Here is a 56088-nt window from a genome sequence, read left to right as displayed (position 1 = left end):
CCACCCATACGCTGCAGATATTGGCCGCTGGCAACATAGGGTTTGGAGGCGAGCAAGCCACCGTCGGCGTACTGCGACATCCCCAAAACATTGGGCATTTCCACCCAGTCGATGGCATCCACATAGATCGCCAAAAACCATTCGTGCACGGCCTGCGGACGCACACCCAGGAGCAAGGCAAAAAGACCGGTAACCATGAGGCGCTCGATGTGATGGGCGTAGCCGGTAGCAAGGGTGCGCTGCAACACGTCGCGCAGACAGGCCATTTCGATCTCTCCCGTCCAATACCAAGCAGGCAGGGGCTGCTCTGCGGCTAGGGCATTGCTTTCTCGGTAGCCCGGCATTTCGCGCCAGTAGATGCCGCGCACATATTCCCGCCAGCCGAGAATCTGGCGTACGAAGCCTTCGACGGCGGCCAAGGGCGCCCGCCCAGCCTCCAGTTCGGCAATGGCACCGTCGATGACCCGCTGCGGGTTGAGAAGACCGAGATTCATTGCCGCCGAAAGACGCGAGTGATAGAGCCAAACCTCCCCCGGCCAAGTGGCATCCTGAAAGGCACCGAAGCTCGGTAGTCGATGCCGTAGAAAATCCTCCAGGGCCTGTTCTGCCTGCTCTGCCGTTACTGGCCAAGCAAATTGCGCGAGCTGACCGGGATGCTCTGGAAATTCTTTTTCTACCAAGGCAATCACTTCTTGGGTGATGGCGTCCGGCGCAAAGGCCACGGGCTCGGGTATCCAGCCCGGCCCCTCGCGGCCAAAACTGCGACGATTGTCGCTGTCGTAATTCCAACGGCCGCCCTGGGGCTTGCCATCCTGCATCAAAATACCGCTGCGCTGGCGTACAAAACGGTACCATTGTTCCATGCGGTATTGCTTTCTCCCCTTGGCCCAGGTGTTGAAGACATCGAGGGGAAAGAGAAAGCGGTGATCGTCATATTCCTGGTAAATCACATCGAGACGCGCGCAGAGGGAGCGAATCGCTTCGCGCAGCTCCCAGTTACCGGGCTGGGCGCAAAGAAGTTCGCTAGGCCGATATCGCTGCAAGGTCTCCTGCAGTTGCTCGATGAGGCTCTTGCCAGCACTATCGCCAAGGGAATGATAGAGGACGGGCAGGCCGCGCTCTTGTAACTGCGCCGCAAAATGTCGCATGGCCGAGAGGAAGAGGACGATGCGCGCTTTGTGCGACCAGACCTGCTCGGCCTCGCTGCGCGCCTCGATGAAGACGCAGAGGTCCGACGCCGGATCGAGCCCGGCGAGGGCGGCGGAGTGCAGGTCGAGGTGATCGCCAAGGATCAATAGCAGCCGAGAAACGTTCATGATTTGTGGAGTTTTTTGGCGCGGCAGGCGGCGGAGCAGTACTTCACCTCCGCCCAGTCTTTGCGCCAACGTTTGCGCCAGGAGAAGGGGCGCTGGCAAACTGGGCAAATCTTTTGTGGCAACTGCGCTTTCTTCATCCGCCACCCTTGATCTAAATTTGTACTATACATACTATGTACGAAAATAGTGGCGCGCAAGAAGGGATGCATCCAAACCTCCTTTCCTTGCGTAAAACAGAGAGAACTTGCCCCCGGAGGCGCCGATGCGCGTTGCAGTTATTGGAAGTGGAATTGCCGGCCTGGCCTCGGCTTGGCTACTGCGTAAGCACCATGAGGTCAGTCTATTTGAGGCTGATACGCGTTTTGGCGGCCACACCCACACCGTTGATATTGAACATGAAGGCCGCAGCTTCCCGGTCGACACAGGTTTTTTGGTTTGCAACGACTGGACCTACCCGCACCTACGCAGTCTCTTTACCGAACTGCATGTAGAACTGGTGCCGAGCCAGATGACCTTTAGCGTACGCTTAACGAACCCCGACTTGGAGTGGAGCGGCACCGACCTGAACGGCCTTTTTGCTCAGCGTCGCAACCTGCTGCGACCCGCTTTTTACGGTATGCTGCGCGACATTGTGCGCTTCAACCGCGATGCCAAGGCGTGGTTGCGGAGCACCGATGCCGATCTCTCCCTGGGCGATTTTCTTGGCCGTGGTGGTTACGGCCAGTGGCTACAGGAGGCCTACCTACTACCCATGGCGGCGGCCATCTGGTCTTGCCCAGTGGCGCAAATGCGCGCCTATCCGGCACGATCTTTTTTGCGCTTTTATGAAAACCATGGGCTCTTGAACATCTTCCACCGCCCCCAGTGGCTTACCGTCAAAGGCGGAGGCCGGGAGTATGTGCATCGCATCCTAGCGCAGTTGGAGGACGTTCGCGCCGGGCAGCGGGTTTTGCGCCTTGAGCCGCGGGGCACGGGTGTTCGCGTACATAGTGCGGTGGGAACGGAAGATTTCGACGCCGTCGTCAGCGCCGTGCACAGCGATCAGCTCCTGCCCTTGCTTGGGGAGCATTGGCCCAGCCATCATGCGGCCCTGGCGGCTATCCGCTACCAACCCAACCGCGCCGTCTTGCATCGCGATGCGAGCTTTTTGCCGCAACGCCGCGCCGCTTGGTCGGCGTGGAATTTTCATCGCGAAGGCGGCATCGGTGCCGGCCAGCCGGTAGCGGTCAGCTATTTGATAAATAAGCTGCAGCCGCTGCCCTTTCGCGATCCCGTCATCGTTACCCTCAACCCGGAGCGCGAGCCGGATCCCGCCCTCGTCTGGCGAGAAATCGCCTACGCCCATCCGGTTTTTGATGGGCCTGCCGTGGCTGCCCAGGCGACGCTGCGATCGCTGCAGGGAGCGCAGGGGCTGTACTTGGCCGGAGCCTGGCTGGGATACGGCTTCCACGAAGATGGCATGCGCAGTGCGGTAGAAGTCGCGCGCGCCTTTGGTGTGCGCATCCCCTGGGCGCACAAGGTGCCCGACTCTTTCCAGGAACCGGTGCTATGGCCGAGCCAAGCTACGTGAAATCTGCCTTACTACCCGTGCGGGTGATGCACCGACGCCTGCAGCCGCGGCGCCGCGCCTTTCAGTATCGCGGCTTCCAGCTTTGCTTTGCCCTCGATCAATTGCCGGATTTGCAGGCCATCTTGCGCCGCACGCCCCTCGGCTTTCGCGTCGCCGACCATGGACAACGGGATGGATCGGCCCTCGAGCCCTGGATTCGCGGTGTTTTCGCCCGAGTGGGAATCGTTCCGGAAAAAATCTATCTGGTCACCTATCCCCGCCTCTGGGGCTACGCCTTCAAGCCCGTGAGCTTTTGGCTCGCCCTCGATGCCGAGGGAGATCTGCGCGGGGTACTTGCGGAGGTGAACAACACCTTTGGCGAACACCACAGCTACCTGCTGCGGCACAGTGACGGGCGCAAAATCCTCCCCACAGAGTGGCTGCAGAGCGAAAAGGCCTTTTATGTCTCGCCTTTCTTTAGCGTCGATGGAAGCTATCGTTTTCGCTTCCGCTTTGACCGCGAGCGGGTGCAGATCGATATCCACCACTTCGATGCTGCCGGCAAAGCACGCCTGATCACCCAGCTCGCTGGTCGTCGTCAGGACCTGAACTGGGCGAGCGCCTGGCGCGAGGTGCTCGGCAACCCCCTGATGAGCCTGATGGTAACCGTCGGCATCCACTGGGAAGCCCTGAAAATCTGGCGCGCCGGCATCGGCTTACAACGTAAACCCTCCCCCCCTTCCGAGGAGATCAGTCTATGAGTACCTCTCGCAGCGCTTCCTTGCCTCTGAGTAGCCATCGCTTGCCGCGAACGGCATCCATGCTCCACCGCCTGCTCAGCCAGCATCTGCGGGTGGGCAGCCTGGAATTACGCACCCCTGGTGGGGAGCTCTGGCATTTTGATGGCGTTGAGGATGGACCCCGAGCCCATTGGCAAATTCACGACTGGCGCGTCATGCGACACATTTTGCAAGACGGCGACATTGGCTTGGGGCGCGCCTATTTCGAGGGACTTTGGGATAGTCCCGACCCGGCGCAGCTGATTGCCTTGGCCTTACACAATCGTCATGCCGTCGAGGCCTGGATTCAGGGGAGTTGGTGGCGGCGACGCCTCTTCTGGCTCCTCGACCAGTTCCGCCCTAACACCCGTCGCGGCAGCCGTCGCAATATTGCCGAGCACTACGACCTTGGCAATGATTTCTATCGCCTCTGGCTCGATCCAAGCATGAGTTACTCGAGCGCATACTTTGACGATGCCCACAACGACTTACCCCAGGCCCAGGAGCGCAAATACGCCCTCGCCCTGGAGAGCCTCGCCCTCCCCGCGGGGGGGCAGATTCTGGAAATTGGCTGCGGCTGGGGTGGTTTTGCCGAGTATGCAGCGCGCCAAGGCTATCGCGTACACGGCATTACCCTTTCCCAAGAGCAGTTGCGCTATGCCCAAGAGCGTATTCGCAATGCCGGCCTCAGCGATCGCGTCGAGCTGGAATACTGCGACTATCGCGACGTCAAGGGCCTCTATGACGGTATCGTCTCCATCGAGATGTTTGAGGCGGTGGGACGGGAATGGTGGTCTACCTACTTCCGGCGCCTCAATAGTCTGCTGCGTGCCGGTGGCCGGGTGCTGCTGCAGACCATCCACATTGCGGATGCGCAATATGCGCAGTACTGCAGCGGCTCCGACTTCATTCGCCGCTATGTCTTCCCCGGCGGCTTTCTGCCCTCACCCACGGCATTGGAGGCGGAATGCAGAGCCGCACGGCTGCAGATTTTGGATCAACGGCAATTTGGCCAAGACTACGCTCGTACCCTACGCGCCTGGCGGGTAAAATTTGATGCCGAGGCCGAGGCCCTGACCCGCTTGGGCTATGATCAGACCTTTCAACGCCTGTGGCGTTTCTACCTAGCCTATTGCGAGGGCGGATTCCAGGTGGGGAGCATCGGTGTTGGCCAGTGGACTTTGGCCCATGGCTAAGCGTTTTCTGCTCTCTCTTGCCCTCCTGACCTTTGCACTAGCCCCGAAGGCCTGGGCAGCAACCGTAGACGTCCCGCTGCCCAGCAGCGTCTATGCAGTCGTGCCAGGCCTGCACCTGCTGGGAGCGGGAAAGCTCTACTGGTTCTTGTTTCATGTCTATAACGCGGCCTTGTACGTAGACGGCGACGGCTATGTGCCGCAGTCACAGCCCTTTGCCCTAGCGATTGAGTACAAGCGGGACTTTTCGAGCAAGGAACTGGCCAAGACCTCTTTGCAAGAGATGGATCGTCTGAGCCATCCCGACCCGGCCTTGCGCCAGCGCTTTGCCGCAGAGCTCGCGCGCGCCTTCCCTAATGTACGGCCCGGCGACGAGATTGTGGGTCTTTGCGTGCCGCAGCACTACACCGCCTTTTACTTTAACGGCAAGCTCTACAGTAAGATCGACAATCCGCAGTTTTGTCCGGCATTCTTCGGTATTTGGCTCGATCCGCAGACCAGGGTACCGGAACTGCGCCGGAAATTGCTGCACCTTGCCCATGGTGACTGAGGCGCGACCTGCAGCAAGCATCCTGCTGCGCTACGCGCCCTTGGGCCTACCCCTCGCCTTTGCTGCTCTGCCCGTCTACCTGCTCTTGCCTCATCTGTACGCCACCCGCTATGGGCTCTCTTTGGCAAGCATTGGCATCCTATTGCTATTGGCCCGGCTCGGCGATGCGATCATCGATCCACTCATTGGACGCGCCAGCGACTTCTGGGCGGCCCAACAAGGCAGTCGGCTGCGGTTGATCTGGGGTGGGCTCCCCCTGCTCCTTCTGAGTTTTTATTTTCTTTTCAATCCGCTGCCCAAAATCAGCGTGTGGTGGAGCCTGATCCCCGCCCTCTTTGCCTTCTACCTCGCCTACAGCCTGAGCAGTCTCAACTACCAAGCCCTAGGGGCGGAACTATCTACGGATTATCAGGGCCGCACTTGGCTGACGACGGCGCGCGAGGTCGGCGCCCTGCTTGGCGTGCTTCTCGCCGCCGCTCTCCCCGAGCTTTTGCAGCAGCGCTTGGGCAGTGCTGCCTGGCCGGTGTTTGCAGGAATTTTTGCGCTGCTGCTTTTGCTCGCCGCCCTGCCTCTGCGCGGGCAGCGGCTGCGCCGCCCGGTGGCGACCGTGGCACAAGGGCCTTGGTGGCGCTTTTACGAGCCGCTGCAGCGCCCGCACACAGCACGCCTGCTTGGGGTTTATACCTTGTCCCAGAGCGCCAATACCGTCGCGGCCACCCTTTTTTTCTTTTTTGTCGACCAGATTCTGCGCGCGCCAAGCTGGGCGCCCGCGTTTTTGCTTCTGTACTTTCTTGCCGGGGCCGCTGGCATGCCCCTTTGGCTCTGGCTTTCCCATCGGCGCGGCAAGGCCCAGGCTTGGCGCTGGGCAATGCTCCTCGCCACTGCCGCTTTTCTGGGGGCGGGTTTTCTCGGTCCCGGCGCCCTCTGGGGCTATGGCCTCGTTTGCCTGGTGAGCGGCCTCGCCCTCGGCGCTGATCAAGCCCTACCGCCCAGCATTTTGGCCGACCACACCGATACCGATGCCAACGCCCGCGCCGGCTCCTACTTTGGTCTCTACAACTGGGTAGGAAAGGCAGCAACCGCTCTCGGCGCTGGTCTCATTCTGCCCCTGCTGCAACTGCTCGGCTACAGCGCCAGCGGCAAAAATCTCTGGGCCCTGCTCCTCGGCTACGCCCTGGTGCCGGCCCTGCTCAAAGTCTGGTCCATCTACCTTCTGCAACCCCAGCGGGTTGAATTTGTTCCCACCACCGTTTCCCTAGGAGCCTCACGATGAAACGCCTTTTTTTGCTTGCTCCCCTGACTGCAGTCCTGGCCCTGGCTGGCTGCGCTACCGTACCGCAAGACTACGCCCACACCACACCACATTTTTCCTTACGCGAGTTCTTCAATGGCCCGCTGCTGGCAACGGGTATGTTCCAGAATCGCTCGGGTAAAGTCGTGAACCGCTTTACCGTGCGGATGCTGGGGCATTGGCAGGGCAACCAGGGTACCCTGGAGGAGTACTTCACCTATATTGCCAATGACGGCAAGGTTACCCATGCCGAGCGGGTTTGGCACTTGGTGGACGATGGCAATCATCACTTTTCTGGTTATGCCGAAGGCTCTGCCGGCGATGTGAAAAAGGCTGCCGGCGATGCTTATGGCTTTGCCCTGCATTGGAGCTACGACGTCAAGCAGCCGGTAGGCAAGAGTTTTTACAATCTGCATGCCGACGATTGGATGTACATGATTGAACCCAATGTCGTCATCGACCACACCGACGTTACCTGGTACGGACTGCATGCCGGTGATATTACTCTGGAAATGCACAAACTGCCGGACACCGCCGCCAACCGCGCGGCCATGGCCATGCCCAAGTAGAAAGGGACGGGATGCGACGCTAAAGAGCGCCGCACCCCATCCTGACTCAGGTCAGCAAGGGCCGTACCGCGCCAAAACCGCCGTCGACGGCGAGGATCTGTCCGGTAATCTGCTCGGCGGTTAGCAGGAACAAGAGCGCTTCCGCCACCGCAGCCGGATCGATGAGCTGACCCAAGGGATACTGCTTGCGTGCCAAGGTGCGGGCATTGTCGTTGCGCAGAATATGGCTCGCGGCAGGGCTATCCATGAGGCCGGAGCGCACCGCATTGACACGAATCGCGTCGCGGGCGTGGGTTGCCGCCGCCGCCAAGACGAGGGATTCGAGGCCCCCTTTGGCGGCCGCCACCGCCTCGTGAAAAGACACGCCGATGTCGGCGACGACCGACGAAACAAAAACCGCAGCGCCTCCCTCTCCCGCGCGCTTGCGCGCGGCTACGAAGGCGCGCAAAGAGAAAAAAGCCGAATCGAGATTGGCCGCCAGAACTTGGCGGTACGTCTCTTCGGAAGTTTGCGCGAGACCGGCGAGCAAGAAGGAGCCGGCCAGATGGGCCAAATAGTCTGGGACCAGTTCGCGCTGGCGCAACGCCGCAAATACCGCATCGGCTCCGGCCTGATGCGAGACATCTTCTTGCAGCCATATATCGGTTTCGGGCCAGTTTTCGGGCGGTGCCTGACGCGAAACCGCCACCACTCGCCATCCGCGCTCCCGCACTTGGCGCAGAAGCGCCTGGGCGAGGGCACCCGAGGCCCCGGTCATCACGATCAGCTTCGACATTTTTTCCTCCTTTCAGGCGCGCCGGGCTTGCGCCAAGGCGTGTTGCCAGTCAGCGTATAAGTCTCCCCGCCGCAATTTACCGGTGGGACCTTGCCAGGGGCGCCACTCTTCGGGCGCCAGACCATAGAGGGGATAGCGCTCGCGCCATTGGCGGTGCAGTGCGGCCCAATCTTCGGGTTGGACCGCCGCAAAGGCGGCCAGCCGCCGTTGTCCAGGGGCGCCAATGATCACCTGCTGCAAGCCTGGGTACTGCGCCTGCAGGCGCAATTCTTCTTCTTCCGGTTGCACGCCGCGGCCATCCGCCAACTTAAAGCGGGCATCGCGGCGCCCACACCAGCGCCAGTTGCCATCGGGTAAGGGGCTCAGGCGATCGCCACTGTCGATCCACCCCTCGGCGTCGCCAACCGGAAGCCAGTTTTTGCCATCCCAACGCCCAAGGGCTTGGCCCGGAGAACGATAGTGCAAGGTCTCGGCAACGTTGATTTCCACCTCGGGGAGTGCCTTGCCCACCAGCGCCGCGGAAAAACTACCCACTGGCCCCAGCATTACCCCGGGTCCCGCTTCGGTCTGCCCATAGCCCACCCGCAGGCGACTACCTTGCAAGCGCTCAGCCAGGCTCGCGTCTACGGCGGCGCCGCCAACATTACCGCCGGCAAGATCGGCAATCTGCGTATCGCTCAAGAGCGACAACACCCGCGGTACCGCACAAAGGTGGGTAAAGTGTTCGTGCCGCAGCCCTTGCAGGGGGGCAACCCGCAGCTCGGCACCGGCCGTCAGGGCCGGAAGCAACTCCAGCACCCCGGCAAAAACATGGGACCACGGCAGGACATTACGCAGCAGGCTGTCGCGCCCGAGTGCAAGAGCGGGGGCATGCTGCCGCAGCTGCCAGAGCAAAGCGGCATGGGACAGCCCAAAGGCCGATCCCGGCCCCATACTTGCCGAGGTCCAGAGGATCAGCGCCAGATCCTCGGGGTCATCGATACCGATGGCGTTCTCGGGCCAGTACTCTCGCACTTGCCCGCCCTCGGCGCTGACGATGAGTTGCGGTCGGAGCATCTGCAGGCGTCGCTGCGCCTCCGCGGCATCGAGCTCCGGCAGAGGACAAAAGATCCAGTCGCCCTGCAGGGCAGCAAGCCAGTGGGCAACAAAGGCGGGGCTGTTGGGTAAGCGCACGGCGATGCGCGCGCGGGGCGGCAATTGCCGACGCCAGCGTTGCCGCAACCGCAGCGCCCAGCTGAGCAGCGCCGGGCCCGGCCAAGCGCGACTCACCCCGGCGGGGCGCCAGTCCAGGCAAAAGCCGCTCTCGAGCCCATCGCGCAAAGCCTGCAGCAACGCAGCGCGTGGCGTCATGGCGCCATCTCGTCCATCTGCATCAACAGATTGCGCAGACATTGTTGTGCCTGCTGCCGCAGTGCCAACGGGAGTGTATTCTCGAGCCGCGCAATGCGGCTATCGATCTCCTGCAACTGCCGCGTCTGCTGCACGCTCAGGAATTGCTCGCCGTCGCCCTGGTGGGCATTGTTGAGCAACTGCCACAGACTCTGCAAACAGAGATAGAGCAGCAAATCTTGCTCTTCGCGCAGATGCGGGGTCTGGAAGCGCTGCTGCGCAAGGGCATCGAAGGTTTCCAGCAACCAGTCGTTGCTGAGCCAGTCCGGCGCGCTACTCATCCCAAGTCCTCGAAAAGCGGCACCACGCGGTCCAGAAAAAAGAAGACCAAGGGCGACTGGGCAGCGTCGTGCAGCATGTGGATATGGGCTGATACCGGGCGAATTCGGTAAGTGAAGGTGTAGAAGAAGTGCTCATCGAGAAAACCCTCGGCACGGGCGCGTAAATAGCGGCCCCGAAAAAGACGACTGGCGGTGCAAGGTGCTACTTCGGTAAAAAAATCGTGTCCCAGCACTTCTTCGCGAGGCAGCCCGCTCAGCCGCTCCTCGGCACTATTGAAGAGGACGACTTTGGCCTCGTTGTTGAGGGCGATGACCCCAAAATTCCAGAGCTCTATCTGCTGGCGGTCGATTCGTGCCAATTGGTCTCGCCATTGGACTGGGAAAAACTCCTTCACCGCCCCTCCCCTTGCTTCGCCGTCCGGACTTTGTACTATACGCGCCAATCATGGCAAGATGATCCTAGTATATGCCGATCCCAGTTTCAATACCGTCCTATACAAAACGAGAACAGCAAGCGCCCATGCAAGCGGAAGAGCATCAGTACCCCATCAGCGTCGTTGAGCAGGAGACCGGAATCTCCAAGGAACTCCTACGCATGTGGGAGCGCCGCTACGAATTCCCTGTCCCAGCGCGCGATGCCAGCGGCAACCGCTTGTATAGTCGCGAGCAAATCGAGCGACTACAAAACATCAACAAGCTGCTGGCTGCCGGCTACCGCCCCGGCTTTGTGGTGGGCGCCAGTGAGGATAAGCTGCAGCGTTTACTGCAGGAGATCCCAAGTAGCAACGAGGGCCCTGCCAGTAACGTCGCTAGCGACGAGGTAGACAGCCTGTGGCAATGCCTGCAGGATCTAGACTTTCACCGCAGCAGCCAGTTGCTGCGCCAGTATCTCGCCAATCTCGGGGTGCAAGCCTTTATTCTGCGCATTGCTGCCCCGCTGCAGCAGCAGCTTGCGCAAGCCGAACTCAGCGAATCCCTGGCGGATTTCGTGCAGGCCGTTGCCCACGAGCAACTTCTCGAGTCTCTGGCCTGGGCGCGGGCAATGCTCCCGCCCGCGGCCGCTGGTAGCCTGCAGATCTTGCTCGCCAACCTGCCCGGCGAAGGCCGCGAACTCGAGCTGCAAATGACCCGCACCCTTCTACTTGGCAGCGGGGCCGAGGTTCTCTACTTGGGGAGCGAGCCAGCTCCCGCCGCGGTCTTGGCCTGCCTGCAGCAGTGTACGGTGCCCGTGCTGCAGCTGGCGGTTTCTGCTGCCTCCATCAATGCCAAAAATCAGCAAGTTCTGCAAAAACTACGCGCCGGCATGCCAGCCACCACCAGCCTGTGGCTGAGTGGTAGCGGCGCCGAAGAACTCGATCCCGACGCCGAGGGTATGCCGCGTTTTCGCCGCCTGCGCGACCTGTTGGAAGCGGTGCAAAGCTGGCAAAAACCCTTACGAGATTCCTGACCGATATTTGTCTAGTACAGATGCTTGACAACCTCCTCCGCGGCGACTATCTTCACCATACGGAGACAGCAGAGGAGCAGTGTCATGGCAGCGCAAGATACAGTTCTCGTAGTAGGTGCAGGCCCGGCCGGACTTTCGGCCGCCGCAACCATCGCTGGAATGGGCAAGAAGGCGGTAATCGTCGAGAAGGAAGATGTTCTCGGTGGTGCGCCGATCATTTCCGGGTACTCTAAACTCGTTCCTTCGGGTGAGTGGGCCAAGGATGCCATTGGCCGCATGGTCAGCCGCGTGGAGGGTAACGGTAACGTCAGCATCCACAAGTCCACCAAGGTTACCCAACTCGAGGGTGAAGCCGGCAACTTCACTGCGCATCTCAGCAACGGTAACAAGGTAGAAGCCGGCAGCATCGTGCTCGCGACGGGTTTCACCCACTTTGATTCCATCAACAAGCCGGAGTGGGGCTTTGGCACCTACGAAGACGTGTTGACCACTACCCAGATGGAGCAGATGGTCGGTACCGGGCAAATTCGCTGCCCTTCCGATGGTCGGGTGCCGGAGCGCGTTGCCATTTTGCTTTGCGTGGGCTCACGTGATCGGCAGATCGGGCGCGAGTGGTGTTCCAAGATTTGTTGCACGGTGTCGGCAAACCTTGCCATGGAGATCAAGGAAATCTCGCCCAGCACCGACGTGTTCATCTATTACATGGACATCCGTACCTTCGGCCTCTACGAAGACAAGTTCTATTGGAAGAGCCAAGAAGAGTACAAGACCAAGTTCGTAAAGGCGCGTATTGCCGAGGTGACCAAGTCGCCGGATGGGCGTCTGCTGGTAAAGGGTGAAGACACCTTGGTCAAGCGCCCGATCGTGATCCCCATGGATATGGTGGTACACGCCATTGGCATGGACCCGAATGCTCTCAACCCCGAAATCGCCAAGACCTTTGGTATCGGTCTCGAGAAGCATGGCTTTATCGATCGCGCCGAGCAGTACACCAACAGCCAAGGCACGACGCGCAAGGGTATTTATGTATGCGGTGCGGCAACGGGACCGGAAACCATCGATGATTCCATTGCCCAAGGCCAATCGGCTGGATCGCGGGCGGTTGCGGATCTGTACCAACTGATGCGCCAGAGCGCATAAGGAGGGGGTCATGCGAGGTGTACTCACGGAACGAACAATCCAAGGTGGCGTATTTTTGGTCTTGGCCGGCTTGTTTGCCAGCGCTGGATCGCAAAGTGCTCCCTTCTGGGATCTTAGTGCAGGAATTTTTGCCACGCTCGGTGTCGGCTATGGCCTTGCCGGCGTCCTCGAGGCGACAACGCAGCAGGGGGAACTCATCCCCATACGCATAAAATCGCGTAGAGATTGATTTCTGGTGGCCTATTGGGGAGCGTTCGCGCTCCCTTTTTTGTGCGCTGTCGCCCATCTTACGCTACTCTCAGACTAGGCCATAAGGACATTGCCATCATGCCAATACAAACTACCGCCGCTTATCGCGGCAGCCAACCGAGCTTTTTGCTCGATGCCTTCTTTCGCGGACCGCTTGTCGCCAGTGGTATTTTCTGCGATCGCAAGCGCCGGGTGCGTAATCGCTTTTTCATGCACATGCGCGGCGACTGGGAGGGCAAACGCGGCACCCTCGAAGAGCGCTTTACCTTTGTGGATGACCAAGGGCAAAGCAGCCATGCGGAGCGCATCTGGAAACTCGAGCAAATCGACGCGACGAATTTTCGCGGTACCGCCCAGGGTTCCGCGGGCGACATTGTGGGCATTGCCGAGGGTGCCGCCGAGGGTTATGCCATGCATTGGCGGTACACCGTACGCCAGCCGGTGGGCGACAAGGCCTATAACCTGCGCACCGATGATCGCATGTATCTGCTCGGGCCCAATCATGTGATCAACCATAGCCGTATGCACTTTTTGGGCTTTTTCGTGGGCGAGGCAATCATCGAGATCCATCGCCTGCCCGCAGATGAGATCGAGGCAGTTGCCGGCTACCCAAACCCGGAGACCTACCGATGACTGACAGCTATTGGCAGAACCGCCGCTGCTGGCTGATTGGCGCCAGTACCGGCATTGGCGCCGCTACCGCCCAGGCGCTGCACGCAGCTGGCGCCAAGGTCGCTCTCACGGCGCGCAAGCGAGAACAGCTCGAGCAAGTTCTCCCGGCCGGCGCCGGGCAATTGATTCTCCCGGCCGACGTGCAGGATGCGTCGACCTTACAGGCGGCACACGCAGAAATCCTGCGCCAGTGGCAGGGCATCGATGTACTGTTGTACTTGGCCGGCGCCTACACCCCAGCCCGGGCCTGGGAATTGGATCTACAGCGCGCCGAGGAGATCCTCGACGTCAACTACCGTGGCGCCCTGCGCAGCTTGGCGGTGGCGCTCCCGGGCTGGCAGGAGCGGGGCGGCGGGCAGATCGTCCTCGTCTCCAGCATCGCCGCCTTACGCGGCTTGCCGCAGTCCCTCTACTACGGTCCGAGCAAGGCCGCCCTCACCCATCTGGCCGAAGTGCTACGTCTGGATCTGGAGCCCCGCGGCTTTCGGGTGCAGGTGGTGCATCCCGGCTTTGTCGCCACCCCCCTCACCGCGCAGAATAGCTTTGCCATGCCGCATCTCATGACTCCCGAGGCCGCCGCCCAAGCCCTGTTGCAAGGCATGCGCAGCAAACGCTTCGCGATCCAATTCCCGCGTGCCTTTACTTGGCGTTTTTCCATCCTGCGCTGTTTACCCTACAACTGGTACTTCCCCCTTTTGCGCCGCGCTACGGGGTTGTGACAGATATGGTCATGCCCGTTCCTGAAAACAGTTGCTACGCAGCTTCTCTATGGCACGTGAGTAGCGCATCTTCGTCGCCGATAGTCCACTGTCCAAAATGGCAGCGATTTCACGAAACTCCAAATCCATCAGAAGTCGAAGCAATACTATACTGCGGTCCTCAGGGTCGAGCGTTTTGAGCAGGCGCTCGGCATCGAGTCTGGACTCGATGGCGGCAATCCTGTCGATGGGGTGCATGGTGTTCTCAACGAGGGACTCTGCATTTTCGGTCTTTGGGCGCGCCGCAGTGCGCCGCTGATGATCGATGCAGAGGTGCGTGGCGAGTCGCCAGAGCCAGGTGGAAAAGCTCGACTCCCCGCGAAACCTTGGCAGCTCTACATAGACGCGAAGCAAGATTTCCTGCGTCAAATCCTCGGCTTCTGCCGAGTCGGCGGTGAAGCGCTGAGCGAGGGATCGAATTTTTCTGCCGTGGCGGCGCACGAGATTCGTATAGGCCTCGGTGCGGTATGGCAGCTCGCTTTGGGCCTGCGCAACGAGCATTGCGTCGTCGAGCAATGTCACGGTCCCTCGCCCGAAAATTAGCGGGAAATGATCAATTCTTCCTGCACCAGACGGGAGTTTGCCACGCTCAGTTGGCGTCCATCCTCCAAAACCAAGAGGGTCTTCACGCTACCCACCTCTTGCACCGTAGCTTTCTTGCCGTTCCACTCGATGCGGTCACCGGTCTTGAGTAGGTCGCGTAAATACACGCCGCCAACGATCTCTCCAGAAAGTGTGCGTGTACCCAAACCAAGAGAAAGGGCAAGGGCGATGCCAATGGCGGCCAGCGCCACACTGACCACTTCCTGCATGAGCACGATGTGGATCTCCAACTGCTCCACCGCGAGCAAGACGACCAGTGCGGCCAAGACCCCAAAACTCAAACGCGAGAGGGTGGATGCATACTCCAATCCGGAGTTTTCCGCCATGCGCCCCACCAGCGTCGAAATCCATTTGGCTGCCATCAGCCCGAGAACTAATACCAACATCGCGGCGATAAAGCGCGGCAGGAAGAGCATGACCGCCGATACGGTTTGTCCAGCTCCGGTCAGGCCCAAGCTGTCGAGTGCAGAAATGATGAATGCGAGAAAAATGAAGACAAATACGAAAATGCCCAGCACCCGAGACAAGGACAATTTCATTCCCCAGTCACGACTGAGGGCGGAGATACCAGACCGTTCCATGAGACCATCGACGCCAAATCTGACAAGGACCCTACGCGTGATTGCTCCGGCAATTCGGGCGAAGGCGTACCCAAAGAGAAGTAAAACCAGCGCCCCGAAGAGGTTTGGCAGGAGTACTGCGAGGCGTTGGTAGAGGGCGACCAGAGGATTCGTCATCCAAGTAAGGGTGTTGTGCAAGGTTTCCATTTTGCCTCCCATGGAGTAATCAGTTTGATGAATGTGAAAGACGGTGTATGCGCACTGCGATCGGCGCCAACAAACGCGCAAGTGCCAGCCAAATGCGGGCGAGCACGAAAGAAGCCATATCGCGTAACGCCAAACGACGACGGGCAGCGCGCAACACTACTGGCAGATTGGGTTCTGGACTGGCTGTCTTTTGCAAAGCCAGAGCCAGGGCAGATTCAAAGGAATCACGATCCATGATGTTTTCCTCCCATTCACGCAGAATGTAGTGACATAGACGGATGCCCCACTGAAAAAGTCACAAGGCAAAACCAATGAGCGCCATCGATTACGACGGTCCGGTGCGGACAGCGGACGAAACGCCGAAATCCCTTCAGTTTTGCCCCTCGGCGTTGGCGGGGTATCCTTGCCCCTTCTTGCGGCGCGGAGGTGATGATGAGCGTACTACTGATTCTAGCGGCTCTGGTCATCCTGGCGGCCGCCAGCCAGTGGCTGGCCTGGCGGCTCAAGTTACCGGCAATTCTCTTACTGCTCTTGATCGGCATTCTCATTGGCCCGGTATTTGGGCTCTTGCAGCCCGACCGGCTCTTCGGCCCTCTGCTCTTTCCTGGGATCTCTCTGGCGGTGGCGGTGATCCTCTTCGAGGGTTCCTTGAGCTTAAAATTCAGCGAACTCGGGAAACTCGGGCACGTGGTGCGGCGCATGGTGAGCATTGGCACCTTGAGCAGCTGGCTCATTTTTGCGGTGGCTACCCACTGGATTACCGGCTTTATCTGGCCGGTGGCGATTCTCTTTGGTGCGGTAATCGTGGTCTCTGGCCCTACGGTCATCGCGCCTATCCTCCGCGCCGCGCGCCCCAACGCCCGCGTGCGCAATGTGCTGCTTTGGGAGAGCATCCTCATCGACCCCATCGGCGCCTTGCTCGCGGTACTCGTCTTCTCCGGCGTCATTGCCAACCATGGCAACGACGGTCTGTGGACTGCCGTGGAGCTCTTCTTTAGCACCGTGGCAATCGGCCTGGGCCTCGGCTGCGGCGCTGGTTTTGGGCTGGGCTGGCTACTCCGCAAGCGTGCCATTCCCGATTATCTGCATGGTATCGTCGCCTTGGGCACGGTGTTCATGGTCTTTGCCGCAGCAAATTCGCTGGTAGCGGAGTCGGGATTGCTGGCGGTGACCATTATGGGTATTTGGCTTGCCAATATGCGCGAGGTGCCCACGGAGCACATCCTCAATTTCAAGGAAAGTCTTTCCATCCTTCTGATTTCCCTATTATTCCTCTTGCTGGCGGCACGCTTGCAGCTGAGCGCCCTGGTCGACGTGTTACCCTGGGGGCTGGCCCTCTATCTGGTGATCCAGTTGCTGGCCCAGCCGCTCAAGCTACTCCTTGCCTACGATCGGCACGAGGCCCTGAATTGGCGCGAACGAGCGCTGAGTGCGTGGATCGCCCCGCGTGGTATCGTTGCCGCCGCCGGCGCTCCGGTATATGCCGATAAACTGGCATCGCTGGGCTATCCAGACGTCCAGTTCTTTGTACCGCTGACCTTTGCCGTCATCATCATTACCGTGCTTAGCGCGAGCTTTACCACCCGCCCGCTGGCGCGGCTGCTGCGGGTGGCGGAGACCGCACCACGGGGAATCTTGGTCATCGGCGCCAACCCTTTTGCCATTGGCGTTGCCGAGCAACTGCAACAGTGGGATTTTCAGCCCCTTTTGGTAGACGACGATTTTCAGCAGATTCGCGCGGCGCGCATGCGAGGTTTGGCAACCTTCTTTGGCTCGCCGGTGTCGGAAGCGGCAGATCGGGAGATCGATCTGGTCGGGTTTGGCTATCTACTGGCCTTATCCACCGATGATGGCCGCAACCTGATTACCAGCCTGCGCTATGACCCGGAATTTGGCCACAACGCCGTTTTTAGCCTGGCCGACGGCAGCCACCACGAAAAAAGCGCACGCCGACGTATGGCGCGGCGCCACCGAAGGCGCCTGCTCTTTGCCCCGCAGGCAACCGCAGAGCACCTTTTGGAACGCCTAGAGGCGGGCTGGTCGCTAAAAATTACCAAGCTCAGCGAGCAATTTGGCTGGGAGCAGTATCGCCAACAATTTGCCGAGCTTGGCTTTTTGCCCCTCTTTTTGCTGCGCGGGGAGCGACTGTTGCCCTTTGTTGCCAGCCTACCCGAGGACGGCATTGTACCCACTGCGGGCGATCAGATCATGGCTCTGATCGGACCGGGCAAGGCAGCGCTGCCCTGAGCCGCGACTTAGCCGCCAATCGTCTGCCCGAGGCCTCGCTCAGCTCACATACTGCTTCTGCAGCCAGGCGGCATATTGCTCCCCAAGCAGGGGCTGCCACCAATCGCTGCGTTGCAGGTACCAGTCGATGGTCTTACGGATGCCTTCTTCAAAACGATGCTGCGGCTGATAGCCCAATTCGGTGCCAATTTTGTGGGCGTCGATGGCATAGCGGCGGTCGTGGCCCGGTCGGTCCTTGACGTAGCTGATCAGGCTCTCGGCTGGCTGGCCGTGGCAGGCGGGCATTTGCGGATAGCGCTGGCGCAGTTCCGCATCCTCGGCAAAGGCCTGGTCGAGCAGGCGGCAGATCAGGCGGACGATATCCAGGTTGGCCCACTCGTTGTGGCCGCCAATGTTGTAGCTCTCTCCTTCCCGCCCCTTTTCGAGGATGAGGGCGATGCCCTGACAGTGGTCTTCCACAAACAACCAATCGCGGATCTGTTGCCCGTCGCCGTAGATAGGCAAGGGCCGCCCGTGCAGGATGTTGAGGATGACCAAGGGGATGAGCTTTTCCGGGAAATGATAGGGGCCGTAGTTGTTGGAGCAGTTGCTGGTGCTGGTACACAAGCCGTAAGTGTGCTGATAGGCCCGCACCAAGTGGTCGGAGGCCGCCTTGCTCGCCGCATAGGGGGAGTTGGGGGCGTAGGGGGTATCTTCGCGAAAGGCGGGATCCGTGGGCCCGAGGGTGCCGTAGACCTCATCGGTGGAAATGTGATGAAAGCGGTGGGGAATCCGGCCCCCTGGTCCGTCGAGCCACTGCTTGCGCGCGGCCTGCAAGAGGGTGTGGGTGCCGAGGATGTTGGTGCGCAAGAAGGCATCGGGATCGTGAATGGAGCGATCGACATGGCTCTCGGCGGCAAAGTGGACGATGGTATTGAGCCGATGCTCGGCAAGCAGCCTCTCGACCAGGGCGTAATCGTTGATGTCGCCGGCAACGAAGAGAAAACCTGCCTGCCCCTCGAGAGGCGCAAGGCTTGCACGATTGCCAGCATAGGTGAGGGCATCGAGAACGACGAGGGTGCTCTGCGGATAGCGCTGCTTCCAGTAATGACAGAAATTGGCACCAATGAAACCTGCTCCTCCGGTTACCAGCAGGCGCATATCGGCAATGGACAAGGGCTCAGTCATGATTTTTTCCTTTTGCATATTCGCGCAACATTTGCCGCAGCGGCACCCGCCAATGCGGGGCGCTGCCGAGGGCTGCGTAGCTGCCGCTCTTGTCGAGGACAGCGCAGGCGGGGCGGCGCGCCGGGGTCGGATAGGCGCTGGCCGGGATCATCTGGATGGGGATTGCCCGCTGCAGTAGACCGAGTTGCAGGGCCTCCTCCTGAATGGCAACGGCAAAATCGTACCAGGAAGCCACCCCGGCATCGGTCCAGTGCCGGGTACCGACAAAATCCGGCGCTTGCACTGCTTTCCACAGGGCTGCGGCGAGCCCCCCGGCCCAGGTGGGGGTACCGATCTGATCACCAACTACCGATAAGCTCTCGCGCTCTGCCATCAGGCGCAGCATGGTTTTGACGAAGTTGTTGCCAAACTGGCTGTAGACCCAGGCGGTGCGCAGGATGAGCGCCTGCTCGCCAAGTTGGGCACGAATTTTCGCTTCTCCCGCCGCCTTGCTCGCCCCGTAGACGCCCAGGGGTGCGATGGGATCTTCGGGACGATAGGGTCGCCCCTGCTCGCCATCGAAGACAAAATCCGTCGACACATGCAGCAATCGCGCGCCCTTGGCTGCTGCCCATTCGGCAAGGATGCCCGGTGCCTCGGCATTGACGGCGTAGGCCAGCTCTGGTTCCGCTTCGGCACGATCGACAGCGGTGTAAGCGGCGGCATTGAGCAGGATCTGCGGTTGCAGACGGTCGAGTAGGGCGCGAATCTGCTCTGGCTGGGAGAGATCCACCTGCCGCCGGTCGATGGCCTGCAGCTCGATACCAGCGGGAACCCGACGCTGCAGCTCTTGCCCAAGCTGGCCGCCAGCGCCAAAAAGACAAACGGTACTGGTCATCGGCATCCTCAAGGAAACAGGTCGCAAGCCGAAAGGGGCAAACCAGCGGCATCTTTGCTGGCCAGCAAGGGCGAGGCGCCGGCGGGAATCGGCCAATCGATGCCCAGTGCAGGATCATTCCAGAGCAGGCAACGCTCCGCCGAGGGCAGGTAATAATCGGTAGTCTTGTAGAGGAATTGGGCGTTGGTGCTCAGCACATAAAACCCGTGGGCAAAGCCCGGTGGCACCCAGAGCATCTGGTGGTTACTGGCGGAGAGCGTAGCCCCCACCCAGCGCCCAAAGGTTGGCGAACTGCGGCGCAAATCTACCGCTACATCAAAGACCTCGCCCTCCACCACCCGCACCAGCTTGCCCTGGGGCTGCTGCAGCTGGTAGTGCAAACCGCGCAGCACCCCCTGCTGCGAACGGCTGTGGTTGTCTTGCACAAAATCGAGGTCCAAGCCCAGGTCTGCAAAAGTCCGGCGATTCCAGCTTTCCAGAAAAAAGCCGCGCTCATCGCCAAACACTCGCGGGCGCAGCAGGCAAACCTCGGGAATCGCTAGGCGTTCCAGTTCCATCACATCCCCTCCTGTTCTAGACAGCGCAGCAGGTATTCCCCATAGCCGCTCTTGCGCAACGGCTCGGCTAGGCGCGCCAGCTGCGCTGCATCGATGTAGCCCATGCGCCAGGCGATTTCCTCCGGACAGGAAACCTTGAGCCCCTGGCGCTGCTCGAGGGTACGAATGAATTCCCCGGCATTGAGCAGATCGTTGTGGGTACCAGTATCGAGCCAGGCCGTACCACGGTTGAGGATTTCTACCCGCAACTGCCCAGCTGCCAAATAACGTGCATTGAGATCGGTGATCTCCAGCTCGCCCCGCGCCGAGGGCCGAATCTCGCGCGCCAGCCGACTGGCCTGGGCGTCGTAAAAGTAGAGACCAGTGACGGCATACTGCGAGCGCGGATGGGCCGGTTTCTCCTCGATGGAAATCGCCTTCCCCGCGGCGTCGAACTCCACCACTCCATAGGCGCGGGGGTTTGCCACATGATAAGCGAAGATGGTAGCCCCAGCCTCTTGCTGGTTGACCCGCTGCAGGCCTTTACTGAGGTCGTGGCCGTAAAAGAGATTGTCGCCCAGAATCAACGCAGAGGGCGCCCCCGCCAAAAAATCTTCGGCAATGATCAGGGCCTGGGCCAGGCCGTCGGGCCGCGGCTGCTCGGCGTACTGCAGCTGCAATCCCCAGTCCGAGCCATCCCCCAAAAGGCGCTGAAAATGGGGGAGGTCGTTGGGCGTGGAGATGAGCAGAAATTCCCGAATCCCTGCCAGCATCAGGGTGCTGAGGGGATAGTAGACCAGGGGTTTGTCGTAGATGGGCATGAGTTGTTTGCTCAGCACCTTGGTCAGCGGGTAGAGGCGCGTGCCCGAACCGCCCGCCAGAATGATCCCTTTGCGCATTGAACGATTCCTTACATTGAACGAGATAATCTAGTTACATTCATCGAATTCGAAGAATCTAGAGTCCAGGGATCTTACAAGTCTCGAGCAATTGTAGATACTTACTCGTACCGAATGGAACTCTCACGACCAGCGCCGCCTCTCACACGAGGCAGTCGTGCGTGGGCGTGTTCTTTGCAACCAATCGTCGTTCACATATCCTCCAGTAGCCTCTTTCATTTCCACCACAGCATGAAGAACGATCAACTTTCCATTCTACCAATACTCCTCAGCGCCGAGACTTCCAGCGCTCTGCGCCAGAGTGCGGCCGATCTTGCTGCCGCCTTGGAAGGTGCGGACGACGTCGATTACGTCCGCATTTACCAAGCCAACTTCCGCCGTCCACAGCTACGCGAGGGCGTGCTCCTGCGTGCCAGCAACAGTGCAGAATTACGCGCGGCCCTACAGGAGTTTATCGCGGCGCCAGAAGCATCCCCCTTCCCCCGCGCCAGCCGCCTTGCCATTGCCCGCGGACCAGTCTTCGTCTATTCAGGCAATGGCTGCCAATGGCCAGGCATGGGAAAGGCGCTGCTCAATGAGCCGCTCTTTACCACTAGCATCAAGCGCATCGACGAACACTTTATGCCCTTGGCGGGCTACCGCCTGGCTGATGACCTGGCAGGCGTGCTCGACGATGAGCAACGCTATGCCGCTACGGAATACGCCCAGCCCGCTCTCTTCGCCCTGCAGGTGGGGATGACGGAGTACCTGCGTGGACAGGGCATCGAGCCAGCGGCGGTACTCGCGCACAGTGTCGGCGAAGTGGCAGCCGCCTGGGCCTGCGGCAGCTTGAGCCTCGCAGAGGCGGTGCGGGTGATCTTCCATCGCAGCGAACTGCAAGCCCAGACCCGCGGGCAGGGGCAAATGACCGCAGTTGTCGGCAGCGGTGATGAGACCCAAGTCTGGATTCGGGAATGCGGTGTTGCAGACGTCCTCGAGATTGCTGCCTGGAATAGTCCCAAGGGCTGTACCGTCGTTGGCCCGACCGAAGCCCTGAGCGTCCTCGAAACATGGCTGCGCAAACGGGGCACCGCCTATAAGCGGCTGCCCATCGACTACCCCTTTCATAGCGCCGGTGTGGATCCCATTCGGCCGCAGCTTCTGAAGGCTCTCGCCGATCTCCAGCCACAACCGGCGCAAGTACCCTTCCTCTCGGTGGTGCGCGGCACCGTCATCGACGGCACCGAGTTGGACGCCGAGTACTGGTGGCAAAACATCCGCTCGCCCGTGCGCTTCGCGCAAGCGGCACAGGCGAGTCTAGCCTATGGCAATGTCTTCGTAGAGCTCGGCGGTCACCCGGTCCTGCGCGGCTACTTGCAGGATACCCTCGATGCCGCGGGAGAGACCGGGCGAATCATCGAAACCCAGCGCCGCAACAACAACGACCCCGACCCGCTCTGGCGCAGCGCCGCCGGTATCTGGCTCGCCGGAATTCCCCGCCGCTGGGCAAAAGCATCTCAAGATAGACAAGCGAGATAACGCCTCGTCGGGCAATCTCCCGTCATTACTTCAAGATTGATTGACTTCGAGATTGGTCGGGGCGAGAGGATTTGAACCTCCGACCACCTGAACCCCATTCAGGTGCGCTACCAGGCTGCGCTACGCCCCGCAAGAGCCGCCATACTACGCAGATCTATCTCTTCGGTCAATCGCGCTGCCCCGCGCAAAGGCGCCGCAGCGCTTCCACTTCTTGGCGCAGAAAGAGCAAACGTTGCGCCCAGGTTTGTTGGCGGGAATCGACGGACGCTCCATTATCGATATCGAGGAGCAGTTGGCTGCTGATTTCCAGCTCGCTCGGCCCAGGCCGTTGACCGATCCGCTCCCGGGCACCATGAATGGTAAAACCTTCGCCGTACAACAGGCTGCGAATCTGCCGCACCAGCAGAAGATCGTGTTTTTGATAGTAGCGACGATTACCGCGCCGCTTGACTGGCTTCAGTTGCGGAAATTCTTGCTCCCAATAGCGCAACACATGCGCCTTCACTCCGCAAAGCTCCGCCGCTTCGCTGATGGAAAAATATTGCTTTTCCGGGATCTCGGGCAGGGCGGCCAGGGCCTTGCCCGCCTTTGCCCTATTCCCCGACTCCATCGCCATTTACGTGCGCCTTGAGTTTTTGACTGGGATGAAAGGTAACCACTCGACGCGCAGTGATAGTAATTTCCACCCCGGTTTTCGGATTTCTTCCTGGGCGCGGATTCTTTTCGCGCAGAGAAAAATTTCCAAATCCGGAGAGCTTCACTTCCTCGCCCCGGGCCAAGGTCTCGCGGATACCGTCAAAGAACGATTCCACGATTGCCTTTGCTTCGCGCTTGTTCAGACCCATTGTCGAAAAGAGCATATCGACGATTTCTGCTTTAGTGACTGCCATCTTCCACCCCTATACGCGCAACGCCACGGGAACCTGTGCCTGCAGAAACTGCAGGAGCCGTTCCACCTCTTCCTGTACCTGAGCCTCCAAAAGGGTGCTGGTTTGCGCCTGAAACAGCAAGCGTAGGCCCAATCCATAGTGCCCGGTCGGCACCTTATCCCCGCGGTAACGATCAAAAATACGAATTTCTTGCACCAGTTGCGAGCCTGCCGCGGCAAGGATTTCCAAGATCCGCCCAGCCTCGAGCGCCTCTGGCACCGCCAGCGCCAAATCGCGCTGCACCAGCGGAAAGGGCGATAACGGCCGGAACAAGGGCACGGACTTCGGCGTCAGCAAAAGCTCTACATCCAACGAAAAGAGCCACGGTGCCGATCCCAAACCAAAGTGCTCCAGCAGCCGCGGATGCAAGGCCCCCAGGCGCCCGACGCAGCGATCTTGCCAAAGAATTTGCGCACTCTGACCGGGATGCAGAGCCGGATCCTCCACTCGCGCAAAGCGAAATTCCCGCTCCGGCCAGAGGCTGAGCAGCGCCTCGACATCACCCTTGAGATCGTAAAAATCGCTATCTCGCGGCGCGTCGACCCAGGACTCGCGCAGACGCGGCCCCCAAAGCACTCCCGCAAGCTGCATCTGCTGCTTCTGGTCGGCAAAAACGCGACCGAACTCAAAAAAGCGCAGACGTTCTTGCTGCCGGTTGGCATTGAAGCGCAGGGTTTGCAGCAGACCTGGCCACAGGCTCGCCCGCATTACCGCCAAATCGGCAGAGATGGGATTCTGCAAACGTGGCGTAAGCACCCCAGGAGAAAATAATGCCTGAAGCTCCTCGGCAACGAAGCTATAGGTGATGATCTCGTGATAATCGCGAGCGATGAGAGCCTTCAGCAGGTCCTGCCGCAAGCGGGCCATGGTCGTTGCCAAGGGTCGCAATACCGCCTGCGGGCGGCGGCTGGGTAAATTCTCATAGCCACTGAGTCGGCCAAGCTCTTCAATCAGGTCGGCCTCGATGCGTAGATCATAGCGGTGACTGGGAGGACTAACGCGCCAATCGCCATCCTGCTCCTGCAAATGGCAACCGAGGGCCTGCAACCGGGCCGGTATGGTATCGGCAGCAAGCTCGTAACCGAGAATACGGGCAATCCGTTGCCGGCGCAGAAGAATTTGCGGTAGGTCCGGCAAGGAACCGGAAAGGGTCACGCCGGCCTCCCGTCGCATCGCGCAAGAGGCCTGCAGCGCCAGGGCAGCGGGCAAGGCGAGGCGAAAATCTACGCCGCGCTCATAGCGCTGCGCCGCTTCGGTATGCAGCCCCAAGCGCCGCGCCCGCCCCTGCACTGCCGCGGCGGAAAAATAGGCGGCCTCGAGGAGCACTCGCTGCGTCTGCGCCGATACCGCCGTGCGCCGGCCACCAATGATTCCGGCCAAGGCTACCGGGCCCTGCTGGTCGGCAATCACCAACATGTCTGGGGCCAAGGGAAGATCGCGGCCGTCGAGGGCATCGAGGACTTCACCTGCCCGCGCCCAGCGCACCTCGATGCCTCCCTGTAGGGTATCCGCATCGAAGGCATGCATGGGTTGCCCAAGGGCAAACATCCAGACATTCAGATAATCGACCAGAGGCGAGATGCATTTTTGTTCGGTACGGCGCAAACGCTCTCGCCAGAGATCCGGCAAGCGCTCTGGCAGATGGGTGAGTAAGAGAGCGGAGTACGTACCGCAGGCCTCCTGCGCATCCGCGGCAATCCGCAGCGGGAAGCCATTGCCAAGGCTGGCATCGGCGCCAGCCGGCGACCAGGGTGCCTGGGGGAAAACAGGAGGCAGAAAACGACCTGCCCCGCGGGCGGCAAGATCCCTGGCCACCCCGAGGATGGAGAGGGCATCGCCGCGGTTCGGAGTAATGCCCAAAGTAAGGACCGGATCGTCGAGCTTGAGATATGCCCGCAGATCCGTACCCACAGGACTGTCGGCGTCGAGTTCGAGGATGCCGGCGCTGCCATCCTCCATACCCAGTTCTTTGGCCGAGCAGAGCATTCCTTGCGAAGCCACTCCCCGCAATTCGGCATTACTGATTTCCATGCCAGGCAGCCGCGCGCCCGCCAAAGCGGCAGCCACCTTCTGCCCCACACGCAGGTTGGCAGCACCGCAAACGATTTGCCGGGTGGCATCAGCGCCAATCACCACTTCCGCCACCCGCAACTTGTCGGCGGCGGGATGCCCCCATACCCGGCGCACCTCCCCAACCACCACGCCGCTAAAATCGGGAGCAGCAGGCTCGACGGCCTCTACCTCCAAGCCACTCATGCTCAGGGTATCGGCAAGACGCGCTACCGACCAATCCGTTTCCAAAAATTCCTGCAACCACTCCAAGGGCACGCGCATGGACTCTCCTAGGCGAACTGGCGCAAAAAGCGCAGATCGTTTTCAAAGAAGAGGCGCAGGTCAGTAATGCCATGACGCAGCATGGTCAGGCGCTCCACCCCCAGGCCAAAGGCAAAACCGGTAAAACGCTCCTGATCGACCCTTGCCATATCGAGTACCGCCGGATGCACCATCCCGCAGCCAAGGACCTCCAACCAACCGGTATCTTTGCAAACCCGGCACCCCTTACCGTTGCAAATCACACAACCCACGTCGACTTCCGCAGAGGGTTCGGTGAAAGGAAAGTAGGAGGGGCGAAAGCGCACCGGCAGATCGCTACGTGCAAAAAACTGCTGCAGAAAATCTGCCAGAAGACCTCGCAGATCGGCAAAAGTCGCCGACTCGTCGAGATATAGGCCCTCGACTTGATGAAACATGGGGGTATGGGTCAGATCCGAGTCGCGGCGATACACCCGGCCGGTGGCAATCATGCGCAAAGGCGGTTGATGCTGTTCCAAATAGCGAATCTGCACCGGCGAAGTATGGGTGCGCAAGACGCGACCATCCTCGAGGTAAAAGGTATCGTGCATGGCCCGTGCCGGATGATCGGCAGGAATATTGAGCGCCGTGAAGTTATGGAAGTCATCTTCCAACTCGGGACCGTCGGCAATCTCAAACCCGAGCGCGGAGAAATACCCTTCGATCCAATCGAGGGTCTGCCGCACCGGATGCAGGGCCCCGCGCCCCGGGTCGCGACCGGGCAAGGTAACGTCGATTGCCTCATTGGCAAGACGGCTGGCAAGGAGTTCCTCTTCCAGCTGCTGCCGGCGCTGGTCCAGCAAACGCTGGATTGCCTCTTTCTGCTGATTGAGCTCGGCACCACGAGCACGGCGCTGCTCCGGGGCAAGCCCAGCCAAGGCTTGCAGGGCCTGGGTCAAATACCCTTTCTTTCCCAACCATTGCACGCGCAACTGGTCGAGTTCGGCAAGCTGCCGAATCTGGGAGATGGCTTCCGCCACTTCCGCGACGGAGGCCAGGGGTGCTGCATTCTCCACCGTAGCCTCCTTGCAGAAATTCAGGCAGCGCTTTGCTGACCCTTGGCGACTTCGACGAGGCGAGAGAAGGCGGCCTTGTCACGCACGGCGATATCTGCCAAGACTTTGCGATCGAGGCTCACACCCGCCCGCTGCAGGCCATTGATGAAGCGACTGTAGCTGAGACCTTCGGAACGCGCCGCGGCATTGATGCGCACAATCCACAGGCTGCGGAAATCGCGCTTCTTGGCGCGCCGATCGCGGTAGGCATAGACCAGGGCCTTCATCACCGCCTGATTGGCGATACGGAAATTACTCTTGCGCTGGCCGCGAAAGCCTTTGGCACGTGCCAAAACCTTCTTGTGGCGAGCGTGGGCGGTAACGCCCCGTTTCACTCTTGACATCTCGGTGCTCCTCTAACTTCAGCCGTAGGGCAACATACGCCGCAAAGCGGCTTGGTCGCTGCCCGAGGTGACCAGGGTGTGGCGCAAATGACGCTTACGCTTGGTACTTTTCTTGGTGAGGATGTGATTCAAGAACGCCTGCCGGTGCTTGAATTTCCCCGAGCCGGTGCGTTTGAAACGCTTGGCGGCTCCGCGATTGGACTTCATCTTCGGCATCGTGCCTCTCCTATTTCTTCTTCGGGGCGATGATCATGACCATCTGCCGCCCTTCCATACGTGGCCGCTGCTCGACCACACCTATTTCCTGCAAATCCGTTTCCACCCGGTTGAGCACCTCCATGCCCAGCTCGGGGTGACTCATCTCACGACCGCGAAAGCGCAAGGTTATCTTGGCTCGATCGCCATCCTCCAGGAATCGAACGATACTACGCAGCTTGATCTGGTAATCTGCATCGTCCGTTCGGGGACGAAACTTGATCTCCTTGACCTGGCTTTGCTTTTGGCGCTTGCGCGCCTCGTGCTGCCGCTTGCTCTCCTGGAAGCGGAATTTGCCGTAATCCATGATTCGGCAAACTGGGGGGTCGGCTTGCGGGGCAATTTCCACTAGGTCGAGCTCCGCCTCTTCGGCTGCCGCCAAGGCCTCATGCAGGGAAACGATACCCAACTGCTCTCCCGTATCCCCAATCAATCGTACCTTTGCCGCGAGAATTTCCCGATTGATGCGGATCTCTTTTTCTGTCGCGATCGCCCTACCCTCCCCCTAGGCCAGTTCCAAGCCCTGTTGCCGCTGCGTGTCTAATCGCCGCAAAATCTGTCCCAATGTCGCTACCGGAAGGGATCCCAAGTCCCGACCATCGCGATCCCGCAAACTGACACTGCCGTTGCCCTTCTCCCGCTCACCAACCACGGCCAAGAAAGGAACGCGCCGCAAAGTGTGGGCGCGTATTTTATAGCCGATCTTCTCGCTTCTCAAGTCCGTTTCTACGCGCAGGCCCTCGGCCTGTAGCTGATGCGCCACCGCTTCGGCGTAGTCGGCGTGCAATTCGCTGATCGGCGCCACCACCACCTGAGTGGGGGCGAGCCAGAAGGGGAACTTGCCTTCATAATGCTCGATGAGCACGCCAAAAAAGCGTTCTACCGAGCCAAAAATTGCCCGGTGGATCATGATAGGCACCGCACGTCGACCATCCTCTGCCACATATTCCATGGCAAAGCGCTCCGGCAGATTGAAATCGAGCTGAATCGTACTGCACTGCCACTTACGACCGATGGCATCCTCGATCTTGAGGTCGATCTTGGGACCGTAGAAAGCGCCACCGCCTTCGTCTACCTGATAGTCGAGGCCGGCATGCTGCAGGGCCGCGGTCAGGGCGGCGGTTGCCGTCTCCCAGATGGCATCACTACCAACCGAACCTTCGGGCCGCGTCGAAAGATTGATCTCATAGCGCTCGAAACCAAAGGTGCGCAAAATTTTGCGGGTCAGCACAAGCACACCGGCAATTTCTGCCTCGATCTGATCGGGGCGACAAAAGATGTGGGCGTCGTCTTGGGTAAAACCGCGCACACGCATGAGTCCGTGCAGGGCGCCGGAAAGTTCATGGCGGTACACCGTTCCCAATTCTGCCCAACGAATGGGCAAATCGCGATAGGAGCGCAATTTGCTCTTGTACACCAGAATATGGAAGGGGCAGTTCATGGGCTTGAGCTGGTATGGCTGCCCTTCGTCCTGCATCGGATCGAACATCGATTCGGCGTAGAAATCCTTGTGCCCAGAGGTAAACCACAGCTGTTCGTGAGCAATATGCGGGGTGAAGAGCATCTCGTAGCCGGCCTCCGTGTGGGCAGCTCGCCAGAAGTCTTCAATAACCCGGCGCACCCGTGCCCCTTGCGGATGCCAAAAGACGAGCCCACCACCGGCATCTTCCTGAATCGAGAAAAGTTCGAGCTCCGTGCCAATGCGGCGGTGATCACGACGCTCTGCCTCGGCCTGCTGCTGCAAAAAGGCATCCAGTTCCTTCTGGGTTGCCCAAGCGGTACCGTAGATGCGCTGCAGCATAGGATTGCGCGAATCGCCACGCCAATAGGCGCCGGCCACACTGCGCAACGCAAAGGCACCGAGAACCCCCGTGCGCGGCACATGCGGCCCCCGACAGAGGTCGACGAAATCCCCCTGATGATAGAGGCTCAGCTCCTGCTCGGCGGGGATGTCGCGAATGATTTCGACTTTATAGTGCTCGCCCATGGCGCCGAAACGGGCGATCGCCTCGTCTCGACTCACCACCTCGCGGGTCACCGGTAGATCCGCCTCAACTAGGGCACGCATACGCGCGGTAATCGCTTCGAGATCTTCGGGGGTAAAGGGCTTGGGCGCCGCAAAGTCGTAGTAGAAGCCGTTATCGATTACCGGGCCGATGGTTACCTGCACATCGGGGAACAGCTGCTTTACCGCCTGCGCGAGCAAATGCGCCGTCGAGTGGCGCAAAATTTCCAGACCCTCGGGACTGTCCTTGGTGATGATGCTCACCTCGGCATCGTGATCGATGGCGCTGTTCAAATCGCGCAGCTGTCCATCAATGCGCACCGCCAAGGCCGCTTTGGCCAGGCCCGCGCCGATATCCTGGGCCAACTCCGCACCCGTAATGGGCGTGGGATACGAGCGAACGGAACCATCGGGCAGACGTATTGCGGGCATGCCATCTCCAAAGAAAAAGCACCAGCGAGTCGGACCCTCTGGTGCGGGTATGGTAGGCACGGGCGGTTTCGAACCGCCGACCTCTACCGTGTCAAGGTAGCGCTCTCCCCCTGAGCTACGCGCCTAATCTCTTAAAAATATCAGCACTTATGGGCATCCGTCAAGATCGGCGCAGCATCGGGACGATGTTAAAACGCCAAAGGAAGCCCGGAATGGCGAAAACGGCAAACATGCACAGGGCAATCACATAGAACTCCCAACCCTGGGCATGGTTGCTGCCATCAACGATGCGCTCGATGCCCATTCCCAGTAGACCCGTCACGATGTACAGCGTAAACCACTCGGCAAGATACCAAGGCAAGGTTTTTTGCGGCTGGCTGGTTCCGAAAAAAAAGCGTCGCGCGCTGAACCAGGGCAGATTTGCGAGCAAAAAGGCGATTCCGATATATAGCAACGCCCACTGCGAAAGATTCATCAAAGCACCCCCTGCAAGGCATGGAAACAAAATGCCAACAAGGCGCCGGGAACGATGCCAAGTAGTAGAAGGGCAACACTGTTGACGGTCAGTACCGAGGCCGCAAGTGGGTCATCGGCGCCATAGTGCAGATCTTCCGCCGGTGGATCGAACAAGGCAACCTTGAGCACCCGGAGATAGTAAAACGCCCCCACCACCGCCATCAGGACACCGAATACCGCCAACCACACGAAATGCGCCTCGATGAGAGCCTGAAACACTGCCAGCTTGGCGTAAAAACCGATGGTCGGTGGTACCCCCGCCAGAGAAAACATGATCACGAGCAAGAGAAAGGCGGCCCAGGGTCGGCTCCGGCCAAGACCACGCAGATCGCTGATTTCCTCCGCTTCGAAGCCCTCACGACTCAAGTAGACGATCAACCCAAAGGCCGCCACCGCCATCAAGGCGTAAACCACGGCATAAAAGAAAGCACTGGCCAGACCATTTTGGGTACCAGCAACAATACCGAGGGCAAGAAAGCCCATGTTGCCCACTGTCGAATAGGCGAGCATGCGCTTGAGATTGGTTTGGGCGATGGCAACCACGTTCCCGATCAGGAGGGAGACGAGGACCAGGGCAATGAAGAGCTGGCGCCAAATCTCGATGCTGCCATAACCGCCCTCCACAAGAATCCGCAGAAAAAGGGCAAAGATCGCGATCTTCGGCACCGATGACATGAAGAGGGTAACCGGCGTCGGCGCTCCCTGGTAGGCATCGGGTAGCCACATATGAAAGGGTGCTGCCCCTAGTTTGAAGGCGATGCCCGCCACCACGAAAACCACGGCAAGAACGAGCAAAAAGTTCTGTGGGCCGACATTGATCAGGGCCACGGCAATCTGCTGAAGGTTCAAGACGCCAGTCAAACCATAGAGCAACGACATGCCGTAGAGCAGCAGCGCAGAGGCCAGCGCGCCAAGAATGAAGTATTTCAGCCCTGCCTCGGTGGCACGTAGGTTATCGCGCTGTAAAGCAACCAGGGCATACTGGCTCAAGGCGAGGAGCTCCAGCCCCAAGTAGAGAATCAGCAGATTGCTGCCGGAGATCAGAATCATTGCCCCGAGCAGGGCAAAGAGCAATAGCACGAAGACCTCGCCACGATAGAGACCGCGGCGTAGCAGATACTTGCGAGAGTAGAGCAGGACCAAAAGGGTGAGCAGCTCGACAAAAAAACTGGCAACACTGGTAAAGGGATCGAGACGCAACTGGCCGAAGAAGGCAAAACCACTCTGGCCCCGATCTGCCCAGGTCAGGGCCATGGCGGCGAGCAGGCTGAAGCCCGTGAGCACAAAGGCAAGGTCACGCTGACGCTTGCCGACATAGACATCGACGAGCAAAACCACACAAGCCATCACCAAGACCCAGATTTCCGGGATGGCGAAGGGCCAATGGGACAAGGCGTTATGCATGCTGCCTCCTCAACTCGGAATCTTGCTGACGCTCACCTGCTGCAGCAGGTGTGCCACCGAAACGTGGACGACATCGAGGAAAGGTGCCGGCCATACCCCAAGCAGCAAGACCAGGCCCGCCAAGCTACCCAAGACCAGGATCTCGCGACCATTGAGGTCGTTCAGGGCAGCGACCTGAGCATGCACGATGCCGCCAAAGAGCACGCGCTTGAAGAGCCAGAGGGTATAGGCAGCACCAGTGATCAGTCCCGTAGCAGCAATGATGGCCGGCCAGGGATAGGCCTGATAGGTGCCCAGCACGACCATGAACTCGCCAACAAAGCCCGAAGTGCCCGGCAAGCCAACATTACCCATGGCAAACAGCATCATCAGGCTGGCAAAAATGGGCATTACATTGGCGACCCCGCCATAGGCCTCGATTTCCCGGGTGTGCATACGGTCATAGAGCACTCCCACGCAGAGAAACATCGCCGCACTCACAAAACCGTGGGATAGCATTTGAATGATGGCGCCCTCTACCGCCGTCTGGGTAAAGACGAAAAAGCCCAGGGTGACATAGCCCATGTGCGCAATGGAGGAATAGGCAATGAGCTTTTTCATGTCTTTTTGGACGACGGCAATCAATGCAATGTAGACGATGGCGATGAGCGATAGGGTGATCATCAACCACGCCAACTGATGGCTGGCATCGGGGGTGATGGGCAGACTCAGACGCAGAAAACCGTAGGCTCCCATCTTCAGCATGACCGCCGCGAGGATGACCGAACCGCCCGTGGGCGCCTCGACGTGAGCGTCGGGTAGCCAGGTATGCACCGGCCACATGGGAATCTTCACCGCAAAGGCAATGAGGAAGGCGAGGAAAATCCAAATCTGTGCCGAAGCCCCCAGAGGGATGCGCTGGAAGGCCAGCAGACTGAAACTATCGCCACAATGAAAATAGAGGTAGAGAAAGGCCACCAACATCAGCACCGAGCCGAGGAAGGTGTACAAGAAGAACTTGATGGTCGCGTAGACGCGACGCGGGCCGCCCCAGACCCCAATGATCAGGAACATGGGGATCAGCATCGCTTCCCAGAAAACATAAAAGAGGATGGCGTCGAGGGCGCAAAAGACCCCAATCATCAGCCCGTCCATGATCAGGAAAGCAGCTAGATACTGCGATAGCCGGCTCGAAACATTGCGCCAGGAAGAGATGACCACCAGCACCGTCAAGAAACTGGTGAGCAGAATGAACCACAGGGAGATCCCATCGATGCCCAAGAAATATTCGATATGGAAGGACGGAATCCAGGGTATCCGCTCTACGAACTGCATCGCCGCCGTCTGCGTATCGAAACCCGTCAAAAGCGGCAGCGTGATGGCGAAGGTTGCCACGGACACCAGCAGCGAAGCCCAGCGCGCCAAGTTGCCGCCGGCACGATCACCCAAGGAGAGGACCAGGAATCCCCCCACAATGGGCACCCAGATTGCGGCGCTCAGTATGCCAAAGGAATACACGGTTTAGCCCCTCCAGATCATGAAATAGGTCATGAAAAGAACGAGGCCGATAATCATGACAAAGGCATAATGATAAATATAACCGGTCTGTAAGCGCCGCCAAGAAAGCGCCGCCCGCGCCACCATACGCGCACTACCGTTGACCATCGCTCCATCGATGAGGGACTCATCGCCCCAATGCCAAAAGCGACGACCAAAGAGCAACGCCCCGCGCACAAAGACCCATTGATTAAAGGCATCGAAACCATATTTTTTGCGCAATACCCAGGTGGCCGGGGCAAGCAGTGTGCTCAGTCCAGCGGGTACCCCATCGTGCAACAGGTAGAACCAGACCGCCAAGGCAATACCTAAGATCGCCAACCAGAAGGGCCAGGCCTGCAGGCCGTGGAGCAGAAACACCCCCGCTCCCTGCCAATGGCTGGCAATCTCGGCCACGGTATTCCATTGCGCCCGAATTTGCAGCGAACTGTCGAGAAAATCCCCAAGACCAACCGGGGCAATGAAAAACCAGCCCGCCAGCAAAGAGGGAATGGCCAGGACGATGAGGGGCAAGGTAATCACCCCAGGGGACTCGTGCAGATGGGCGCGCGTATGCTCGTCCATCCGCTGCTTGCCATGAAAAACCAGGAAAAACATGCGGAAGGTGTACAGGGCCGTCACCAGGGCGCCGACAACCAAAAGCAGGTAGGCGAAGTGGGCGCCAACCATCGACGAGTCGCCCACCGCTTCGATGATCAGATCTTTACTGAAGAAGCCGGCAAAGGGCGGAATTCCCGATAGTGCCAACGCGCCCACCAAAAAGGTCAGGTAAGTGATCGGCATATGTCGGCGCAGACCACCCATTTTGCGGATATCCTGCTCATTCTCCATAGCATGGATGACCGAACCCGCGGCCAGGAAGAGCAATGCTTTGAAGAAGGCGTGGGTCATCAAATGAAAGATGGCTGCCGAGAAGGCCGAGGCACCGAGGGCGGCGGTCATATAGCCGAGTTGGGAGAGGGTGGAATAGGCAATGATGCGTTTGATGTCGTTCTGCACGAGCCCGATCAAGCCCATGAACAGGGCGGTGATGGCACCGATGATCAATACCACGCTCAAGGCAGTAGCCGACTGCTCGTAGATGGGCGACATCCGCGAGACCATGAAGATCCCCGCCGTGACCATGGTGGCAGCATGGATCAGCGCCGAAATGGGGGTCGGACCTTCCATCGATTCGGGCAACCAAACATGCAGGGGCACCTGTGCCGACTTCCCCATGGCACCGATAAAGAGCAGCAAAGCAATCCAGGTGAGCACCGACCAACGATGCCCCGGGAGGATGGTCACCGTCTGCCCGACGAGCCCGGGCACGGCCGCAAAGACCGTGCGGTAATCGAGGCTGCCACAGTAGTGATAGATCGCCGCAATACCGATGAGAAAACCAAAATCGCCAACGCGGTTGACCAAAAAGGCCTTGAGGGCAGCCTGATTGGCGCTTTCACGAGTGAACCAAAAGCCAATGAGTAGATACGAAACCAGCCCCACCGCTTCCCAGCCAAAAAAGAGCTGGAGAAAATTATTGGCCATGACCAGCATCAGCATGCTGAAGGTAAAAAGCGCAATGTAGCTAAAGAAGCGGGCGTAGCCGGGGTCACCGTGCATATAGCCGATGGTGTAGATATGCACGCAGAGCGACACGAAGGTCACTACCACCAGCATCACCGCCGTCAAGCTATCGATATCGAAACCGATATGTACCGGTAGATTGCCGAACACCGCCCATGTATAGACATTACCGTAAAAGCTGACCCCATGGAGTACTTCGAGCAACACGAATATCGATAGATAGAGGGCAAAAGCAACACCCAAAATAGGTGCCCAATGTGCCCGCTCGCGCAGGGCCCATCCCCCAAAACCGGCGACCAAGGCACCCGCCAGGGGAGCCAGAGGAATGAGCAAATAGACCCAAATGGGCGGCAGACTATGCAGCCAAGCAAAGATCTCCATGTTCAACCCCGTAACTCGTCGATGTCTTCTACATTGATACTGCGGCGATTACGGAAATAGACCACGAGGATCGCCAGACCGATGGCAGCCTCTGCGGCGGCAACCGTAAGCACAAAAAACACGAAGATCTGCCCTTCCAAATTGCCCAGATAGCGCGAAAAGGCGACAAAATTGATGTTGACGGCGAGTAGCAGGATTTCGATCGCCATGAGCAGAATGATGACATTCTTGCGATTGAGAAAAATCCCCACCACCCCGATGGAAAAGAGCAAAGCCCCCAAAATCAGCCACTGCGACAGATTCGGTGCCGTCATTGCCGCGGTCCTCGTAGGTCGACCATACGCAAACGATCCTTGACGGCCACCGCCACCTGCCGACCCACCGCTTGCGATTTGGTATCGGGCCGGCGGCGCAAGGTCAGGGCAATGGCGGCAATGATCGCTACCAGGAGGATTACCGCCGCAATCTCGAAGGGATATAGATAGTGGGTATAGAGTAGCTGCCCGAGGGCACGGGTGTTGTCGGCATCGGCCGGAATGGGGCCGGGCGCCGGCACCCGACCCAAGGGTGCCACCCAAAAAACCGACACCATTTCCAATACGCCAACGATGGCCACCGCCAAACCCAGCGGCAAATACCGCAAAAAGCCCTCTTTCAAGCGCGTTAGGTTGATGTCGAGCATCATCACGACAAAGAGGAAAAGCACCATTACCGCACCAACGTAGACCAAAATCAGAATCAGACCCAAAAATTCCGCACCCAACAGTAAGAAAAGCGCCGCAGCATTGAAGAATGCCAGCACCAAATAGAGGGCAGAATATACCGGGTTACGCGCGGTAATCACCAGCAGTGCCGACAACAACAGCACTGCCGAGAAAACGTAAAAAAGGAGCGTGGTGGTGAGCAACATGGTGGTTTACTTTCTCTCTCAACGGTAGGCGCTATCGGCCTGTCGGTCGCGTGCCAGTTCGGGCTCCAGACGGTCGCCATTACCGAGCAAGCGAATCTTATTGTAGAGCAATTCGCTGCGATTTTCGGCGTGGTAGCTCAGGACTCGCGTCTCGACAATGGAATCGACCGGACACGACTCCTCGCAAAGCCCGCAGAAGATACACTTACTGAGATCGATGTCATAGCGACTGGTGCGCCGAGTGCCATCGCTGCGCTCCTCGCTTTCGATGGTAATTGCCAGGGCGGGGCAGATTGCCTCACAGAGTTTACAGGCAATGCAGCGCTCTTCGCCATTCTCATAGCGACGCAGGGCGTGCAGGCCGCGAAAACGCGGCGATTGCGGAGTCGTTTCCTCGGGGTACTGCACCGTGAACTTGCGCGCGAAAAAGTAGCGACCGGTCAGCTGCATTCCGCGCAGCAGCTCGAGCAAAAAGAAAGACCGAAACCAACGTGTGACGGGACTGGCCATGACAATCTCCTCAGCGCAGTACGGCCCGCAGGGGGGTCTCAAGGGCGACACCCACGACCACGATCCAGGCAATGGTGATGGGAATGAAGACCTTCCAGCCCAGTCGCATGATCTGGTCATAGCGATAGCGGGGGAAGGTGGCGCGGATCCAAAGGAAGACGTACAGCAGGAAGGCAGTTTTTAGCAACAACCAAACCAAGCCCGGAACCCAGGTAAAGGGAGCAATCTGAAACGGCGGATACCAACCGCCAAGGAAGAGCACCGTGGTCAGTATCGAAACGAAGATCATGTTGGCGTATTCGGCAAGGAAAAACAGGGCAAAGCCCATGCCGGAATACTCGACATGAAAACCGGCAACTATCTCCGATTCGCCCTCGGCTACATCAAAGGGCGCACGGTTGGTCTCCGCCACGCCAGAAATGAAATACACCAAAAAGAAAGGGAAGAGCGGCAGCCAGTACCAAGACCAAAAACCGGAGCCTGCCTGGGCCTCGACGATCTTACTGAGGTTGAGGGTCTGCGCCAGCATGAGCACCCCAACCAAGGCAAAGCCCATGGCGATTTCGTAGGCCACCAACTGCGCCGCGGCGCGCATTGCTCCCAAAAAGGCATACTTGGAGTTGGAGGCCCAGCCAGCAATGATGATGCCGTACACGCCAAGGCCAGCAATTGCCAACACATAGAGCAGCCCAGCATTCATGTTGCTGATGGCAACATCCGGACCGAAAGGTACTGCCGCCCACACCAGCATCGCCGGCACAAAAGCCAGCACGGGCGCCGCCAGAAAAAGAAAACGATTGGCATTGGCAGGAATCAGCACTTCCTTGAAGAGCAGCTTCAAGGCGTCGGCAATTGGCTGCAGCACGCCACGAAAACCGACTCGGTTGGGCCCAATGCGAATCTGAATGTAGCCAATGACCTTGCGCTCGGCGAGGGTCAGATACGCTACGCCAAGCAAGAGGGGAACGAGGACGAAGATGATCTTGATCAGGGCCCAAACTGGCGGCCACCAAGGCGCTGTGAGTAACTCGTGCATAGCCGCTCCTCTACGCCCGTGCCCGTAAGGAGGGCTGCTGGAGATGGACGACGCGGCCCACCCCACCCAGGGCCTGCGTCTCGGGATGGCCAAAATTGACCCAGAGGGCAGCGCGCGGAATGCCGGCATCGACGAGCACCGGCAATTGCACCCGCGCACCATTCCCACCGAGCACCTCGAGGGTCGACCCGGTAATGCCGAGTTCGGCCAGGGTGTCGGGATGCACGCGGGCTTGCGCCTCCTCGGCCAGGGGCGGGGCGCGCCGCACCAAGGGGTCCTGCCGATAAATGCCCCAGTCGCCCAGCAACCGGTATCCCGCCTCGGCTACCATGCGGCTTGGCTGCAGTTCGGGGAAGGTGCCCAGACCCGGTACATCGAGGGGAAATTCGCCAAGCGCCCCCTGCCAGGCCGCCTGTACCGCCTGCAGATCGTCAAAGTCCAGCCCTGGCACCTCGAGATGATCCGCCAATACGCGCAGGATCTTCCAGCCTGGACGCGATTCTCCCGCCGGGCGCACGGCCGCCCGATACTCCTGCAAGCGCCCTTCATTGTTAAAGAAGCTGCCGCTGCTTTCGGCCCAACTGGCAAGTGGTAGGACGATATCGGCATATTCTTCGGCTTCGCCCAAAAAGCTCGCAATGCTGATCACACAGTCGGCGGCATCGAGAGCCGCACGCGCACGCAAGGCATCCATGGCGTCGGCTTCCGGCTCGACCCCGTAGAGCACAAAGGCCTTCTTGCCAGACCAAAGATCCGGGGCATCAATTACCAGTGCCCCGCCAATTTTGCGACTCGCCACACAACCGAGTAGCCAAGCCCCGGCACTGTTGGCCGCCTCGGCAAGCCAGGAAATCCGCCCGTCTACCAAAGCCACGAGGGATGCAATTGCGGCCAGCAATTCGGCAGCCTGGGGATGCTGCAGCAGACCGTTTCCGAGCATGAAAAGGGGCTTGCTGGCCTGCTGTAGGGCCGTTGCCAACGCCCGGAGTTCGACGTCCTGCGTCTGCTCGCCATCGCGTAAAATGGCTACGAGCCCGCGGTATAGGGCAAGATCGGCACCCGCAGGGGCGCAAATTTGCCGCAGGGGATAGTTGAATTCGCGCTTGGCGCCGTCTATGGCCCAAATCTGCGCTCCCGCCCGTGCTGCCTTGCGCAGGCGATGATTGGTAAGGGGCTGTTGCTCCCGCGGGTAGGCATGGCAGAGCAACACAAAGGCTTCACTTTCCAGTTGCTCGAGGCTCATGTTGAGGGCCGGATAGAGAGGCATGGCCGGATCGGCGCGGAAATCCGTCTGCCGCAGTCGATGATCGATGGCGCGCACCCCAAGACTGCGCAGCAAGGCTTGAAATAAGTAGAGCTCCTCATTGCTGGCAGACGGCGAGATGATACCACTCACGGCATCTGGTCCGTGCTTGCCGATGACCTGCTGCAGGGCAGAACTGGCAAGATCCAAGGCCTCGGCCCAAGATGCCGGCTGCAACTTGCCATTGACCCGGAGCATGGGCTGCTGCAGGCGGTCTGCTGCCTGCAGGCCGGTGTAGGCAAAACGCCCCTTGTCGCAGAGCCACTCCTCGTTCACCGCCTCGTTGCTGCGCGGTTTGACCCGCAGCACTTCTTTGCCCAGGCTTTGCACATCGGTGTTACAGCCGGTAGAGCAATGCGGGCAAAGGCTACTGCTATGCTTGAGCTCCCAGGAGCGGGCCTTGTAGCGGAAGGGTTTGCTGGTGAGGGCGCCCACCGGACAAAGGTCGATCATGTTGCCCGAGAGCTCCGAACGTACGGCCTTGGCGACATAGGTGCCAATGGTCATCTTCTCGCCCCTTCCGGTAGCGCCGAGCTCACTAATACCGCCAATCTCGGTACCAAAGCGCACACAGCGGGTACACTGGATGCAGCGGGTCATTTCGGTTGCAATCAGCGGACCGATGTCTTTGTCTTCGACCACCCGTTTTTCTTCGGTGTACAGGCTATGGGGATTGGCATAGCCCATGGTGACGTCCTGCAAGGGACATTCACCGCCCTGATCGCAGATCGGGCAATCCAGGGGATGATTGATGAGGAGAAATTCCAATACCCCCTGCTGCGCCATTTTGGCGCGACGCGAGCGGGTGGCAACCTTCATGCCATCGCTTGCCGGAGTCGCACAGGCCGGCAATGGCTTGGCCTGTTTTTCCACATCCACCAAACACATGCGGCAGTTGGCAGCAACCGAGAGCTTTGGATGATAGCAAAAGAAGGGGATGTAGATACCGAGCTGCTGCGCGGCCTCCATCAGGGTCGTACCGGCAGGAACCTCGATTTCCTGCCCGTCGATCTCGAGGCGTGGCATCAGGCAACCCTCCGCTGGGCACCGCCACCAACGAGGCAGGTCTTGTGCCGCACATGATGTAGATATTCGTCGGGGAAGAGGCGCAAAGAGCTGGTCACCGGCGCCACGCCGCCGTCCGCCAAGGCGCAGATGGTGCGTCCCTCGATGCGACTGCCAACGTTCTGCAGCAGTTCGAGATCCGACTCTCGGCCCTGGCCATTCTCGATGCGGTGCATCACCCGCCACAGCCAGCCCATACCTTCGCGGCAGGGGGTGCATTGTCCGCAAGATTCGTGCATGTAAAAGCGGGAAATTCGCTCGACCACGCTAACGATACAGACGCTATCGTCAATGACGATGACCGAACCGGCGCCCAGGGCAGAGCCCGCCTTGGAGATGCTGTCGTAGTCCATGCTGCAGTCCATCATCACCTCCCCCGCCACCATCGCCGTGCTGGTACCGCCGGGAATCACGGCCTTGAGGCTGCGCCCCGGACGCAGACCACCAGCCATGGCGAGCAGGTCGCGGAAGGGGGTGCCCATCGGCACCTCAAAGTTACCCGGCTTTTGCACATGGCCAGTAACGGAGAAGATCTTGGTGCCGCCGTTGTTGGGCTTGCCCAGGTCGAGAAACCACTGGCCGCCGTTGATGATGATATCGGGAACCGAAGCAAAGGTTTCGACATTGTTGATGGTGGTCGGTTGCCCATAGAGGCCGTAACTGGCCGGAAAAGGAGGCTTGAAGCGCGGCTGTCCTTTCTTTCCCTCGAGGGCTTCCATGAGGGCGGTTTCCTCGCCACAGATATAAGCGCCAGCACCGCGATGGACGTAAAGGTCGAAGGAAAAATCGGTGCCTAAAATCCGCTCCCCGAGAAGGCCGGCCGCGTAGGCCTCGGCCAAGGCACCTTCGACGATGCGAATGGGCTCGATGAATTCGCCTCGAATGAAGATGTAACCAGCACGTGCACCCATGGCATAGGCGCCGATGATCATCCCCTCGATGAGACGATGCGGCTCATAGCGCATGATGTCGCGATCCTTACAGGTGCCTGGCTCGCCCTCATCGGCATTGCAGAGGAGGTATTTCATGCCCGTTACCCCCTTGGGCATGAAACTCCACTTGAGGCCGGTGGGAAAACCGGCGCCACCGCGCCCACGCAGGGCGGAGGTCTTCATTTCATTGATGATCTGGTCTGGGGTCATGCCTTCGAGCAGGACCTTGCGCAAGGCCCGATAACCCCCGGTCTCTTGGTATACCCGCAGCCGATGGGAATCAGGGATACCGCGATTACGAAGCGTAACACCGTTGACGAATTCCTCGGTACTCATCGTTGGACCTCCTGCCGCAGTTGCGCAATGAGCGCATCAATTTTTTCGGGCGTCAGATTTTCGATGTAGCGATCACCCAGTTGCATCATGGGCGCATCCTTGCAAGCCCCCAAGCACTCCACCTCCTTGATGGTGAAAAGGCCATCGGCCGTGGTTTCGCCAATACCAATACCCAGGCGCTGTTGCAGGTGTGCGAGGATCGCGTCGGAACCGTTGAGAAAGCAGGAGACGCTGCCACAGACGCAGAACTGGTGCTTACCCACCGGCTGTAGATCATACATGGTGTAAAAGGTTGCCACTTCGAAGGCCTGGATGGCAGGCACCCCGAGTAAGTCGGCCACATGTTCGATCAGGGCCTCGGGTAGATAGCCATGCTCTTCCTGGGCAATGCGCAGGGCCGCGAGCAGCGCCGAGCGTGCCTGCTCCGGCGGATACTTGCGGCGCTCGCGGGCGATTTCCTCCAGGGCGGCCTCGCTCAACCAGGTACTCATCGATCGATCTCCCCAAAGACGATGTCCATGGTCGCCAAAATAGCCACCACATCCGCAATCATGTGTCCTCTGGCCATTTCGTCCATGGCCGCAAGATGGGAAAAACCAGGGGCGCGAATTTTCATCCGGTACGGCTTATTGGCGCCATCGGAGAGTAGATAAATCCCAAACTCTCCCTTGGGTGCCTCTACGGCCGCGTAAATTTCCCCGGGCGGCACGATCATCCCCTCGGAGAAGAGCTTGAAGTGATGGATCAGAGCCTCCATGCTGGTCTTCATCTCTTCCCGCGGCGGCGGCGCGATTTTGTAGTCGTCGACGATCACCGGCCCGGGGTTTTTGCGCAACCAGTCGACGCATTGGGCGATGATCTTGTTGCTCTCGCGCATCTCCGCCACGCGCACCAGGTAACGATCGTAGCAATCACCCTCCTTACCGACAGGGATCTCGAAATCGAGGGCATCGTAAGCGGCATAGGGTTGGGTGCGCCGCAGATCCCAAGCTACCCCGGAAGCACGCAGCATCGGCCCGGTAAAGCCAAGGGCAATGGCCCGCTCCGGCGCCACCACGCCAATGCCAACGGTGCGCTGCTTCCAGATACGGTTATCGGTGAGCAGGGTCTCGTATTCGTCGACATAGCCGGGAAAGCGGCGGGTAAAATCCTCGATAAAATCGAGCACCGAACCCTGACGATTGGCGTTGAGTTCGGCGAGACGCTTGGCATCGCGGTATGGCGAGGCCTCGTACTGGGGCATACGATCCGGCAGGTCGCGATAGACACCACCTGGACGATAATAGGCGGCATGCATGCGGGCGCCGGAAACCGCTTCGTAGACGTCCATGAGATCTTCGCGCTCACGGAAGCAATAGAGAAAGACCGACATCGCCCCAACATCGAGGGCATAGGCACCCAACCAGAGCAAATGGTTTAGAATCCGGGTGATTTCATCGAACATGGTGCGAATGTACTGCGCTCGCAGCGGCACCTCGATGCCGAGCAGGCCTTCCACCGCGCGACAGTAGGCATGTTCGTTACACATCATGGATACGTAATCGAGGCGATCCATGTACGGCAAATTTTGGAGATAGGTCTTGTGCTCGGCGAGCTTTTCCGTAGCACGATGGAGCAGGCCGATATGCGGGTCGGCGCGTTCGATGACCTCGCCATCGAGCTCCAGCACGAGGCGCAACACGCCGTGGGCGGAAGGATGCTGCGGCCCGAAATTCATGGTGAAATTGCTAATTTCTGGCATTGAAGCGTCCCTCCTCGTCACTGCGTACGATACGCGGCACCACGACCCGCTCCTCGGTGTGGGTGGGTTCGTAGATCACCCGCCGCTGGTCGGGGTCGTACCGCATCTCGACGGTACCCACCAAGGGGAAATCCTTACGGAAGGGATGACCAACAAAGCCGTAATCGGTAAGGATGCGGCGTAGGTCGGGGTGGCCCTCGAAAAGGAAACCAAAAAGATCGAAGGCCTCCCGCTCAAACCAGTTGGCCGCCGGCCAGATCCCATTGACCGAGGGGATGATGGGCAACTCCTCGTCGAGAAACACCCGCAGCCGTAAGCGCCGGCGATGGGCGATGCCGAGGAGGTGGTACACCACGGCGAAGCGCTCTCCTTCCCAACTTCCCTCGCCGTACTCGGAGTAGTCGACACCGCATATGTCGATGAGTTGATCAAAGCCTGCGACATCGCGCAACCAGGTGCAGCTCTGTAGAAAATCGTCGCGCACCAGCTCCAAAGTCAACTCGCCGCGCGCGAGGCGATGGCGGCGGATGCGATCCCCGAGCCCAGCTTGTAGCTGCTGGAGCATTGTTTCGAGCATTTCGGTCATGGGCTACCTGGCGATAGTATTGGTGCGGCGGATCTTCTTTTGTAGCTGTATCAGCCCAAAGAGAAGGGCCTCCGCCGTGGGCGGGCAACCCGGCACGTAGACATCGACCGGGACGATGCGATCGCAACCGCGCACGACGCTGTAAGAGTAATGATAGTAGCCCCCGCCATTGGCGCAGGAACCCATGGACACTACCCAGCGCGGCTCTGGCATCTGGTCATAGACCTTGCGCAGGGCTGGCGCCATTTTGTTGACCAGGGTGCCGGCAACGATCATCACATCGGATTGTCGCGGACTAGGCCGGAAGATGATGCCGAAGCGATCGAGGTCGTAACGTGCTGCACCGGCGTGCATCATTTCGACAGCACAACAGGCAAGGCCGAAGGTCATGGGCCAGAGCGAACCCGTACGGCTCCAATTTACCACCGTGTCGATACTGGTGGTAACAAAACCCTTTTCGAGAACCCCTTCTATTCCCATTCCAAGGCCCCCTTCTTCCATTCGTAAATGAAGCCAACGACGAGAATGGCCAGAAACACCATCATGGCCAAAAAGCCCGTCATTCCGACGGCATCGAAAACCACCGCCCAGGGAAACAAAAAGGCGATCTCCAAGTCGAAGAGAATGAACAGGATGGCGACAAGATAGTAGCGTACGTCGAATTTGACGCGCGCATCTTCGAAGGCCTCGAAACCGCACTCGTAGGGTGAGAGTTTTTCGCTGTCGGGTCGACTGGGGCCCAGCTTGCTACCCAGAACCAAGGGCACCACGCCGACCACCAAGGCAACCAGCAGAAATATCAGCACAGGCAAATACTGTCCAAGCACCGAACCGGCCCCTCCAACACTGTCGTCATCACCCGTCAGGGTCGCTATAAAAATAATTTTATCTGTATAATCAAATCTCTGAACTATTCCAGAGACAAAAAAACAGCCACGCGGGCTGTGATTTGGTGCCGAAGACCGGACTCGAACCGGTATGGCTTGCGCCGCCGCCCCCTCAAGACGGTGTGTCTACCAATTTCACCACTTCGGCAAGTGGATCAAAAATGTCTCATGCCCTGGGAAAGACGTCAAGGCTTATTCGCAGCGGACTGCACCTTACCGGCACTTGGCGCTGCCATGGCCGGCTGCGCGCTACTGCTGGCCGCTGCTGACGAGCTGGCCGCCGGCGCGCTCGGCGCGACGGAAGCTGCCGGAGCCGCACCAGAAGCTACTGGAGCCGCAACGGGACTGGTGCTCGGCAAGGCGATACCGGCTCCTACCTGATGGGCTTCGTGCTCCGAAAGATAGGCCAGGGCCAGACTGTTGAGGAAAAAGAGGGCCGCCAACACTGCCGTGACATGACTGAGGAAATTGCCTGCCCCCTGGGCGCCAAAGACCGTTTGCGAACCACCGCCACCAAAAACGGCGCCAATATCGGCACCCTGCCCTTTTTGGATCAATACCAGTCCGACCAAGGCGATGCAGATCAGGACCTGCAAGACCAGCAACAAAGTATACATAATCAAAGACCTCGGATTACCGCATGGGCAGCTTGGCAGATCTGAATGAATTCTGCCGCTTGCAAGGAAGCGCCGCCAACCAGACCACCGTCGATATCGGGCTCGGCAAAAAGCGCTTTGGCGTTACTTGCTTTTACACTGCCGCCATAAAGAATCAAAATCTTGCGCGCGATATCGGGACTCTTGGCGGCAATCAGACTGCGCACGAAGGCATGCACCTCCTGGGCCTGGGCGGGACTCGCGGTCTTGCCCGTGCCAATGGCCCAAACGGGCTCGTAGGCAAGGATCAGGTTGGCTTGCTGTCCGGCGCTGCCGAGGGCAGGCAAAATGGCTTCCACCTGGCGTCGCAGCACCTCCTGGGTGCGCCCTTCGAGGTATTCCTGCTCTGTCTCGCCGATACAGACCATGGGTACCAAGCCCGAGTGGAGTGCAGCTTTGACCTTACGCAGGACGATCTCGTCGCTCTCCTGGAAGATCTGCCGGCGCTCGGAATGACCGACCAACACGTAGCGGCAACCGGTATCGCGCAACATCGCACCAGAAATTTCGCCGGTGTAGGCGCCGTGCGCCTCCCAGAAGAGATTTTGCCCTCCCCAGCGTAGGGAGCCGCCCTTGGCGACCTGCTGCACCGTCGTCAAGAGCGTAAAAGGCGGGAAAAGAACGACCTCCGGCGAGGCTGGCACTAAACCTGCGTCGATAATCGCCTGGGTGAGATGCTCGGCATCTGCATTCAGGCCATTCATCTTCCAATTGCCAGCTACCATGATCGCGCGCACGTCGCCTTCCCTCTACCTGTAACCATCCGAATGAACGGGGGAGTGTAAAGAGTCCCCCGGTAAGGGTCAATTTGCCCCGCGCTCAAACATTGGCAGGCTCTGCAACACAGGCGGCGATTTGTGCGCGCAGCTGCTCGGCAGCGCTTACGGCAATCTGTCGGTCCTCGGCCTCGACCATGATGCGCAGTAAGGGCTCGGTGCCGGAAGCACGTACCAGCAGTCGCCCATGGCCGGCCAACTGCCGTTCTGCACTCTTCAGGGCCGCCTGGACATCCGCGCGCTGGAGTTTGCCCTTGGCATCTGCCAAGCGCAGGCCAACGAGCACCTGCGGGTAGAGCTGTAGGGCACCGGCAAACTCGTGCAACTGCCGTCCCTTGCGCTGCAAGAAAGCAAGTACCTGCAGGGCGGCAAGAATGGCGTCGCCAGTGGTGTTGGCAGGGGTAATGATGTGCCCAGAATTTTCGCCCCCCAGGGGATAGCCCAGGGCTTGCATGCGTTCGAGCACGTAACGATCGCCCACGGCGCTGCGCACGAAGGGGATCCCCGCATTCTGCAGGGCTCGCTCCAAACCCAGATTACTCATTACCGTGCCGACCACACCCGGCAGCGCCCCCTGCTCGGCCATGGCCTGGGCGAGAATCCAGAGGATGGCATCACCATCCCAGGCATTGCCTTTGGCGTCGACCAGCAGAACACGATCGCCGTCGCCATCGAGGGCAATGCCAAGATCCGCCCGATGCTCGGCTACTGCCGCAATCAGGGCCGCCGGCGCCGTCGAGCCCACACCATCGTTGATATTGATCCCGTTGGGCTGGACCCCGATGCTTTCCACCTGCGCCCCCAGTTCGCTAAATACCATGGGCGCGACCTTGTAACCGGCACCATGGGCGGCGTCGACTACGATCCGCAAACCGCGCAGATCCGCGCTGACGGGAAAGGTGGTCTTGCAATACTCGACATAACGACCGGAGGCGTCGTCGACTCGACGCGCCTTGCCGAGGGCATCTGGGGCGGAACAGGCCATGGGTTTTTCGAGTTCCACCTCAATGGCTTCCTCTACCGCATCCGGCAGTTTGTAGCCGTCGGCAGAAAAAAACTTGATACCATTGTCTTCGTAGGGATTGTGCGAAGCGCTGATGACGATGCCGGCATGGGCGCGCAGGGTGCGGGTGAGATACGCTATGGCCGGGGTGGGCAGAGGGCCGACCAGTAGAACATCGACCCCAGCTGCCGCAAGCCCGGATTCGAGCGCCGACTCGAGGAGATACCCGGAAAGGCGGGTATCCTTACCGATCAGTACCCGCGGGCGCCCCTGCACCCCCCGGGTGAGCACTCGACCCGCAGCCCAGCCGAGTTGCAACACCCAATCGGCTCGCATTGGGATCTCGCCGACTCGGCCACGCACACCATCCGTACCAAAAAAACGTCTTGTCATGCTTTATCCTTCTGACTCTAGAGCATCCCAGATGCGCAAAGCTTGCCGGGTCGCTCCCACGTTGTGCACACGATAGACTACCGCACCTGGATGCCGCCGCGTCCAAAGCAGGGCTGCAATACTGACGCCATCCCGCTCTGCCGGATTTTCGATCCCCGCCAGACGCCCCAGGAAGCCCTTGCGCGAAAGGCCGAGGAGGATCGGTTGCCCGAGGCGCGCTACGACGTCGAGCCGCCGCAGCAAGGCGAGATTACCAGCGTCGTCTTTCGCAAAACCGATGCCCGGGTCGAGGAGTATCCCCTCCCGCGCAATCCCCTTCTGTAGACAAGCATCGCGCCGTTGGGCGAGGTGGCTAGAAACTTCCTCCAGCAAGTCGTCGTACTCGGTCAGCGACTGCATGGTTTGTGGCGTGCCGCGCATGTGCATGAGGCAAACATCGAGCCCTAACTCGGCCACGGTATCCAGGGCCTCGGGATCGAAAGTGAGGGCGCTGACATCGTTGATGAGGGTCACGCCATGGGCATGCGCCGCGCGCATGACTGCTGCCTTGCGCGTATCCACCGAAATGGGCAAGGGAATCTCGGCACGAATGGCGGCAAGGGCAGGCAGCAGGCGATCGAGTTCCTCCTGCACGGGTAGCTCACGGGCGCCGGGACGAGTCGATTCGGCACCCAGGTCGAGAATATCGGCCCCCTCTTCCCAGAGCCGTCGGGCATGGGCGAGGGCGGCGGCGACGCCAAGGTGGCTACCACCATCGGAAAAGGAATCGGGAGTGAGGTTCACGATGCCCATGATACAAGAACGCCCCTGCAACCAGGGGCGTCGTTGCGCGACCACGGCAGGACTCAAACGGGATGTTCTCCTGGATTGAGCTTTGGCAGGTTGCTCGGCACCTGTTCGGGGTTGCCCATTCCCCCAGTACCCGTGGTAACCGGACTACCGCTATCCTGCGGCGGCCGCGGATCCCGGCCAGCCATCAAATCGTTGACCTGATTGGCGTCCAGGGTTTCATACTTGAGCAGGGCCCGTGCCATCCTCTCGACGATTTCGCGATTTTCCTCGATCAGCTTACGCGCCACCTGATAACGCTCTTGGATGATGGCACGCACTTCCTCGTCCACGGTTTGCGCGGTGCGCTCCGAGACATTGCTGTGCTTGGTTATTTCTCGGCCGAGGAACATCTCTTCTTCCTTCTCGCCGATCACCATGGGGCCGATTTGCGACATGCCCCATTGGGTCACCATCTTGCGCGCCAGATCCGTGGCTCGCTCGATATCGTTACCGGCACCCGTGGTCATCTGGTTGAGGAAGACCTCTTCGGCAATACGGCCGCCCATCAGGATCGAGATATTGTTCAAAATCTCCTGCCGTTCGTAGTTGAAGCGATCCTCGGTAGGCAACTGCATGGTCAAACCAAGGGCGCGCCCGCGCGGGATGATGGTGACCTTGTGCACCGGGTCGGTACCCGGCAGGAGCTTGGCGACCACGGCATGTCCGGACTCGTGATACGCCGTAGTTTCACGCTGTTTGTCGCTCATCACCACCGATTTACGCTCGGCCCCCATCATGACCTTGTCTTTGGCATCTTCAAAGTCATGCATATCGACTAGGCGCTTACTTTTGCGCGCTGCCATCAAAGCCGCTTCATTGACCAGGTTGGCCAAATCCGCACCGGAAAAACCGGGGGTGCCGCGGGCAATGATCTTGGGGTCGACATCCGGGGCCAAGGGCACCTTACGCATGTGCACCTGGAGGATCTGCTCGCGACCACGAACATCCGGCAAGGGTACCGTCACTTGGCGATCGAAGCGACCTGGCCGCAAAAGGGCAGGATCGAGCACGTCGGGCCGGTTGGTCGCGGCAATGACGATGATGCCCTCGGTTCCTTCAAAGCCGTCCATCTCCACCAGCATCTGGTTGAGAGTCTGCTCGCGCTCGTCATTACCACCACCCAGACCCGCACCACGCTGGCGACCCACCGCATCGATTTCGTCGATGAAGATGATGCAGGGTGCGTGCTTCTTGGCCTGCTCGAACATGTCGCGTACGCGGGAGGCACCAACACCCACGAACATTTCGACGAAGTCGGAACCAGAGATGGAGAAGAAAGGCACCTTGGCCTCGCCAGCAATGGCGCGGGCGAGCAAGGTCTTACCCGAACCCGGGGAACCCATGAGCAGGACACCCTTGGGAATCCGCCCACCAAGACGCTGAAACTTTTGTGGGTCGCGTAGGAAGTCGACGATCTCTGCCACTTCTTCCTTGGCTTCTTCGACGCCGGCGACATCCGCAAAGGTGATTTTGTTGTTTTCCTCACTGAGCATGCGCGCGCGGCTGCGGCCAAAACTCATGGCCCCACGACCACCGGCACCGCCACCACCCATCTGCCGCATGAAGAAAATCCACACGGCAATGAGGAGAAGCATGGGGAACCAATTGATCAGAAGCGCCAACAACAGGGATTGCCCCTGGGGCGGCTTGACGTCGATCTTGACCCCAGCGGCAAGCAATTGCGGCACCAGCTGGGTGTCATTCGGGGGCGTGTACACGCTGAACTGCTGCCCCGAACTCAAGGTGCCCTTGAGGTGGTTGCCGTCCATGGTGACATCCACCACCTGCCCTTGCTTCACACTGTTGATGAAGGTCGAGAAGTTCATCGCCTGCGCTGGCGTTGAAGTCGACGAGTTGAGATTTTGGAAGACGAAAACGAGGATCACCCCGATCGCCACCCACAAAAGTACGTTTTTGAAAACGTTATTCATTCCCTCACCTCCCCCGTAGGGAGTTTAGACTGGGTACAAGTGACCCCAATACCTGCGATCTTAGACCTCTGCCAAGAGCCTGACAATACTACAAACCGCGTGAATCGGTAACGACACGATCACTGGGTTCCTCCAACGGTCAGGTCGCGAATCTTCAGGGTCGGCTGCCCGACCCCGACCGGAACGCTTTGACCATCCTTTCCGCAAGTCCCCACCCCTGGATCTAGTTGGAGGTCGTTGCCGATCATTTCAACTCTGGTCAGCACATCAGGACCATTTCCGATCAAGGTCGCTCCCTTCACCGGCCGCGTGATCTTGCCGTTTTCGATCAAGTAGGCCTCGGAAGCCGAAAAAACGAACTTGCCACTGGTGATATCGACTTGCCCACCGCCAAAGTTGACGGCGTAGAGCCCTTTTTTGACACTAGCGATGATTTCCTCCGGTGGCAGCTGCCCGGCCCGCATGTAGGTGTTGGTCATACGCGGCATAGGTAAATGGGCGTAAGACTCGCGCCGCCCGTTACCAGTCGACGCCACGCCCATGAGGCGGGCGTTGAGGCTGTCCTGCAGGTAACCGCGCAGAATGCCGTCCTCGATCAGCACGGTGCATTGGGTGGGGTGGCCCTCATCGTCGAGATTGAGGCTGCCGCGGCGCCCCGCCAAGGTGCCGTCATCGACCACGGTCACCCCTGGTGCGGCCACCCGCTGGCCGATACGGCCGGAGAAGGCACTGGTGCCCTTGCGGTTGAAGTCGCCCTCGAGGCCATGACCGATGGCTTCGTGGAGCAGAATTCCCGGCCAGCCGGGGCCGAGGACGACTTCCATGCTCCCTGCCGGGGCCGGCTCCGCCTCGAGATTGACCAGCGCCTGGCGCACGGCCTCGCGAGCATAGGACTCGGCCAGATCGCCAGCAAGAAATTCGCGGTAATCGTGTCGCCCACCGCCACCGGCGCTGCCTTGTTCGCGGCGACCATTCTCCTCGGCAATGACGGTCACGTGCAGGCGCACCAAGGGGCGCAGATCGGCCGCAAGACTGCCATCCAGACGCGCCACGAGTACTACTTCGTAGCGTGCTGCGAGGCTGGCCATGACCTGCACGACGCGCGGATCGGCAGCGCGAGCCACGGCTTCCAGGCGTTCGAGGAGGGCGATCTTTTCGCGGTTGTCGATACTGGCCAAGGGGTCGACGGCCGGGTAGAGCTGCAAACCGCCGCGGCTACGCCACTGCATGGCGCGCTCCTGCCCGGGGTGGTGGACAATGCTGCGCGCGGCCTCGGCAGCACCGAGGAGGGCATCGACGGCTATTTCGTCGGAGTAGGCGAGCCCTTGACGTTCGCCGCAAATGGCGCGCACCCCGACTCCCTGTTGGATGCTGTGACTGCCGGACTTGACCACCCCTTCTTCGAGACTGAAGGATTCGCTACGGCTATATTGAAAGTACAAATCGGCATCGTCGAGGGCACGTCGGCTCAACTGTGCAAAGACGCGTTCCAGGGCCGACTCGTCGATGCCCGCAGGCCGCAATAAGTTTTCGCGGGCAAGATCGAGGGCGGTTTCGGTCATGTGAGAAATTCTCCGGCAGAACGGTTACTTGGAAGTATGCGCTCGCCAGCCACATAGAACAAGTCTAAATTGGCCTCTATCCATACCCAGATATCCACAGGCATCCCCCGCTCATCCACAGCTTGTCAACACTATATATAGTGTTGACAGCCGGGTTCAGATAACTATATTTTGTGGAAGATCGCCAAGGAGAAAGCCCATGCCCAACTCTGCACCAGCCCTCGTGTCGGACCCAAACGAAGTGCAACACCGCGTCATCCGTCGCAACGGCGCCTTAGTTGCTTTTGACGCCAGCAAGATTCACCTAGCCATGACCAAAGCCTTCCTCGCCGTTGAGGGCAGTGGCAGCGCCGCCAGCGCCCGGGTACGGGAACAGGTGTCTCGCCTCACGGCGCAGGTCATCAGTGCGCTTGCCCGGCGCCAGCCCGGAGGCGGCACCTTTCACATCGAAGACATCCAGGATCAGGTCGAGTTGGCCCTGATGCGCGCCGGCGAGCACGAGGTGGCGCGAGCGTACGTGCTCTATCGCGAAGAGCGCGCCCGGGAACGGGCCCAGCGGCAGCGGCAGGAATCGCCCACCAGCACCGAATATCAGGTGCGACGGGCCGATGGCAGCAGCCAGCCCTTGGATCGCGAGCGTCTGCGCGCGGTCATCGAAGAGGCCTGCAGCGGTCTTGGTGACGCGGTTTCGGTAGAAACCATCCTGCAAAACACGGTCAAGAATCTCTACGATGGCATCAGCGAAGAAGAGCTGTTTCAGGCGCCCATTCTCGCCAGCCGCGTTCTGATCGAGCGCGACCCGGCCTATGCCTACGTTTCGGCGCGCTTGCTCCTCGATCGCATCCGCCGCGAGGTTCTTGGCGAGCCCTGCACCCAGGCACAGATGGCCGAGCGCTATGCCGACTATTTTTGCGACTACATCGCCACCGGGATCGAGCACGAACTGCTCGACCCGCGGCTCGGGCAATTTGATTTGCAGCGAATCAGCGCCGCCTTGCGCCCGGAGCGCGATCTGCAATTCCAATACTTGGGTCTACAGATTCTTTACGATCGCTATTTTTTGCATGTGCGCGAGCGGCGTATCGAGTTGCCGCAGGCCTTCTGGATGCGTGTGGCCATGGGGCTCGCCGTCGCGGAAGTCGATCGCGAGGAACAGGCCATCGCCTTCTATGAAGTCCTCTCCCGCTTTGACTTCGTCAGCTCCACGCCTACCCTCTTCAACTCGGGCACCCTGCGTCCGCAGCTGTCGAGCTGCTTCCTGACCACGGTAGCCGACGATCTCGACGGCATCTACGAGTCCATCAAGGACAATGCCTTGCTATCCAAATTCTCGGGCGGTTTGGGCAACGATTGGACGCGGGTGCGCGCCCTCGGTTCTTACATCAAGGGCACCAACGGCAAGAGTCAGGGCGTTGTCCCCTTCCTCAAGGTGGTGAACGACACCGCGGTGGCGGTAAACCAGGGTGGCAAGCGCAAGGGTGCGGTCTGTGCATACCTCGAAACTTGGCATCTGGACATCGAGGAATTTCTCGAGCTGCGTAAGAACACTGGTGATGATCGCCGGCGTACCCACGACATGAACACTGCCAATTGGATTCCTGATCTGTTCATGGAGCGCGTAGAGAGTGGCGGCGACTGGACCTTGTTCAGCCCCAACGACGTGCCGGATTTGCACGATCTCACCGGCGACGCCTTCCGCAGCCGCTACGAGGCCTACGAGCGTATGGCCGACGCCGGGCAAATCACCCTTTTCAAGCGTCTTCCCGCCCTGCAGCTGTGGCGCAAGATCCTGACCATGCTTTTCGAGACCGGGCATCCTTGGATCACCTTCAAGGACCCCTGCAATTTGCGCAGCCCGCAGCAGCACGTGGGCGTGGTGCACAGTTCCAACCTCTGCACGGAGATCACCCTCAACACCAGCGACAAGGAAATTGCCGTCTGTAACCTGGGTTCCGTCAATCTGCTGGCACACCTGCGCCTGCCCGCGGAGGAAGAATCCACTGCGCTGCGCACGCAAATGAGCGCCGAGGAGATCCTTGCCTGCATCGACGGCGAGAAGCTGGCGCGCACCATTGGTGTTGCCATGCGCATGCTCGACAACGTCATCGACATCAATTACTACGCCCTAGCCAAGGCGCGTAACAGTAATCTGCGCCATCGCCCGGTGGGCTTGGGGCTGATGGGCTTTTCCGATGCCCTCCTCGCCCTGCGTATTCCTTACGCTTCGCCAGCGGCGGTGGAATTTGCCGACATCAGCCAGGAGCTCATCAGCTACCATGCCATCGACGCCTCGGCCAACTTGGCGCGGGAGCGCGGCGCCTACCAGAGCTTTGCGGGCTCCCTCTGGAGCCAAGGCATTCTGCCCATCGACAGTATCGAGATTTTGGCGCGCAGCCGTAGCCAAGGAGTCGATCTCGATCGTACCCAACATCTCGATTGGTCGGGCTTGCGGCAAAAAGTGCAGGGCGGCATGCGCAACAGCAATTGCTTGGCCATTGCTCCCACGGCAACGATTTCCAACATCGTTGGCGTGAGCCAGGGTATCGAGCCGATCTACCAGAACCTTTACGTGAAATCGAATCTCTCGGGCGAGTTTACCGTGGTCAACGAGTTCCTGGTTCGCGACCTCAAGCGCCTGCATCTTTGGGATGAGGTAATGGTCAACGATCTCAAGTACTTCGATGGCTCGGTTCTGCCCATCGATCGCATCCCGAGCCAGCTCAAGACCCTCTATGCCAATGCCTTCGAGATCGACCCGCAGTGGCTCGTAGAGGCGGGAGCGCGGCGGCAGAAGTGGCTCGATCAGTCCCAGAGTCTGAACTTGTACTTTAGCCAACCCTCGGGCAAAAAAATTGACGATACCTATCGTCTTGCCTGGCGGCGCGGCATCAAGACCACCTATTACCTGCGCTCTCTTGGGGCTACGGCGGCAGAAAAATCTACGGTGCAAACCGGCACCCTGAATGCCGTTCCGGGCAGCCTCAAGGCCTGCGCCATCGACGACCCCAGCTGCGAGGCCTGCCAGTAAGGCGGCCCTGACCCAGGAGAATTCCATGCTCGATTTTGCCGAAGAAAACCCAAAGACCATAACCCTGCCGGCCTACCATGAGCAGCGCGGAGCCGCTTCCGAAGCGGGCATTCAGGCGAGTAGCCTGGCCCGGGTGCGTGCCGAGGACAAGCGCATCATCAACGGCAGCGCCGATGTCAACCAACTGGTACCCTTCAAATACCAGTGGGCTTGGGACAAATACTTAGCCGCCTGCGCCAACCACTGGATGCCGCAGGAAGTGCAGATGGCTCGCGACATCGCCCTTTGGAAAGACCCCAAGGGGCTGAGCGAAGACGAGCGCCGCATCGTCAAGCGCAATCTGGGCTTTTTCGTTACTGCCGACAGTCTGGCGGCGAATAATATCGTGCTCGGCACCTACCGCCACATTACCGCGCCCGAGTGTCGCCAGTATCTGCTGCGCCAGGCCTTCGAAGAAGCTATCCACACCCACGCCTACCAGTACATCGTCGAATCTTTAGGGCTCGATGAAGGCGAAATCTTCAATATGTACCATGAGGTTCCCTCGGTACGCGCCAAGGATGACTTTCTCATCCCCTTCATCGAAGTCTTGGCAGACCCCAACTTCAAGACCGGCACCACCAAGAACGACCAACTGCTGCTGCGCTCCCTCATCGTCTTTGCCACCATCATGGAGGGAACCTTCTTTTATGTTGGTTTCAGCCAGATCCTGGCCATGGGCCGGCAGAACAAGATGGTTGGGGCGGCGGAGCAGTATCAGTACATCCTGCGCGACGAGTCGATGCACTGTAATTTCGGCATCGACATGATCAACCAGATCAAGATCGAAAATCCGCACCTCTGGACCGAGGAATTCCAGGAAGAGATCATCGACTTGATTCGCAAAGGGGTGGAGCTGGAGTGTGCCTACGCCGACGACACCATGCCGCGCGGGGTGCTGGGACTGAATGCGCCAATGTTCAAGGAGTACGTTCACTACATCGGCAATCGTCGTCTTAGCCAAATTGGCCTCAAACCGCAGTGGGAAGGCGTGCAGAACCCCTTCCCGTGGATGAGCGAGATGATGGACCTGAAGAAGGAAAAGAACTTCTTCGAGACCCGGGTTACCGAGTACCAAACCGGCGGCGCCCTCAGCTGGGACTAATGCCGATTTGCGCTGCATAAGTTCACAAACCTTTGGCACTTCTTTGGCGAGGGAGGAGTGCCATGCAGGTTCAACATGTCGGGTACCGGATCCGGGGGTTTTACCGGGTAG

The 56088-nt window shown here is 59.6% G+C and carries 57 protein-coding genes and 3 tRNA genes (1 of these 60 only partly in view); 15 read left to right on the top strand and 45 right to left on the bottom strand.

What is annotated here, in order from left to right; all coding sequences use genetic code 11:
- Nucleotides 1-1316, bottom strand: partial view of a cryptochrome/photolyase family protein gene (locus tag RTI30_RS00300; protein ID WP_312261539.1) — the 5' portion only. The gene continues 229 nt to the left of window position 1, outside the view; the window shows 1316 of its 1545 coding nt (coding positions 1-1316); it begins with the start codon at nt 1314-1316; the stop codon falls past the left edge of the window.
- On the bottom strand, nt 1313-1453 hold the full coding sequence (locus tag RTI30_RS00295; RefSeq protein ID WP_312274608.1) for a DUF2256 domain-containing protein: 141 nt from the start codon (nt 1451-1453) through the stop codon (nt 1313-1315). Before RTI30_RS00295 ends, RTI30_RS00300 begins: the two co-directional genes overlap by 4 nt.
- Nucleotides 1454-1578: 125 nt before the next feature.
- On the opposite strand from RTI30_RS00295, the gene RTI30_RS00290 reads away from it, so the two are divergent.
- The 6 genes from RTI30_RS00290 to RTI30_RS00265 are packed head-to-tail and all read left to right on the top strand — an operon-like array spanning nt 1579 to nt 7247.
- Nucleotides 1579-2886, top strand: a complete 1308-nt coding sequence (locus RTI30_RS00290; RefSeq protein ID WP_312261535.1) for an FAD-dependent oxidoreductase — start codon at nt 1579-1581, stop codon at nt 2884-2886.
- Entirely contained in the window at nt 2865-3626 is a 762-nt protein-coding gene (locus RTI30_RS00285) for a DUF1365 domain-containing protein (RefSeq protein WP_312261533.1), read from the top strand. Before RTI30_RS00290 ends, RTI30_RS00285 begins: the two co-directional genes overlap by 22 nt.
- Nucleotides 3623-4840, top strand: a complete 1218-nt coding sequence (locus tag RTI30_RS00280) for a cyclopropane-fatty-acyl-phospholipid synthase family protein (protein WP_312261531.1) — start codon at nt 3623-3625, stop codon at nt 4838-4840. Before RTI30_RS00285 ends, RTI30_RS00280 begins: the two co-directional genes overlap by 4 nt.
- A complete protein-coding gene (locus tag RTI30_RS00275) occupies nt 4833-5387 on the top strand; it encodes a chalcone isomerase family protein (protein WP_312261529.1) in 555 nt (184 codons plus the stop codon). The genes RTI30_RS00280 and RTI30_RS00275 overlap by 8 nt, the downstream gene beginning before the upstream one ends.
- A complete protein-coding gene (locus RTI30_RS00270) occupies nt 5377-6660 on the top strand; it encodes an MFS transporter (RefSeq protein ID WP_312261601.1) in 1284 nt (427 codons plus the stop codon). The genes RTI30_RS00275 and RTI30_RS00270 overlap by 11 nt, the downstream gene beginning before the upstream one ends.
- Nucleotides 6657-7247 carry a DUF3833 domain-containing protein gene (locus RTI30_RS00265; RefSeq protein WP_312261527.1) on the top strand — a complete coding sequence of 197 codons (591 nt, stop codon included), beginning with the start codon at nt 6657-6659 and terminating at the stop codon, nt 7245-7247. Before RTI30_RS00270 ends, RTI30_RS00265 begins: the two co-directional genes overlap by 4 nt.
- Nucleotides 7248-7293: 46 nt before the next feature.
- Here the strand turns inward: RTI30_RS00265 and RTI30_RS00260 are convergent, their stop codons facing one another.
- The 4 genes from RTI30_RS00260 to RTI30_RS00245 are packed head-to-tail and all read right to left on the bottom strand — an operon-like array spanning nt 7294 to nt 10051.
- The gene (locus RTI30_RS00260; protein ID WP_312261526.1) at nt 7294-8022 is read right to left on the bottom strand and encodes an SDR family oxidoreductase; all 729 of its coding nucleotides are present in this window, start codon (nt 8020-8022) and stop codon (nt 7294-7296) included.
- A gap of 12 nt (nt 8023-8034) precedes the next feature.
- A complete protein-coding gene (locus tag RTI30_RS00255) occupies nt 8035-9372 on the bottom strand; it encodes an AMP-binding protein (protein ID WP_312261525.1) in 1338 nt (445 codons plus the stop codon).
- Entirely contained in the window at nt 9369-9692 is a 324-nt protein-coding gene (locus RTI30_RS00250) for a hypothetical protein (RefSeq protein ID WP_312261524.1), read from the bottom strand. Before RTI30_RS00250 ends, RTI30_RS00255 begins: the two co-directional genes overlap by 4 nt.
- Entirely contained in the window at nt 9689-10051 is a 363-nt protein-coding gene (locus RTI30_RS00245) for a PAS domain-containing protein (RefSeq protein ID WP_312261522.1), read from the bottom strand. Before RTI30_RS00245 ends, RTI30_RS00250 begins: the two co-directional genes overlap by 4 nt.
- 161 nt (nt 10052-10212) lie before the next feature.
- Between RTI30_RS00245 and RTI30_RS00240 the strand changes: the two genes are divergently transcribed.
- The 5 genes from RTI30_RS00240 (at nt 10213) to RTI30_RS00220 (ending at nt 13919) form a co-directional block, all read left to right on the top strand.
- Nucleotides 10213-11139: a MerR family transcriptional regulator gene (locus RTI30_RS00240; protein WP_312261520.1), complete on the top strand. Its 927-nt coding sequence runs from the start codon at nt 10213-10215 to the stop codon at nt 11137-11139.
- 84 nt (nt 11140-11223) lie between these two features.
- Entirely contained in the window at nt 11224-12279 is a 1056-nt protein-coding gene (locus RTI30_RS00235; RefSeq protein ID WP_312274599.1) for an FAD-dependent oxidoreductase, read from the top strand.
- A 10-nt stretch (nt 12280-12289) separates the two neighbouring features.
- Nucleotides 12290-12508: a hypothetical protein gene (locus RTI30_RS00230; protein ID WP_312262193.1), complete on the top strand. Its 219-nt coding sequence runs from the start codon at nt 12290-12292 to the stop codon at nt 12506-12508.
- Nucleotides 12509-12606: 98 nt separating this feature from the next.
- Nucleotides 12607-13161, top strand: coding sequence for a DUF3833 family protein (locus RTI30_RS00225; RefSeq protein ID WP_312262191.1), 555 nt, complete (start codon nt 12607-12609; stop codon nt 13159-13161).
- Nucleotides 13158-13919, top strand: coding sequence for an SDR family NAD(P)-dependent oxidoreductase (locus tag RTI30_RS00220; RefSeq protein ID WP_312262189.1), 762 nt, complete (start codon nt 13158-13160; stop codon nt 13917-13919). The genes RTI30_RS00225 and RTI30_RS00220 overlap by 4 nt, the downstream gene beginning before the upstream one ends.
- Nucleotides 13920-13928: 9 nt before the next feature.
- Here the strand turns inward: RTI30_RS00220 and RTI30_RS00215 are convergent, their stop codons facing one another.
- From RTI30_RS00215 to RTI30_RS00205, 3 genes are read right to left on the bottom strand one after another with little or no spacing between them, the layout of a single operon-like run.
- Nucleotides 13929-14480, bottom strand: coding sequence for a sigma-70 family RNA polymerase sigma factor (locus RTI30_RS00215; RefSeq protein ID WP_312262187.1), 552 nt, complete (start codon nt 14478-14480; stop codon nt 13929-13931).
- Between the two features lie 17 nt (nt 14481-14497).
- Nucleotides 14498-15328 (bottom strand): mechanosensitive ion channel family protein, encoded by an 831-nt coding sequence (locus RTI30_RS00210; RefSeq protein WP_312262185.1) that lies wholly within the window; start codon nt 15326-15328, stop codon nt 14498-14500.
- Nucleotides 15329-15347: 19 nt separating this feature from the next.
- Complete coding sequence (locus RTI30_RS00205) at nt 15348-15563, bottom strand: hypothetical protein (protein WP_312262183.1); 216 nt, start codon at nt 15561-15563, stop codon at nt 15348-15350.
- A gap of 197 nt (nt 15564-15760) precedes the next feature.
- Between RTI30_RS00205 and RTI30_RS00200 the strand changes: the two genes are divergently transcribed.
- Nucleotides 15761-17575 (top strand): sodium:proton antiporter, encoded by a 1815-nt coding sequence (locus tag RTI30_RS00200; RefSeq protein WP_312262181.1) that lies wholly within the window; start codon nt 15761-15763, stop codon nt 17573-17575.
- 39 nt (nt 17576-17614) lie between these two features.
- Here RTI30_RS00200 and rfbB read toward each other — a convergent pair whose 3' ends face one another.
- Genes rfbB through rfbA form a run of 4 tightly spaced genes read right to left on the bottom strand, consistent with a single transcriptional unit; the run spans nt 17615 to nt 21054 of the window.
- Nucleotides 17615-18742, bottom strand: coding sequence for a dTDP-glucose 4,6-dehydratase (gene rfbB / locus RTI30_RS00195; protein ID WP_312262179.1), 1128 nt, complete (start codon nt 18740-18742; stop codon nt 17615-17617).
- Nucleotides 18735-19619, bottom strand: coding sequence for a dTDP-4-dehydrorhamnose reductase (gene rfbD, locus RTI30_RS00190; RefSeq protein WP_312262177.1), 885 nt, complete (start codon nt 19617-19619; stop codon nt 18735-18737). Before rfbD ends, rfbB begins: the two co-directional genes overlap by 8 nt.
- 8 nt (nt 19620-19627) lie before the next feature.
- Complete coding sequence (gene rfbC, locus RTI30_RS00185; RefSeq protein ID WP_312262175.1) at nt 19628-20176, bottom strand: dTDP-4-dehydrorhamnose 3,5-epimerase; 549 nt, start codon at nt 20174-20176, stop codon at nt 19628-19630.
- Nucleotides 20176-21054, bottom strand: coding sequence for a glucose-1-phosphate thymidylyltransferase RfbA (rfbA, locus tag RTI30_RS00180; protein WP_312262173.1), 879 nt, complete (start codon nt 21052-21054; stop codon nt 20176-20178). Before rfbA ends, rfbC begins: the two co-directional genes overlap by 1 nt.
- A 231-nt stretch (nt 21055-21285) precedes the next feature.
- On the opposite strand from rfbA, the gene RTI30_RS00175 reads away from it, so the two are divergent.
- Nucleotides 21286-22572 carry an acyltransferase domain-containing protein gene (locus RTI30_RS00175; RefSeq protein ID WP_312262171.1) on the top strand — a complete coding sequence of 429 codons (1287 nt, stop codon included), beginning with the start codon at nt 21286-21288 and terminating at the stop codon, nt 22570-22572.
- Nucleotides 22573-22625: 53 nt separating this feature from the next.
- Here RTI30_RS00175 and RTI30_RS00170 read toward each other — a convergent pair.
- The 32 genes from RTI30_RS00170 to tldD all read right to left on the bottom strand — a co-directional run bounded on the left by RTI30_RS00170 (nt 22626) and on the right by tldD (nt 51805).
- Nucleotides 22626-22702 (bottom strand) — tRNA-Pro (locus tag RTI30_RS00170).
- 36 nt (nt 22703-22738) lie between these two features.
- Nucleotides 22739-23182: a MerR family transcriptional regulator gene (locus RTI30_RS00165; protein ID WP_409449668.1), complete on the bottom strand. Its 444-nt coding sequence runs from the start codon at nt 23180-23182 to the stop codon at nt 22739-22741.
- Entirely contained in the window at nt 23166-23462 is a 297-nt protein-coding gene (locus RTI30_RS00160; protein ID WP_312262167.1) for an integration host factor subunit alpha, read from the bottom strand. The genes RTI30_RS00165 and RTI30_RS00160 overlap by 17 nt, the downstream gene beginning before the upstream one ends.
- Before the next feature lie 9 nt (nt 23463-23471).
- On the bottom strand, nt 23472-25835 hold the full coding sequence (pheT, locus tag RTI30_RS00155) for a phenylalanine--tRNA ligase subunit beta (protein ID WP_312262165.1): 2364 nt from the start codon (nt 25833-25835) through the stop codon (nt 23472-23474).
- Between the two features lie 8 nt (nt 25836-25843).
- Nucleotides 25844-26869, bottom strand: a complete 1026-nt coding sequence (gene pheS / locus RTI30_RS00150; RefSeq protein WP_409449667.1) for a phenylalanine--tRNA ligase subunit alpha — start codon at nt 26867-26869, stop codon at nt 25844-25846.
- Between the two features lie 20 nt (nt 26870-26889).
- Nucleotides 26890-27252: a 50S ribosomal protein L20 gene (gene rplT, locus RTI30_RS00145; protein WP_312262163.1), complete on the bottom strand. Its 363-nt coding sequence runs from the start codon at nt 27250-27252 to the stop codon at nt 26890-26892.
- A gap of 18 nt (nt 27253-27270) precedes the next feature.
- Entirely contained in the window at nt 27271-27468 is a 198-nt protein-coding gene (rpmI, locus tag RTI30_RS00140; RefSeq protein ID WP_312262161.1) for a 50S ribosomal protein L35, read from the bottom strand.
- Nucleotides 27469-27478: 10 nt separating this feature from the next.
- The gene (gene infC, locus RTI30_RS00135) at nt 27479-27997 is read right to left on the bottom strand and encodes a translation initiation factor IF-3 (RefSeq protein WP_312274646.1); all 519 of its coding nucleotides are present in this window, start codon (nt 27995-27997) and stop codon (nt 27479-27481) included.
- A gap of 15 nt (nt 27998-28012) precedes the next feature.
- Nucleotides 28013-29944 (bottom strand): threonine--tRNA ligase, encoded by a 1932-nt coding sequence (gene thrS / locus RTI30_RS00130; RefSeq protein WP_312262159.1) that lies wholly within the window; start codon nt 29942-29944, stop codon nt 28013-28015.
- Between the two features lie 50 nt (nt 29945-29994).
- Nucleotides 29995-30069: transfer RNA gene (locus tag RTI30_RS00125), tRNA-Val, on the bottom strand.
- A 35-nt stretch (nt 30070-30104) separates the two neighbouring features.
- Entirely contained in the window at nt 30105-30419 is a 315-nt protein-coding gene (locus tag RTI30_RS00120) for a DUF2818 family protein (protein WP_312262157.1), read from the bottom strand.
- A complete protein-coding gene (nuoN, locus tag RTI30_RS00115; protein ID WP_312262155.1) occupies nt 30419-31864 on the bottom strand; it encodes an NADH-quinone oxidoreductase subunit NuoN in 1446 nt (481 codons plus the stop codon). The genes RTI30_RS00120 and nuoN overlap by 1 nt, the downstream gene beginning before the upstream one ends.
- A gap of 9 nt (nt 31865-31873) precedes the next feature.
- A complete protein-coding gene (locus RTI30_RS00110; protein WP_312262154.1) occupies nt 31874-33361 on the bottom strand; it encodes an NADH-quinone oxidoreductase subunit M in 1488 nt (495 codons plus the stop codon).
- A gap of 3 nt (nt 33362-33364) precedes the next feature.
- Nucleotides 33365-35347 carry an NADH-quinone oxidoreductase subunit L gene (nuoL, locus tag RTI30_RS00105; protein WP_312262153.1) on the bottom strand — a complete coding sequence of 661 codons (1983 nt, stop codon included), beginning with the start codon at nt 35345-35347 and terminating at the stop codon, nt 33365-33367.
- 2 nt (nt 35348-35349) lie between these two features.
- Nucleotides 35350-35661, bottom strand: a complete 312-nt coding sequence (gene nuoK, locus RTI30_RS00100; protein WP_312262152.1) for an NADH-quinone oxidoreductase subunit NuoK — start codon at nt 35659-35661, stop codon at nt 35350-35352.
- Nucleotides 35658-36257, bottom strand: coding sequence for an NADH-quinone oxidoreductase subunit J (locus RTI30_RS00095; RefSeq protein ID WP_312262151.1), 600 nt, complete (start codon nt 36255-36257; stop codon nt 35658-35660). Before RTI30_RS00095 ends, nuoK begins: the two co-directional genes overlap by 4 nt.
- Nucleotides 36258-36275: 18 nt before the next feature.
- Nucleotides 36276-36767 carry an NADH-quinone oxidoreductase subunit NuoI gene (gene nuoI, locus RTI30_RS00090; RefSeq protein WP_312262150.1) on the bottom strand — a complete coding sequence of 164 codons (492 nt, stop codon included), beginning with the start codon at nt 36765-36767 and terminating at the stop codon, nt 36276-36278.
- Between the two features lie 10 nt (nt 36768-36777).
- Entirely contained in the window at nt 36778-37803 is a 1026-nt protein-coding gene (nuoH, locus tag RTI30_RS00085; RefSeq protein WP_312262149.1) for an NADH-quinone oxidoreductase subunit NuoH, read from the bottom strand.
- 10 nt (nt 37804-37813) lie between these two features.
- On the bottom strand, nt 37814-40132 hold the full coding sequence (nuoG, locus tag RTI30_RS00080; protein ID WP_312262148.1) for an NADH-quinone oxidoreductase subunit NuoG: 2319 nt from the start codon (nt 40130-40132) through the stop codon (nt 37814-37816).
- The gene (gene nuoF / locus RTI30_RS00075) at nt 40132-41439 is read right to left on the bottom strand and encodes an NADH-quinone oxidoreductase subunit NuoF (protein ID WP_312262147.1); all 1308 of its coding nucleotides are present in this window, start codon (nt 41437-41439) and stop codon (nt 40132-40134) included. The genes nuoG and nuoF overlap by 1 nt, the downstream gene beginning before the upstream one ends.
- Entirely contained in the window at nt 41436-41930 is a 495-nt protein-coding gene (nuoE, locus tag RTI30_RS00070) for an NADH-quinone oxidoreductase subunit NuoE (RefSeq protein WP_312262146.1), read from the bottom strand. The genes nuoF and nuoE overlap by 4 nt, the downstream gene beginning before the upstream one ends.
- The gene (locus RTI30_RS00065; RefSeq protein ID WP_312262145.1) at nt 41927-43180 is read right to left on the bottom strand and encodes an NADH-quinone oxidoreductase subunit D; all 1254 of its coding nucleotides are present in this window, start codon (nt 43178-43180) and stop codon (nt 41927-41929) included. Before RTI30_RS00065 ends, nuoE begins: the two co-directional genes overlap by 4 nt.
- Nucleotides 43167-43766, bottom strand: a complete 600-nt coding sequence (locus RTI30_RS00060; protein WP_312262144.1) for an NADH-quinone oxidoreductase subunit C — start codon at nt 43764-43766, stop codon at nt 43167-43169. Before RTI30_RS00060 ends, RTI30_RS00065 begins: the two co-directional genes overlap by 14 nt.
- A 3-nt stretch (nt 43767-43769) precedes the next feature.
- Nucleotides 43770-44246, bottom strand: a complete 477-nt coding sequence (locus RTI30_RS00055; RefSeq protein ID WP_004868919.1) for a NuoB/complex I 20 kDa subunit family protein — start codon at nt 44244-44246, stop codon at nt 43770-43772.
- On the bottom strand, nt 44237-44593 hold the full coding sequence (locus tag RTI30_RS00050) for an NADH-quinone oxidoreductase subunit A (protein ID WP_312262133.1): 357 nt from the start codon (nt 44591-44593) through the stop codon (nt 44237-44239). Before RTI30_RS00050 ends, RTI30_RS00055 begins: the two co-directional genes overlap by 10 nt.
- Nucleotides 44594-44716: 123 nt before the next feature.
- Nucleotides 44717-44801, bottom strand: a tRNA-Leu gene (locus tag RTI30_RS00045).
- A gap of 37 nt (nt 44802-44838) precedes the next feature.
- Nucleotides 44839-45270, bottom strand: coding sequence for a preprotein translocase subunit SecG (secG, locus tag RTI30_RS00040; protein ID WP_312262132.1), 432 nt, complete (start codon nt 45268-45270; stop codon nt 44839-44841).
- Between the two features lie 2 nt (nt 45271-45272).
- Nucleotides 45273-46046 (bottom strand): triose-phosphate isomerase, encoded by a 774-nt coding sequence (gene tpiA, locus RTI30_RS00035; RefSeq protein ID WP_312262131.1) that lies wholly within the window; start codon nt 46044-46046, stop codon nt 45273-45275.
- An 82-nt stretch (nt 46047-46128) separates the two neighbouring features.
- Nucleotides 46129-47481 (bottom strand): phosphoglucosamine mutase, encoded by a 1353-nt coding sequence (glmM, locus tag RTI30_RS00030; protein WP_312262130.1) that lies wholly within the window; start codon nt 47479-47481, stop codon nt 46129-46131.
- A gap of 3 nt (nt 47482-47484) precedes the next feature.
- On the bottom strand, nt 47485-48330 hold the full coding sequence (gene folP / locus RTI30_RS00025; protein ID WP_312262129.1) for a dihydropteroate synthase: 846 nt from the start codon (nt 48328-48330) through the stop codon (nt 47485-47487).
- Nucleotides 48327-50243: an ATP-dependent zinc metalloprotease FtsH gene (gene ftsH / locus RTI30_RS00020; RefSeq protein WP_312262128.1), complete on the bottom strand. Its 1917-nt coding sequence runs from the start codon at nt 50241-50243 to the stop codon at nt 48327-48329. Before ftsH ends, folP begins: the two co-directional genes overlap by 4 nt.
- A gap of 119 nt (nt 50244-50362) precedes the next feature.
- Nucleotides 50363-51805 (bottom strand): metalloprotease TldD, encoded by a 1443-nt coding sequence (gene tldD / locus RTI30_RS00015; RefSeq protein WP_312262127.1) that lies wholly within the window; start codon nt 51803-51805, stop codon nt 50363-50365.
- A 199-nt stretch (nt 51806-52004) separates the two neighbouring features.
- Between tldD and RTI30_RS00010 the strand changes: the two genes are divergently transcribed.
- Both RTI30_RS00010 and RTI30_RS00005 read left to right on the top strand, forming a co-directional pair.
- Nucleotides 52005-54833: a ribonucleoside-diphosphate reductase subunit alpha gene (locus RTI30_RS00010; protein ID WP_312262126.1), complete on the top strand. Its 2829-nt coding sequence runs from the start codon at nt 52005-52007 to the stop codon at nt 54831-54833.
- Between the two features lie 25 nt (nt 54834-54858).
- Complete coding sequence (locus RTI30_RS00005) at nt 54859-55977, top strand: ribonucleotide-diphosphate reductase subunit beta (protein ID WP_312262125.1); 1119 nt, start codon at nt 54859-54861, stop codon at nt 55975-55977.
- The last annotated feature ends 111 nt before the right edge of the window (nt 55978-56088 follow it).

Origin of the sequence: Candidatus Igneacidithiobacillus taiwanensis (assembly GCF_031962545.1) — a bacterium.
Taxonomy (GTDB): Bacteria; Pseudomonadota; Gammaproteobacteria; order Acidithiobacillales; family Acidithiobacillaceae; genus Igneacidithiobacillus; species Igneacidithiobacillus taiwanensis.
Note: the sequence above shows the minus strand (reverse complement) of the source record. Positions and strands in the feature narration are given on the sequence as shown.

Bases quoted from the DNA above. Each gene is read 5' to 3' on its own strand.
- RTI30_RS00220 (WP_312262189.1), top strand. From the start codon at position 13,158: ATGACTGACAGCTATTGGCAGAACCGCCGCTGCTGGCTGATTGGCGCC.
- RTI30_RS00265 (WP_312261527.1), top strand. From the start codon at position 6,657: ATGAAACGCCTTTTTTTGCTTGCTCCCCTGACTGCAGTCCTGGCCCTG.
- RTI30_RS00210 (WP_312262185.1), bottom strand. From the start codon at position 15,328: ATGGAAACCTTGCACAACACCCTTACTTGGATGACGAATCCTCTGGTC.
- nuoL (WP_312262153.1), bottom strand. From the start codon at position 35,347: ATGGAGATCTTTGCTTGGCTGCATAGTCTGCCGCCCATTTGGGTCTAT.
- pheT (WP_312262165.1), bottom strand. From the start codon at position 25,835: ATGCGCGTGCCCTTGGAGTGGTTGCAGGAATTTTTGGAAACGGATTGG.
- rfbD (WP_312262177.1), bottom strand. From the start codon at position 19,619: ATGACCAGTACCGTTTGTCTTTTTGGCGCTGGCGGCCAGCTTGGGCAA.
- RTI30_RS00295 (WP_312274608.1), bottom strand. From the start codon at position 1,453: ATGAAGAAAGCGCAGTTGCCACAAAAGATTTGCCCAGTTTGCCAGCGC.
- glmM (WP_312262130.1), bottom strand. From the start codon at position 47,481: ATGACAAGACGTTTTTTTGGTACGGATGGTGTGCGTGGCCGAGTCGGC.
- RTI30_RS00165 (WP_409449668.1), bottom strand. From the start codon at position 23,182: ATGGAGTCGGGGAATAGGGCAAAGGCGGGCAAGGCCCTGGCCGCCCTG.
- rfbB (WP_312262179.1), bottom strand. From the start codon at position 18,742: ATGACTGAGCCCTTGTCCATTGCCGATATGCGCCTGCTGGTAACCGGA.
- nuoG (WP_312262148.1), bottom strand. From the start codon at position 40,132: ATGCCACGCCTCGAGATCGACGGGCAGGAAATCGAGGTTCCTGCCGGT.
- thrS (WP_312262159.1), bottom strand. From the start codon at position 29,944: ATGCCCGCAATACGTCTGCCCGATGGTTCCGTTCGCTCGTATCCCACG.
- tldD (WP_312262127.1), bottom strand. From the start codon at position 51,805: ATGACCGAAACCGCCCTCGATCTTGCCCGCGAAAACTTATTGCGGCCT.
- RTI30_RS00120 (WP_312262157.1), bottom strand. From the start codon at position 30,419: ATGAATCTTTCGCAGTGGGCGTTGCTATATATCGGAATCGCCTTTTTG.
- RTI30_RS00290 (WP_312261535.1), top strand. From the start codon at position 1,579: ATGCGCGTTGCAGTTATTGGAAGTGGAATTGCCGGCCTGGCCTCGGCT.
- RTI30_RS00225 (WP_312262191.1), top strand. From the start codon at position 12,607: ATGCCAATACAAACTACCGCCGCTTATCGCGGCAGCCAACCGAGCTTT.
- RTI30_RS00270 (WP_312261601.1), top strand. From the start codon at position 5,377: ATGGTGACTGAGGCGCGACCTGCAGCAAGCATCCTGCTGCGCTACGCG.
- RTI30_RS00240 (WP_312261520.1), top strand. From the start codon at position 10,213: ATGCAAGCGGAAGAGCATCAGTACCCCATCAGCGTCGTTGAGCAGGAG.
- RTI30_RS00260 (WP_312261526.1), bottom strand. From the start codon at position 8,022: ATGTCGAAGCTGATCGTGATGACCGGGGCCTCGGGTGCCCTCGCCCAG.
- rplT (WP_312262163.1), bottom strand. From the start codon at position 27,252: ATGTCAAGAGTGAAACGGGGCGTTACCGCCCACGCTCGCCACAAGAAG.
- secG (WP_312262132.1), bottom strand. From the start codon at position 45,270: ATGTATACTTTGTTGCTGGTCTTGCAGGTCCTGATCTGCATCGCCTTG.
- RTI30_RS00275 (WP_312261529.1), top strand. From the start codon at position 4,833: ATGGCTAAGCGTTTTCTGCTCTCTCTTGCCCTCCTGACCTTTGCACTA.
- RTI30_RS00235 (WP_312274599.1), top strand. From the start codon at position 11,224: ATGGCAGCGCAAGATACAGTTCTCGTAGTAGGTGCAGGCCCGGCCGGA.
- RTI30_RS00010 (WP_312262126.1), top strand. From the start codon at position 52,005: ATGCCCAACTCTGCACCAGCCCTCGTGTCGGACCCAAACGAAGTGCAA.
- RTI30_RS00200 (WP_312262181.1), top strand. From the start codon at position 15,761: ATGAGCGTACTACTGATTCTAGCGGCTCTGGTCATCCTGGCGGCCGCC.
- nuoK (WP_312262152.1), bottom strand. From the start codon at position 35,661: ATGACGGCACCGAATCTGTCGCAGTGGCTGATTTTGGGGGCTTTGCTC.
- RTI30_RS00175 (WP_312262171.1), top strand. From the start codon at position 21,286: ATGAAGAACGATCAACTTTCCATTCTACCAATACTCCTCAGCGCCGAG.
- RTI30_RS00095 (WP_312262151.1), bottom strand. From the start codon at position 36,257: ATGTTGCTCACCACCACGCTCCTTTTTTACGTTTTCTCGGCAGTGCTG.
- RTI30_RS00230 (WP_312262193.1), top strand. From the start codon at position 12,290: ATGCGAGGTGTACTCACGGAACGAACAATCCAAGGTGGCGTATTTTTG.
- rfbA (WP_312262173.1), bottom strand. From the start codon at position 21,054: ATGCGCAAAGGGATCATTCTGGCGGGCGGTTCGGGCACGCGCCTCTAC.
- nuoI (WP_312262150.1), bottom strand. From the start codon at position 36,767: ATGGCCAGTCCCGTCACACGTTGGTTTCGGTCTTTCTTTTTGCTCGAG.
- ftsH (WP_312262128.1), bottom strand. From the start codon at position 50,243: ATGAATAACGTTTTCAAAAACGTACTTTTGTGGGTGGCGATCGGGGTG.
- RTI30_RS00285 (WP_312261533.1), top strand. From the start codon at position 2,865: ATGGCCGAGCCAAGCTACGTGAAATCTGCCTTACTACCCGTGCGGGTG.
- nuoE (WP_312262146.1), bottom strand. From the start codon at position 41,930: ATGAGTACCTGGTTGAGCGAGGCCGCCCTGGAGGAAATCGCCCGCGAG.
- RTI30_RS00055 (WP_004868919.1), bottom strand. From the start codon at position 44,246: ATGGGAATAGAAGGGGTTCTCGAAAAGGGTTTTGTTACCACCAGTATC.
- rpmI (WP_312262161.1), bottom strand. From the start codon at position 27,468: ATGCCGAAGATGAAGTCCAATCGCGGAGCCGCCAAGCGTTTCAAACGC.
- nuoH (WP_312262149.1), bottom strand. From the start codon at position 37,803: ATGCACGAGTTACTCACAGCGCCTTGGTGGCCGCCAGTTTGGGCCCTG.
- RTI30_RS00160 (WP_312262167.1), bottom strand. From the start codon at position 23,462: ATGGCAGTCACTAAAGCAGAAATCGTCGATATGCTCTTTTCGACAATG.
- RTI30_RS00255 (WP_312261525.1), bottom strand. From the start codon at position 9,372: ATGACGCCACGCGCTGCGTTGCTGCAGGCTTTGCGCGATGGGCTCGAG.
- RTI30_RS00005 (WP_312262125.1), top strand. From the start codon at position 54,859: ATGCTCGATTTTGCCGAAGAAAACCCAAAGACCATAACCCTGCCGGCC.
- RTI30_RS00060 (WP_312262144.1), bottom strand. From the start codon at position 43,766: ATGACCGAAATGCTCGAAACAATGCTCCAGCAGCTACAAGCTGGGCTC.
- RTI30_RS00205 (WP_312262183.1), bottom strand. From the start codon at position 15,563: ATGGATCGTGATTCCTTTGAATCTGCCCTGGCTCTGGCTTTGCAAAAG.
- RTI30_RS00280 (WP_312261531.1), top strand. From the start codon at position 3,623: ATGAGTACCTCTCGCAGCGCTTCCTTGCCTCTGAGTAGCCATCGCTTG.
- nuoF (WP_312262147.1), bottom strand. From the start codon at position 41,439: ATGAGTACCGAGGAATTCGTCAACGGTGTTACGCTTCGTAATCGCGGT.
- RTI30_RS00065 (WP_312262145.1), bottom strand. From the start codon at position 43,180: ATGCCAGAAATTAGCAATTTCACCATGAATTTCGGGCCGCAGCATCCT.
- RTI30_RS00250 (WP_312261524.1), bottom strand. From the start codon at position 9,692: ATGAGTAGCGCGCCGGACTGGCTCAGCAACGACTGGTTGCTGGAAACC.
- nuoN (WP_312262155.1), bottom strand. From the start codon at position 31,864: ATGCATAACGCCTTGTCCCATTGGCCCTTCGCCATCCCGGAAATCTGG.
- rfbC (WP_312262175.1), bottom strand. From the start codon at position 20,176: ATGGAACTGGAACGCCTAGCGATTCCCGAGGTTTGCCTGCTGCGCCCG.